The organism is Pseudocitrobacter sp. CD920760 (assembly GCF_057782505.1).
On sequence record NZ_CM173490.1, the window covers coordinates 230687 to 288357 of the forward strand.

At 54.4% G+C, this 57671-nt stretch carries 48 protein-coding genes, 1 tRNA gene, 3 rRNA genes, 1 pseudogene and 2 riboswitches (1 of these 55 cut by a window edge); of the genes and pseudogenes, 30 read left to right on the forward strand and 23 right to left on the reverse strand.

Going from position 1 to position 57671, the window contains the following annotated elements; translation table 11 throughout:
- Positions 1-1605 carry the 5' portion of a phosphomethylpyrimidine synthase ThiC gene (gene thiC / locus AC1MKH_RS01065; RefSeq protein ID WP_276224687.1) on the reverse strand. It extends 291 nt beyond the left edge of the window, so 1605 of the gene's 1896 nt are visible here — the first part of the coding sequence; it begins with the start codon at positions 1603-1605; the stop codon falls past the left edge of the window.
- Positions 1606-1691: 86 nt separating this feature from the next.
- A riboswitch (TPP riboswitch) is annotated at positions 1692-1801 on the reverse strand.
- Positions 1802-1851: 50 nt separating this feature from the next.
- Positions 1852-2340 (reverse strand): sigma D regulator, encoded by a 489-nt coding sequence (gene rsd / locus AC1MKH_RS01070; RefSeq protein WP_276224688.1) that lies wholly within the window; start codon positions 2338-2340, stop codon positions 1852-1854.
- 96 nt (positions 2341-2436) lie between these two features.
- Between rsd and nudC the strand changes: the two genes are divergently transcribed.
- The 6 genes from nudC (at position 2437) to AC1MKH_RS01100 (ending at position 6796) form a co-directional block, all read left to right on the forward strand.
- A complete protein-coding gene (gene nudC, locus AC1MKH_RS01075; RefSeq protein WP_276224689.1) occupies positions 2437-3210 on the forward strand; it encodes an NAD(+) diphosphatase in 774 nt (257 codons plus the stop codon).
- Positions 3211-3253: 43 nt separating this feature from the next.
- The gene (gene hemE / locus AC1MKH_RS01080; RefSeq protein WP_276224690.1) at positions 3254-4318 is read left to right on the forward strand and encodes a uroporphyrinogen decarboxylase; all 1065 of its coding nucleotides are present in this window, start codon (positions 3254-3256) and stop codon (positions 4316-4318) included.
- A 9-nt stretch (positions 4319-4327) separates the two neighbouring features.
- Complete coding sequence (nfi, locus tag AC1MKH_RS01085) at positions 4328-4993, forward strand: deoxyribonuclease V (RefSeq protein ID WP_276224691.1); 666 nt, start codon at positions 4328-4330, stop codon at positions 4991-4993.
- A 48-nt stretch (positions 4994-5041) separates the two neighbouring features.
- Positions 5042-5632: a YjaG family protein gene (locus AC1MKH_RS01090; protein WP_015966373.1), complete on the forward strand. Its 591-nt coding sequence runs from the start codon at positions 5042-5044 to the stop codon at positions 5630-5632.
- Between the two features lie 186 nt (positions 5633-5818).
- Positions 5819-6091, forward strand: coding sequence for a nucleoid-associated protein HU-alpha (gene hupA / locus AC1MKH_RS01095; RefSeq protein ID WP_001044509.1), 273 nt, complete (start codon positions 5819-5821; stop codon positions 6089-6091).
- A gap of 12 nt (positions 6092-6103) precedes the next feature.
- Entirely contained in the window at positions 6104-6796 is a 693-nt protein-coding gene (locus AC1MKH_RS01100; protein ID WP_276224696.1) for a DUF1481 domain-containing protein, read from the forward strand.
- On the opposite strand, the gene zraP is transcribed toward AC1MKH_RS01100, so the two are convergent.
- Positions 6797-7237: a zinc resistance sensor/chaperone ZraP gene (gene zraP, locus AC1MKH_RS01105; protein ID WP_276224692.1), complete on the reverse strand. Its 441-nt coding sequence runs from the start codon at positions 7235-7237 to the stop codon at positions 6797-6799.
- Between the two features lie 257 nt (positions 7238-7494).
- Here zraP and zraS point away from each other — a divergent pair, with 257 nt between their 5' ends.
- Positions 7495-8859 (forward strand): two-component system sensor histidine kinase ZraS, encoded by a 1365-nt coding sequence (zraS, locus tag AC1MKH_RS01110; protein WP_442961956.1) that lies wholly within the window; start codon positions 7495-7497, stop codon positions 8857-8859.
- Positions 8856-10181, forward strand: a complete 1326-nt coding sequence (zraR, locus tag AC1MKH_RS01115) for a sigma-54-dependent response regulator transcription factor ZraR (RefSeq protein ID WP_276224693.1) — start codon at positions 8856-8858, stop codon at positions 10179-10181. Before zraS ends, zraR begins: the two co-directional genes overlap by 4 nt.
- Here the strand turns inward: zraR and purD are convergent.
- Both purD and purH read right to left on the reverse strand, forming a co-directional pair.
- A complete protein-coding gene (purD, locus tag AC1MKH_RS01120) occupies positions 10178-11467 on the reverse strand; it encodes a phosphoribosylamine--glycine ligase (protein WP_276224694.1) in 1290 nt (429 codons plus the stop codon). The genes zraR and purD overlap by 4 nt on opposite strands.
- 11 nt (positions 11468-11478) lie before the next feature.
- Positions 11479-13068, reverse strand: coding sequence for a bifunctional phosphoribosylaminoimidazolecarboxamide formyltransferase/IMP cyclohydrolase (gene purH / locus AC1MKH_RS01125; RefSeq protein ID WP_276224695.1), 1590 nt, complete (start codon positions 13066-13068; stop codon positions 11479-11481).
- 610 nt (positions 13069-13678) lie between these two features.
- Between purH and AC1MKH_RS01130 the strand changes: the two genes are divergently transcribed.
- The 5 genes from AC1MKH_RS01130 (at position 13679) to AC1MKH_RS01150 (ending at position 20143) form a co-directional block, all read left to right on the forward strand.
- Positions 13679-15220, forward strand: a 16S ribosomal RNA gene (locus AC1MKH_RS01130).
- Between the two features lie 85 nt (positions 15221-15305).
- Positions 15306-15381, forward strand: a tRNA-Glu gene (locus AC1MKH_RS01135).
- 191 nt (positions 15382-15572) lie between these two features.
- A 23S ribosomal RNA gene (locus tag AC1MKH_RS01140) occupies positions 15573-18479 on the forward strand.
- A 96-nt stretch (positions 18480-18575) separates the two neighbouring features.
- A 5S ribosomal RNA gene (gene rrf, locus AC1MKH_RS01145) occupies positions 18576-18691 on the forward strand.
- The 16S, 23S and 5S rRNA genes sit together here with 1 tRNA gene alongside, the layout of an rRNA operon.
- Positions 18692-19156: 465 nt before the next feature.
- Positions 19157-20143: an IS110 family RNA-guided transposase gene (locus tag AC1MKH_RS01150; protein ID WP_488450733.1), complete on the forward strand. Its 987-nt coding sequence runs from the start codon at positions 19157-19159 to the stop codon at positions 20141-20143.
- 95 nt (positions 20144-20238) lie between these two features.
- On the opposite strand, the gene AC1MKH_RS01155 is transcribed toward AC1MKH_RS01150, so the two are convergent.
- Entirely contained in the window at positions 20239-20682 is a 444-nt protein-coding gene (locus tag AC1MKH_RS01155) for an acetyltransferase (RefSeq protein WP_276222235.1), read from the reverse strand.
- Between the two features lie 156 nt (positions 20683-20838).
- Here AC1MKH_RS01155 and metA point away from each other — a divergent pair, with 156 nt between their 5' ends.
- The 6 genes from metA to AC1MKH_RS01185 all read left to right on the forward strand — a co-directional run bounded on the left by metA (position 20839) and on the right by AC1MKH_RS01185 (position 27569).
- Positions 20839-21768, forward strand: coding sequence for a homoserine O-acetyltransferase MetA (metA, locus tag AC1MKH_RS01160; protein ID WP_276222232.1), 930 nt, complete (start codon positions 20839-20841; stop codon positions 21766-21768).
- 269 nt (positions 21769-22037) lie between these two features.
- Positions 22038-23639, forward strand: coding sequence for a malate synthase A (aceB, locus tag AC1MKH_RS01165; RefSeq protein ID WP_276222230.1), 1602 nt, complete (start codon positions 22038-22040; stop codon positions 23637-23639).
- Positions 23640-23670: 31 nt separating this feature from the next.
- Positions 23671-24975 carry an isocitrate lyase gene (aceA, locus tag AC1MKH_RS01170; RefSeq protein ID WP_276222228.1) on the forward strand — a complete coding sequence of 435 codons (1305 nt, stop codon included), beginning with the start codon at positions 23671-23673 and terminating at the stop codon, positions 24973-24975.
- Between the two features lie 102 nt (positions 24976-25077).
- Positions 25078-26856 (forward strand): bifunctional isocitrate dehydrogenase kinase/phosphatase, encoded by a 1779-nt coding sequence (aceK, locus tag AC1MKH_RS01175; RefSeq protein WP_276222226.1) that lies wholly within the window; start codon positions 25078-25080, stop codon positions 26854-26856.
- Between the two features lie 137 nt (positions 26857-26993).
- A complete protein-coding gene (locus AC1MKH_RS01180) occupies positions 26994-27260 on the forward strand; it encodes a type II toxin-antitoxin system Phd/YefM family antitoxin (RefSeq protein WP_276222224.1) in 267 nt (88 codons plus the stop codon).
- 36 nt (positions 27261-27296) lie between these two features.
- Entirely contained in the window at positions 27297-27569 is a 273-nt protein-coding gene (locus tag AC1MKH_RS01185) for a type II toxin-antitoxin system RelE/ParE family toxin (protein WP_488451567.1), read from the forward strand.
- A gap of 15 nt (positions 27570-27584) precedes the next feature.
- Here AC1MKH_RS01185 and iclR read toward each other — a convergent pair whose 3' ends face one another.
- Positions 27585-28409: a glyoxylate bypass operon transcriptional repressor IclR gene (gene iclR, locus AC1MKH_RS01190; RefSeq protein ID WP_276222220.1), complete on the reverse strand. Its 825-nt coding sequence runs from the start codon at positions 28407-28409 to the stop codon at positions 27585-27587.
- A 202-nt stretch (positions 28410-28611) separates the two neighbouring features.
- On the opposite strand from iclR, the gene metH reads away from it, so the two are divergent.
- Complete coding sequence (metH, locus tag AC1MKH_RS01195; protein ID WP_276222218.1) at positions 28612-32295, forward strand: methionine synthase; 3684 nt, start codon at positions 28612-28614, stop codon at positions 32293-32295.
- Positions 32296-32535: 240 nt separating this feature from the next.
- Complete coding sequence (locus tag AC1MKH_RS01200) at positions 32536-34167, forward strand: Na/Pi cotransporter family protein (protein ID WP_276222216.1); 1632 nt, start codon at positions 32536-32538, stop codon at positions 34165-34167.
- Positions 34168-34258: 91 nt separating this feature from the next.
- Here AC1MKH_RS01200 and pepE read toward each other — a convergent pair whose 3' ends face one another.
- On the reverse strand, positions 34259-34948 hold the full coding sequence (gene pepE, locus AC1MKH_RS01205) for a dipeptidase PepE (RefSeq protein WP_276222214.1): 690 nt from the start codon (positions 34946-34948) through the stop codon (positions 34259-34261).
- 85 nt (positions 34949-35033) lie between these two features.
- On the opposite strand from pepE, the pseudogene AC1MKH_RS01210 reads away from it, so the two are divergent.
- Positions 35034-35216 (forward strand): annotated as a pseudogene (locus AC1MKH_RS01210) (type II toxin-antitoxin system CcdA family antitoxin); the annotation flags it as partial.
- Positions 35217-35424: 208 nt separating this feature from the next.
- On the opposite strand, the gene AC1MKH_RS01215 reads toward AC1MKH_RS01210, so the two are convergent.
- The 8 genes from AC1MKH_RS01215 to AC1MKH_RS01250 all read right to left on the reverse strand — a co-directional run bounded on the left by AC1MKH_RS01215 (position 35425) and on the right by AC1MKH_RS01250 (position 41946).
- Positions 35425-36237, reverse strand: coding sequence for a shikimate 5-dehydrogenase (locus tag AC1MKH_RS01215; RefSeq protein ID WP_276222212.1), 813 nt, complete (start codon positions 36235-36237; stop codon positions 35425-35427).
- Positions 36230-37459: an L-sorbose 1-phosphate reductase gene (gene sorE, locus AC1MKH_RS01220; protein ID WP_276222210.1), complete on the reverse strand. Its 1230-nt coding sequence runs from the start codon at positions 37457-37459 to the stop codon at positions 36230-36232. The genes AC1MKH_RS01215 and sorE overlap by 8 nt, the downstream gene beginning before the upstream one ends.
- A 51-nt stretch (positions 37460-37510) precedes the next feature.
- On the reverse strand, positions 37511-38335 hold the full coding sequence (locus tag AC1MKH_RS01225) for a PTS system mannose/fructose/sorbose family transporter subunit IID (RefSeq protein ID WP_015966358.1): 825 nt from the start codon (positions 38333-38335) through the stop codon (positions 37511-37513).
- An 11-nt stretch (positions 38336-38346) separates the two neighbouring features.
- Positions 38347-39144 (reverse strand): PTS mannose/fructose/sorbose transporter subunit IIC, encoded by a 798-nt coding sequence (locus AC1MKH_RS01230; RefSeq protein ID WP_276222208.1) that lies wholly within the window; start codon positions 39142-39144, stop codon positions 38347-38349.
- A gap of 65 nt (positions 39145-39209) precedes the next feature.
- A complete protein-coding gene (locus AC1MKH_RS01235; protein ID WP_276222206.1) occupies positions 39210-39704 on the reverse strand; it encodes a PTS sugar transporter subunit IIB in 495 nt (164 codons plus the stop codon).
- Positions 39704-40111, reverse strand: a complete 408-nt coding sequence (locus tag AC1MKH_RS01240; RefSeq protein WP_276222205.1) for a mannose/fructose/sorbose PTS transporter subunit IIA — start codon at positions 40109-40111, stop codon at positions 39704-39706. Before AC1MKH_RS01240 ends, AC1MKH_RS01235 begins: the two co-directional genes overlap by 1 nt.
- 9 nt (positions 40112-40120) lie before the next feature.
- Complete coding sequence (locus AC1MKH_RS01245; protein WP_015966354.1) at positions 40121-40927, reverse strand: SDR family oxidoreductase; 807 nt, start codon at positions 40925-40927, stop codon at positions 40121-40123.
- Positions 40928-40998: 71 nt separating this feature from the next.
- The gene (locus AC1MKH_RS01250) at positions 40999-41946 is read right to left on the reverse strand and encodes a sugar-binding transcriptional regulator (RefSeq protein WP_276222202.1); all 948 of its coding nucleotides are present in this window, start codon (positions 41944-41946) and stop codon (positions 40999-41001) included.
- Between the two features lie 348 nt (positions 41947-42294).
- Between AC1MKH_RS01250 and rluF the strand changes: the two genes are divergently transcribed.
- Positions 42295-43167 carry a 23S rRNA pseudouridine(2604) synthase RluF gene (gene rluF / locus AC1MKH_RS01255; protein ID WP_276222200.1) on the forward strand — a complete coding sequence of 291 codons (873 nt, stop codon included), beginning with the start codon at positions 42295-42297 and terminating at the stop codon, positions 43165-43167.
- On the opposite strand, the gene AC1MKH_RS01260 is transcribed toward rluF, so the two are convergent.
- The 5 genes from AC1MKH_RS01260 to rtcR form a co-directional block, all read right to left on the reverse strand.
- Positions 43168-43440, reverse strand: coding sequence for a YjbD family protein (locus AC1MKH_RS01260; RefSeq protein WP_276222198.1), 273 nt, complete (start codon positions 43438-43440; stop codon positions 43168-43170).
- 79 nt (positions 43441-43519) lie between these two features.
- Positions 43520-43693 carry a hypothetical protein gene (locus AC1MKH_RS01265; protein WP_276222196.1) on the reverse strand — a complete coding sequence of 58 codons (174 nt, stop codon included), beginning with the start codon at positions 43691-43693 and terminating at the stop codon, positions 43520-43522.
- 85 nt (positions 43694-43778) lie between these two features.
- Entirely contained in the window at positions 43779-44351 is a 573-nt protein-coding gene (locus tag AC1MKH_RS01270) for a hypothetical protein (protein ID WP_276222194.1), read from the reverse strand.
- Between the two features lie 152 nt (positions 44352-44503).
- Positions 44504-45445, reverse strand: coding sequence for a ketopantoate/pantoate/pantothenate transporter PanS (gene panS / locus AC1MKH_RS01275; protein WP_276222192.1), 942 nt, complete (start codon positions 45443-45445; stop codon positions 44504-44506).
- Between the two features lie 117 nt (positions 45446-45562).
- Positions 45563-47143, reverse strand: a complete 1581-nt coding sequence (rtcR, locus tag AC1MKH_RS01280; protein WP_276222190.1) for an RNA repair transcriptional activator RtcR — start codon at positions 47141-47143, stop codon at positions 45563-45565.
- A 450-nt stretch (positions 47144-47593) separates the two neighbouring features.
- Here rtcR and AC1MKH_RS01285 point away from each other — a divergent pair, with 450 nt between their 5' ends.
- Together AC1MKH_RS01285 and AC1MKH_RS01290 are read left to right on the forward strand one after the other, a co-directional pair.
- Positions 47594-48721, forward strand: a complete 1128-nt coding sequence (locus tag AC1MKH_RS01285) for a slipin family protein (protein ID WP_276222188.1) — start codon at positions 47594-47596, stop codon at positions 48719-48721.
- 5 nt (positions 48722-48726) lie between these two features.
- Positions 48727-49512, forward strand: coding sequence for a nucleotidyltransferase domain-containing protein (locus tag AC1MKH_RS01290; RefSeq protein WP_276222186.1), 786 nt, complete (start codon positions 48727-48729; stop codon positions 49510-49512).
- A 50-nt stretch (positions 49513-49562) separates the two neighbouring features.
- Here AC1MKH_RS01290 and lysC read toward each other — a convergent pair whose 3' ends face one another.
- Entirely contained in the window at positions 49563-50912 is a 1350-nt protein-coding gene (gene lysC, locus AC1MKH_RS01295) for a lysine-sensitive aspartokinase 3 (RefSeq protein WP_253898245.1), read from the reverse strand.
- Positions 50913-50997: 85 nt separating this feature from the next.
- Positions 50998-51192, reverse strand: a riboswitch (Lysine riboswitch).
- A gap of 234 nt (positions 51193-51426) precedes the next feature.
- Between lysC and pgi the strand changes: the two genes are divergently transcribed.
- From pgi to AC1MKH_RS01320, 5 genes are all read left to right on the forward strand, one after another.
- A complete protein-coding gene (gene pgi, locus AC1MKH_RS01300; protein WP_276222182.1) occupies positions 51427-53076 on the forward strand; it encodes a glucose-6-phosphate isomerase in 1650 nt (549 codons plus the stop codon).
- Between the two features lie 451 nt (positions 53077-53527).
- The gene (gene yjbE, locus AC1MKH_RS01305) at positions 53528-53770 is read left to right on the forward strand and encodes an exopolysaccharide production protein YjbE (protein WP_015966345.1); all 243 of its coding nucleotides are present in this window, start codon (positions 53528-53530) and stop codon (positions 53768-53770) included.
- 63 nt (positions 53771-53833) lie between these two features.
- Positions 53834-54472 (forward strand): YjbF family lipoprotein, encoded by a 639-nt coding sequence (locus tag AC1MKH_RS01310; RefSeq protein ID WP_276222178.1) that lies wholly within the window; start codon positions 53834-53836, stop codon positions 54470-54472.
- Positions 54469-55206: a capsule biosynthesis GfcC family protein gene (locus AC1MKH_RS01315; RefSeq protein ID WP_276222176.1), complete on the forward strand. Its 738-nt coding sequence runs from the start codon at positions 54469-54471 to the stop codon at positions 55204-55206. The genes AC1MKH_RS01310 and AC1MKH_RS01315 overlap by 4 nt, the downstream gene beginning before the upstream one ends.
- Positions 55206-57302 carry a YjbH domain-containing protein gene (locus AC1MKH_RS01320; protein WP_276222174.1) on the forward strand — a complete coding sequence of 699 codons (2097 nt, stop codon included), beginning with the start codon at positions 55206-55208 and terminating at the stop codon, positions 57300-57302. The genes AC1MKH_RS01315 and AC1MKH_RS01320 overlap by 1 nt, the downstream gene beginning before the upstream one ends.
- Before the next feature lie 47 nt (positions 57303-57349).
- On the opposite strand, the gene AC1MKH_RS01325 is transcribed toward AC1MKH_RS01320, so the two are convergent.
- Positions 57350-57607: a hypothetical protein gene (locus tag AC1MKH_RS01325; RefSeq protein WP_442961933.1), complete on the reverse strand. Its 258-nt coding sequence runs from the start codon at positions 57605-57607 to the stop codon at positions 57350-57352.
- Positions 57608-57671: the final 64 nt, after the last annotated feature.

Here is a 57671-nt window from a genome sequence, read left to right on the forward strand (position 1 = left end):
AATCTGCGCGCCGGGGTGACCTTTTGCCAGGTCTGCCGCGTGGGCGGCGATCTTGTAAGTGATAAGTCCTTGCTTCACATCGTCTTTATTCGGTAAGCCGAGGTGCTCTTTTGGCGTGACGTAGCAGAGCATCGCGCAGCCGAACCAGCCAATCATCGCCGCACCAATCCCGGAGGTGAAATGGTCGTAGCCTGGTGCAATATCGGTGGTGAGCGGCCCTAACGTATAAAACGGCGCTTCATGGCAGTGCTCCAGCTCTTCGGTCATATTACGGCGGATCATCTGCATTGGCACATGGCCGGGCCCTTCAATCATCACCTGCACGTCATATTCCCAGGCGATTTTGGTCAATTCGCCCAACGTGTGAAGTTCTGCAAACTGGGCTTCATCGTTGGCATCCTGAATTGAGCCAGGACGCAGGCCGTCGCCCAGCGACAGCGATACATCATAGGCGGCGCAAATTTCACAAATTTCGCGGAAGTGCTGATAAAGGAAGTTTTCCTGATGATGCGAGAGGCACCACTTCACCATGATTGAGCCACCGCGCGACACAATACCGGTCAGGCGTTTGGCGGTCATCGGCACGTAACGCAGCAGCACGCCCGCATGAATGGTGAAGTAGTCTACGCCCTGTTCGGCCTGTTCCAGCAACGTATCGCGGAACGCTTCCCAGCTCAGATCCTCGGCGATCCCATTGACCTTCTCCAGCGCCTGGTAGATCGGCACGGTGCCGATTGGTACCGGGCTGTTGCGCAGGATCCATTCGCGGGTTTCGTGGATGTAACGCCCGGTGGAGAGGTCCATCACCGTATCGGCGCCCCAGCGCGTTGCCCACACCAGTTTTTCCACCTCTTCTTCAATCGAGGAGCTCACTGCGGAGTTACCGATATTGGCGTTCACCTTCACCAGGAAGTTACGCCCGATGATCATCGGTTCCGATTCCGGATGGTTAATATTGGCCGGGATAATCGCCCGACCTGCCGCCACTTCGGCACGGACAAACTCAGGCGTGATGTTTTGTGGTAGCAGCGTGTCGAAGCTTTGCCCCGGATGCTGCTGGCGCAGTACTTCGCTGCGAATGCGCTCGCGCCCCATATTTTCGCGCAGGGCGATAAATTCCATCTCCGGGGTGATTACCCCCCGACGAGCATAATGGAGTTGGGTGACGCGCTTGCCGGGACACGCGCGTTTTGGCGTCAACAGGCCGGTGAAGCGCAATTCGTCGAGAAATTCGTCCGCGAGGCGGGCCTGAGTATAGGCGGAGCTGCGCGCCGTTAAGGTTTCGCTATCGGCGCGCGCGTCAATCCACGGCTGGCGCAGTTTTGCCAGGCCCTGGCGGATATCGATTTTTTCGGCTGGGTCGCCGTAGGGGCCGGAGGTGTCATACACCGGGATCGCTTCATTCTCTTCGTACTGCGCATTATCCTCGCTGCCGCCAATGAGCGTGGGGCTAAGCTGAATTTCGCGCATCGGCACGCGTACGCCAGGCTGTGTACCGGCGAGATAAATACGGCGCGAGTTAGGGAAAGCGGTGCCTTCCAGAGTATCAATAAAGCGTTGAGCCTGTTCGCGTTGTTCGCGGCGAGTCAGTTTTGTTGTAGACATAGCGCATACCAAATAAAAAAGGATATGGCTTGTCAGACGACGGATGGAGTAATGGATGCACAGCGCCCGTGAAGGCAGAGGCATAAAGCTGAATTACTCTTGTTCCCTTCGCAGGTATTAGCCTGATCAGGTTCCGCGGATCCCGAATTAACGGTCTCAGCCTGTGTTTTCACACGTGGCACTCCGACAAGATGTAGCCCCATAAATGGGACGATGAATGTAAACTACGCGTTAATGCGTAAAATCTCAAGCGGGACGTTTGATCCCGGCGCTATCGTGCATCGCATCCAGCACGAGCATGATGAGCTTATCTTCGAGCACAAAACGTGCCTCCAGCGCCTCGCCGATATCCGACAATGCTTGTTGAAATTCAAAGCAATTATCGTGATCGATGGCCGTCTCCAGGCTGGAGTCGTAATAGTCCATAATCAACTGGGTGTTGGCTTCCAGCTTGGGCCAGATTTTAGTGGCCGTTAAAAGCGCGGCGTCGCCTTCCAATTTATGGAGAATGCGTTCATAAATACTGAAGTGGCAGGAGGAGAGGTAGTCCACCAGTCGCTGACAAAAATCATCCAGTGCTTTTTCATTCAGCCGTATAAACGATTCTTTGCCAGGCTTAATCCCAATCAGGTTGGAATAAGCGACAAGCAATTGCTTGCGTATGTTGAGCCAGCGGTCGACCAGTTTGTTACTGCCTCCAACATGCTCCGTCAGGCTTTCGAGCTGGTTTAACATGTGATTGACTCCGCACAAGTGGGTTTAAAGACTGCGCACTAAGATGTAACGATAATGTAAATAACATGCCAGTGAAGCAAAGGTAGTGCAATAGATATGGATCGTATAATTGAAAAATTAGACATCGGCTGGTGGGTCGTCAGCCATGAGCAAAAATTATGGCTGCCGGGCGGAGAATTACCCTGGGGCGAAGCGGGAAAATTCGACCTTGCGGGGCAACGCGCGCTGCTGATTGGTGAATGGCAAGGCTCGCCGGTGTGGCTGATTCAGCAACAGCGTCGTCATGATATGGGCTCGCTGCGGCAAATTCTCGACCAGGATGCCGGGCTGTTTCAACTCGCCGGGCGCGGCGTGCAGCTGGCGGAGTTCTACCGCTCGCATAAATTCTGCGGCTACTGTGGGCATACCATGCACCCCAGCAAAACCGAATGGGCGATGCTGTGCGACCACTGCCGTCAACGCTACTATCCGCAAATCGCGCCCTGCATCATCGTCGCCATTCGTCGCGATGACACCATCCTGCTGGCGCAGCATACGCGTCATCGCAACGGCGTACACACCGTGCTGGCCGGGTTCGTTGAAGTGGGCGAAACGCTGGAGCAGGCCGTCGCGCGCGAAGTGATGGAAGAGAGCAGTATAAAAATCAAAAACCTGCGTTATGTCACCTCCCAACCGTGGCCGTTCCCGCAATCACTGATGACCGCGTTTATGGCCGAGTATGACAGCGGCGATATCGTGATCGACCCCAAAGAGCTGCTGGAAGCCAACTGGTATCGCTATGACGATTTACCGTTACTGCCGCCGCCGGGAACCGTCGCCCGTCGACTCATTGAAGATACTGTCGCACTCTGCCGGGCAGAGTATGAGTGACACTCATGTTACACTGGCGTGAAAGAGCTCAAGGAATGGAAAAATGACCGAACTGAAAAACGATCGTTACCTGCGTGCGCTGCTGCGTCAGCCTGTAGATGTCACCCCTGTCTGGATGATGCGCCAGGCGGGCCGCTATTTACCGGAATATAAAGCGACCCGTGCCCAGGCCGGGGATTTTATGTCCCTGTGCAAAAACGCCGAGCTGGCATGCGAAGTCACACTTCAGCCGCTGCGCCGTTACCCGCTGGATGCGGCCATTCTGTTCTCCGATATTCTGACTATCCCGGATGCAATGGGCCTCGGGCTCTATTTTGAAGCGGGCGAAGGCCCACGCTTTACCTCGCCGATAACCAGTAAAGCGGATGTTGATAAGCTGCCGATTCCGGACCCGGAAGGCGAACTGGGTTATGTGATGAACGCGGTGCGTACGATCCGCCGCGAACTGAAAGGCGAAGTGCCGCTGATTGGTTTCTCCGGCAGCCCGTGGACGCTGGCGACCTACATGGTCGAAGGCGGCAGCAGCAAAGCGTTTACCGTGATTAAAAAGATGATGTATGCCGAGCCGCAAACGCTGCATCTGCTGCTCGATAAACTGGCGAAAAGCGTCACGCTCTATCTGAATGCGCAGATTAAAGCCGGTGCGCAGTCGGTGATGATTTTCGACACCTGGGGCGGTGTGCTCACCGGGCGTGATTATCAGCAGTTCTCGCTGTATTACATGCACAAAATTGTCGATGGTTTGCTGCGTGAAAACGACGGGCGCCGCGTGCCGGTGACGCTGTTCACCAAAGGCGGAGGGCAGTGGCTGGAAGAGATGGCGGAAACCGGCTGTGATGCGTTGGGTCTCGACTGGACCACCGATATCGCCGATGCGCGTCGCCGTGTGGGCCACAAAGTGGCACTGCAGGGCAATATGGACCCATCCATGCTTTACGCACAGCCTGCGCGCATCGAGGAAGAAGTGGCGACTATTCTGGCGGGCTTTGGCAAGGGCGAAGGCCACGTCTTCAACCTCGGTCACGGCATCCATCAGGATGTGCCGCCGGAACACGCCGGGGCGTTTGTCGAGGCGGTACATCGCCTCTCTGCGCCTTATCATCAGTAAGGAGTGGTTATGGATCTCGCGTCGCTACGCGCTCAACAAATCGAACTCGCTTCTTCCGTGATCCGCGAGGATCGCCTGGATAAGGATCCGCCGGATCTGATCGCCGGGGCTGACGTGGGTTTTGAGCAGGGCGGTGAAGTGACGCGCGCGGCGATGGTGCTGTTGAAGTATCCATCGCTTGAGCTGGTGGAGTATCAGGTGGCGCGTATTGTGACCACCATGCCCTACATTCCCGGCTTCCTGTCATTTCGTGAATATCCGGCGCTGCTGGCGGTGTGGGAAAAGCTGTCGCAAAAACCGGATTTAGTGTTTGTCGATGGTCACGGTATTTCGCATCCGCGTCGTCTGGGTGTTGCCAGCCATTTTGGCCTGCTGGTGGATGTGCCGACGATTGGCGTGGCGAAAAAGCGCCTCTGCGGCACGTTTGAGCCGCTCGACAGCGAACCCGGCGAGTTATCACCGCTGATGGATAAAGGCGAGCAACTGGCGTGGGTATGGCGCAGTAAAGCGCGCTGCAACCCGTTGTTTATCGCGACGGGGCACCGCGTTAGCACTGACAGCGCGCTTTCATGGGTGCAACGCTGTATGAAAGGCTACCGTCTGCCGGAGCCAACACGCTGGGCGGATGCCGTCGCATCCGAACGTCCGGCATTTGCGCGGCTTACAGCAAAATAACCACAATTCAGGTAAACTGCGGCTAATTTCCGCATTTGAGAACTCATCATGTTACAAAACCCGATTCACCTGCGTCTGGAGAAGCTGGAAAGCTGGCAGCACGTCACCTTTATGGCCTGCCTGTGCGAACGCATGTACCCGAACTACGCCATGTTCTGCAAAGAGTCAGAGTTTGGCGACCCGCACGTTTATCGTCGTATTCTGGATCTCATCTGGGAAACGCTGACGGTAAAAGATGCCAAAGTGAACTTCGATAGCCAGCTTGAAAAGCTGGAAGAAGCGATCCCGGCGGCGGACGATTTCGACATGTACGGCGTTTATCCGGCGATCGATGCCTGCGTCGCGCTGAGCGAACTGGTGCATTCTCGTTTGAGCGGTGAAACCCTGGAACACGCCATCGAAGTCAGTAAGAGTTCAATCACTACCGTCGCGATGCTGGAGATGACTCAGGCTGGTCGCGAAATGACCGATGAAGAGCTCAAAGAGAACCCGGCAGTGGAACAGGAATGGGACATTCAGTGGGAAATTTTCCGAGTTTTAGCGGACAGCGAAGAACGGGACGTTGAACTGATAAAAGGCCTGCGCGCAGACCTCAAAGAGGCTGGCGAGAGCAATATTGGTATAAATTTTAAGCAATGAGACAACAAAACGTGATTTACCGCCTGAATTGTCGTGCCTGAAGGCTTCCCTTCCGCCCCCCGTCTGGTCTACATTTGGGGGGCGAAAAAAAGTGGCTATCGGTGCGTGTATGCAGGAGAGTGCTTTTCTGGCATTTTCGTCGCACTCGATGCTTAGCAAGCGATAAACACATTGTAAGGATAACTTATGAACAAGACTCAACTGATTGATGTAATTGCAGACAAAGCAGAACTGTCCAAAACCCAGGCTAAAGCTGCTCTGGAATCCACTCTGGCTGCTATTACTGAGTCTCTGAAAGAAGGCGATGCTGTACAACTGGTTGGTTTCGGTACCTTCAAAGTGAACCACCGCGCTGAGCGTACTGGCCGCAACCCGCAGACCGGTAAAGAAATCAAAATCGCCGCAGCTAACGTGCCGGCATTTGTTTCTGGCAAAGCACTGAAAGACGCAGTTAAGTAAGACCGCGTGGCAGTGAACAGTTTTAGCGAAGGGGTGGTCTCACCCCTTTTGTCTATCTGGCGCTCCGTGGCGGCGTTGGGTGGCGTACTGTTGCTTTCTGCCTGTAGCCATAACAGCGCGTTGCCGCCATTCACCGCCAGCGGCTATGCCGACGACCAGGGCGCTGTACGCATCTGGCGCAAAGACTCCGGCGGAGAAACCCATCTTCTGGCTGTTTCCAGCCCGTGGCACAATGGGGCCACCACAACCAGCGAATACCGCTGGCAGGGCGATCAGCTCTCGCTGATTGAACTGAATATCTACAGTAAACCTTCCGAACATATTCGTGCCCGTTTTGACAGTCGCGGTGAACTGAGCTTCATGCAGCGGGAAGTTGACGGACAAAAACAGCAGCTTTCCAGCGATCAGATAGCGCTATACCGCTACCGTGCTGAGCAAATCCATCAGACCAGCGACGCCTTGCGTCAGGGGCGCGTGGTACTGCGCCAGGGGCGCTGGCATGCAGATCATAGCGTAACGACCTGCGAAGGCGAGGTGGTGAAGCCTGACCTCGACAGCCGCGCGCTGGCGCATGTTGAGAATCGCCAGCGTCGTTCATCGGTAGAGGTGAGCATTGCCTGGCTGGAATCATCTGAAGGGACACAACTGCTGCTGGTGGCTAACCAGGACTACTGTACCTGGCAGCCAACAGAAAAAACCTTCTGATCACCAGTGGTTCATGCCGCGCGAGTTCCCTCGGTCATGATTCCCCTGGCATCCGCCATAACCCATGCCTGCATCGTGAGTGAAACCCGCCTGGGCCATCGCAATATCTCGCTTAACGTTCAGCGCATCTAGCGATTGGCGTAATGTTTCCATCTCTTTGGCCGTCGCATTAATTTTGCTGGCGTCCGGCGCCGTGGCGGTTAGCAACGCGTTGTATTCATAGCGTTTCGACATCAGTTGCTGGCGCAGCGTACCCGACTGCGCGGCATAGTCATTATCAATTTTTTGCGCGGCGGCCTGTTGCTCTGTCGTGAGTGCCCGGCCATTTTGCTGCCAGTCGTGACCATTGTTACCGTGATGGCGGGCGAACGCCGGGCTTGCGCTCATCATTGTTAAAGACAGTGCAACCAGCGCCAGTGCTAATTTGTTATTCCGTTTCATGGTCTTATCCTCAAGGTAGGGGTATCACGTTGACTGTTGCATCTTCCATGCCAGAAAGGGAAATGCCGTCTCATGCGGTAATCGCAACTACGTCACGGTAAAAGCGGGTAAAAATGACCCGGTCGTTGCGTTATGGCGCGTCATTTTTACTCATTGAGCGCGTGCATTTGTGTCACAGAGCAGAACAACACGCGCGCAAACATGGCATGATTTCTGCTGATACAGGGAACCCACCGCCGATTGAACGGAAGCAAGTCATGTCACAATCAAAAGACTCTCTGGCCATTAGGCTGAGTATGTTGCTACCCGCCATTATCTTCGTACTGGTGGGGCTTTTTGCCGTAACGGTGATTCGCGATTTCGGACGAGCGAGTCAGGCCGACCAGCAAGCGTTGCTGGAAAAAGGCAATGTGCTCATTCGGGCGCTGGAGTCAGGCAGCCGTGTCGGTATGGGCATGCGGATGCATCATGCGCAGCAGCAGGCGCTTCTGAAAGAGATGGCGGGCCAGCCGGGTGTGGAATGGTTTGCGGTAACGGATGCGCAAGGCGTTATTGTTCTGCACAGCGATGCTAGCCGCGTGGGGACGCTACTTTACTCTCCCGAAGAGTTGCAAAAACTTAGCCCCGGCCATGACGTTCAATGGCGGAATACGGAGATGTCTGACGGAATGCCCACAATGGAAATCTATCGTCAGTTCCAGCCCGTGCGCCACGGCATGCACAACATGGCTCGAGATGAGCGTAACGGCTTTTCCGATCAAACGATTTTTATCGCCGTGGATGCCAGCGATTTCATGGCGACGCGGGCGGCTGAATGGCGCAATACCCTGATTATCCTCTTCGCCCTGGCGACGGTCTTGCTGGCAAGCGTATTGTCATTCTTCTGGTATCGCCGCTATCTGCGCTCGCGCCAGCTTCTACAGGATGAAATGAAGCGCAAAGAGAAGCTGGTGGCGCTGGGGCATCTGGCGGCAGGCGTCGCCCACGAAATCCGTAACCCGCTTTCCTCAATTAAAGGGCTGGCGAAATACTTTGCCGAACGCGCGCCTGCGGGGGGCGAAGCGCACCAACTGGCGCAGGTAATGGCGAAAGAAGCCGACCGTTTAAACCGCGTGGTAAGCGAGTTGCTGGAACTGGTCAAGCCAACGCATCTGGCTTTGCAGGCGGTGGATCTCAACACTCTGATTAACCACTCATTACAGCTGGTAAGCCAGGATGCAAACAGCCGGGAGATCCCGTTACGTTTTACCGCCAACGACACATTACCGGAAATTCAGGCCGATCCGGACAGGCTGACTCAGGTCCTGTTGAATCTCTATCTCAATGCCATTCAGGCGATTGGTCAGCATGGCGTGATTAACGTGGCGGCCAGCGAAAGCGGCGCGGGCGTGAAAATCAGCGTTACCGACAGCGGTAAGGGAATTGCGGCGGATCAGCTTGAAGCCATCTTCACCCCGTATTTCACCACGAAGGCCGACGGCACCGGGCTGGGGCTGGCGGTCGTGCATAACATCATTGAACAGCATGGTGGAACTATTCAGGTCGCAAGCCAGGAGGGAAAAGGCGCAACGTTCACCCTCTGGCTTCCGGTCACTATTACGCGTAAGGACCCACAAGGATGACGCACGATAATATCGATATTCTGGTGGTGGATGATGACATTAGCCACTGCACTATCTTGCAGGCATTGCTGCGCGGCTGGGGCTATAACGTATCGCTTGCAAACAGCGGGCGACAGGCGCTGGAGCAGGTGCGGGAACAGGTGTTTGATCTTGTGCTTTGCGATGTGCGAATGGCAGAGATGGATGGCATCGCCACGCTCAAAGAGATCAAAGCGTTAAACCCGGCGATTCCGGTACTGATTATGACCGCGTACTCCAGCGTCGAGACGGCGGTAGAGGCACTGAAAACCGGGGCGCTGGATTATCTCATCAAGCCGCTGGATTTCGATAACCTGCAGGCGACGCTGGAAAAGGCGCTCGCGCATACGCACAGTGTCGATGCTGAAATACCTGCGGTGTCCGCCAGCCAGTTCGGGATGGTTGGTAAAAGCGCAGCGATGCAACACCTGCTCGGTGAAATTGCCCTTGTCGCGCCATCGGAAGCCACGGTGCTGATCCACGGCGATTCCGGTACCGGTAAAGAGCTGGTCGCCAGGGCGATTCACGCCAGTAGCGCACGTAGCGAAAAACCGCTGGTAACGCTCAACTGTGCTGCACTCAACGAATCCTTGCTGGAATCTGAATTGTTCGGTCACGAAAAAGGGGCGTTTACCGGGGCCGACAAACGGCGGGAAGGGCGCTTTGTTGAGGCGGACGGCGGCACGCTGTTTCTCGATGAAATTGGCGATATCTCGCCGATGATGCAGGTTCGTCTGCTGCGTGCGATTCAGGAGCGCGAAGTTCAGCGTGTCGGCAGCAACCACACCATCTCGGTTGATGTCCGGCTGATTGCGGCGACCCATCGCGATCTTGCCGCAGAGGTAAATGCCGGGCGTTTTCGCCAGGATCTCTACTATCGCCTGAACGTGGTGGCGATTGAAGTACCGTCGCTGCGGCAACGGCGGGAGGATATTCCTCTGCTGGCTGGCCATTTTCTTCAGCGCTTTGCCGAACGTAATCGCAAGGCGGTAAAAGGCTTTACGCCCCAGGCGATGGATTTGCTGATTCATTACGACTGGCCGGGAAATATTCGTGAACTGGAAAACGCGGTGGAACGGGCGGTGGTGCTACTGACCGGGGAATATATTTCCGAACGCGAGCTGCCGCTGGCGATTGCCAGTAGGCCGATCCCGCTGGCGCAAAGTCAGGATATTCAGCCGCTGGTGGAAGTGGAAAAAGAGGTGATTCTGGCGGCACTGGAGAAAACGGGCGGCAACAAAACCGAAGCCGCCCGTCAGTTAGGGATCACGCGTAAAACGCTATTGGCAAAACTGTCGCGTTAGTTCTGCTCGCGTTCGATAGCGCGCCAGCCGATATCTTTCCGGCAGAAGCAGTCGTCCCAGTGGATATCGGTCATTAAGGCATAAGCGCGTTTCTGCGCTTCTGCCACGGTATGACCCAGCGCGGTGACGCACAGTACGCGCCCGCCGCTGGTCACTACCTGCTCGTCATCTGCCAGTTTTGTGCCCGCGTGGAACACTTTGCCGTCAGCCACTTCTTCCAGCGGCAGGCCGTGGATCACATCGCCGGTGCGGTAATCGCCCGGATATCCACCCGCAGCCATCACCACGCCGAGAGAAGCACGTTCATCCCACTCGGATGTTTTCTCGTCCAGTTTTCCTTCACAGGCCGCCAGGCAGAGCTCAACCAGATCGGACTTCATGCGCAGCATAATCGGCTGGGTTTCTGGATCGCCAAAGCGGCAGTTAAATTCGATAACCTTCGGATTGCCCTGTTTGTCGATCATCAGGCCCGCGTAGAGAAAACCGGTGTAGGTGTTGCCTTCCGCCGCCATGCCTTTCACGGTTGGCCAGATGATGCGTTCCATGGTGCGCTGATGAACTTCATCGGTTACTACCGGCGCAGGGGAGTAAGCGCCCATCCCGCCAGTGTTTGGCCCGGTATCTTTATCGCCTACGCGTTTGTGATCCTGGCTGGTGGCCATCGGCAGCACATGCTCGCCGTCCACCATCACGATAAAGCTCGCTTCTTCGCCATCGAGGAACTCTTCGATAACAATGCGATGACCCGCGTCGCCAAAAGCGTTGCCCGCCAGCATATCGTGAACAGCCGCTTCCGCTTCTTCCAGCGTCATCGCCACGATAACGCCTTTCCCGGCAGCCAGACCGTCCGCTTTAATGACGATTGGCGCACCTTTCTCACGCAGATACGCCAGCGCAGGTTCTACCTCGGTGAAGTTCTGGTATTCCGCCGTAGGGATTTTATGGCGGGCCAGGAAATCTTTGGTAAACGCTTTTGAGCCTTCCAGTTGCGCGGCACCTGCGGTTGGGCCGAAGATTTTCAGCCCGGCGGCGCGGAAGGTATCAACCACGCCTTTCACCAGCGGCGCTTCCGGGCCGACGATGGTTAGATCTACCTTTTCGTTTTGCGCGAAATCCAGCAGCGCCGGGATATCGGTCACGCCGATAGCGACGTTTTGCAGCGTGGGTTCCAGCGCAGTGCCTGCGTTACCCGGAGCAACAAAAACAGTCTCAACCAGCGGCGACTGGGCCGCTTTCCAGGCCAGCGCGTGCTCGCGCCCGCCGTTACCAATCACTAATACTTTCATCTGTCGCTCCATTAATGGCGGAAGTGGCGCATGTCGGTGAAGAGCATCGCAATACCGTGCTCGTCGGCGGCGGCAATCACTTCGTCATCACGGATAGAACCGCCAGGCTGGATTACGCAGGTCACGCCCGCAGCGGCGGCGGCATCAATACCGTCGCGGAACGGGAAGAACGCGTCAGAAGCCATCGAGGAACCTTTCACTTCCAGACCTTCATCGGCAGCTTTAATACCGGCGATTTTCGCGGAGTACACGCGGCTCATCTGGCCCGCGCCAATTCCGATGGTCATATTGTTTTTGGCATAGACAATGGCGTTGGATTTCACAAACTTCGCTACTTTCCAGCAGAACAGCGCATCACGCAGTTCCTGTTCGGTCGGCTGGCGTTTGGTGACGACGCGCAGTTCTTCCGCGCCGACCATCCCCAGGTCACGATCCTGAACCAGCAAACCGCCGTTCACGCGTTTGAAATCAAGACCCGGAACACGCTCGCCCCACTGACCGCAGGTCAGGACGCGAACGTTCTGTTTGGCGGCGGTGATTTTCAGGGCTTCTTCGCTGGCGGACGGCGCAATAATCACTTCGACAAACTGACGAGAAATGATGGCCTGCGCGGTTTCAGCATCCAGCTCGCGGTTAAAGGCGATAATGCCGCCGAATGCGGAGGTTGGGTCGGTTTTGTACGCGCGATCGTAAGCATCAAGAAGGGAATTACCGATAGCCACGCCGCAAGGGTTGGCGTGCTTCACAATCACACATGCCGGCTCGGCGAACTCTTTCACGCACTCCAGCGCCGCATCGGTATCGGCGATGTTGTTATAAGAGAGGGCTTTACCCTGAACCTGGGTTGCGGTGGCAACGGAGGCTTCTTTCACATTCTCTTCTATATAGAAGGCAGCCTGCTGGTGGCTGTTCTCGCCGTAGCGCATATCCTGCTTCTTAATGAAGTTCAGGTTCAGCGTGCGCGAGAAGCGACCGGCGGCTTCTTTGCTTTCGCCGTGGTAAGCCGGAACCATGCTGCCGAAATAGTTGGCAATCATGCTGTCGTAGGCGGCGGTGTGTTCGAAGGCTTTGATGGCGAGGTCGAAACGGGTTGCAAGCAGAAGCGATCCTTCGTTGGCATCCATCTCATTAATAATGGCGTCGTAGTCGCTGCTCTTCACGACGATTGCGACATCTTTATGGTTCTTGGCGGCGGAGCGCACCATGGTTGGGCCGCCGATATCGATGTTCTCAACCGCATCTTCCAGCGAGCAACCTTCACGGGCCACGGTCTGGGCGAACGGATACAGGTTAACAACCACCATATCGATAGGTTGGATCTGATGTTCTTCCATAATGGCATCGTCCTGGCCGCGACGGCCCAGAATGCCACCATGTACTTTCGGATGCAGGGTCTTCACGCGTCCATCCATCATCTCCGGGAAACCGGTGTAATCGGAAACTTCGGTTACCGGCAGACCTTTTTCTGCTAACAGACGGGCAGTGCCCCCTGTAGACAGCAGCTCCACACCGCGTGCGGAAAGTGCCTGGGCGAATTCGACGATACCGGCTTTGTCAGAAACACTGAGCAGAGCGCGGCGGACTGGACGACGTTGTTGCATGGTAAATCCCCTGGATTTGACTATTACAGAGAGCGTTAGCTGAATTTTTCGCGAAAAACTCAGCTAACGCCCCTTACGGGGTATCCTTGTTTTGCGGTGGCATTGTAACGAAAACGTTTGCGCAACGCTCGCGAATTTTTCTTTTTCATTTGAGCTATCCGGATTATTCGGTCACGATACCCTTTATAGAGAGAAAAGATCTGCCTGGTTGTGGATAACTCTGTGGTTAAGTTGGTATAAAGCGGGGTTTTGCTGTGGATTTCAGCAATCGGTAAAATTACCGCATATTTAGGGTTGCAGCCTCACGAGAACTCCCTATAATGCGCTCCCACTGACACGGCAGATGTGAATCACTTCACACAAACAGCCGCTTCGGTTGAAGAGAAAAATCCTGAAAATCAGGGTTGACTCTGAGAGAGGAAAGCGTAATATACGCCACCTCGCGACAGTTCGCTAAAGCGCGTCGCAACTGCTCTTTAACAATTTATCAGACAATCTGTGTGGGCACTCAATGATACGGATTCTTAACGTCGCAAGACGATAAATGAATACCAAGTCTCTGAGTGAACACGTAATTCATTACGAAGTTTAATTCACGAGCATCAAACTTAAATTGAAGAGTTTGATCATGGCTCAGATTGAACGCTGGCGGCAGGCCTAACACATGCAAGTCGAACGGTAACAGGAATCAGCTTGCTGATTCGCTGACGAGTGGCGGACGGGTGAGTAATGTCTGGGAAACTGCCTGATGGAGGGGGATAACTACTGGAAACGGTAGCTAATACCGCATAACGTCGCAAGACCAAAGAGGGGGACCTTCGGGCCTCTTGCCATCGGATGTGCCCAGATGGGATTAGCTAGTAGGTGGGGTAACGGCTCACCTAGGCGACGATCCCTAGCTGGTCTGAGAGGATGACCAGCCACACTGGAACTGAGACACGGTCCAGACTCCTACGGGAGGCAGCAGTGGGGAATATTGCACAATGGGCGCAAGCCTGATGCAGCCATGCCGCGTGTATGAAGAAGGCCTTCGGGTTGTAAAGTACTTTCAGCGAGGAGGAAGGTGTTGAGGTTAATAACCTCAGCAATTGACGTTACTCGCAGAAGAAGCACCGGCTAACTCCGTGCCAGCAGCCGCGGTAATACGGAGGGTGCAAGCGTTAATCGGAATTACTGGGCGTAAAGCGCACGCAGGCGGTTTGTTAAGTCAGATGTGAAATCCCCGGGCTCAACCTGGGAACTGCATTTGAAACTGGCAAGCTTGAGTCTCGTAGAGGGGGGTAGAATTCCAGGTGTAGCGGTGAAATGCGTAGAGATCTGGAGGAATACCGGTGGCGAAGGCGGCCCCCTGGACGAAGACTGACGCTCAGGTGCGAAAGCGTGGGGAGCAAACAGGATTAGATACCCTGGTAGTCCACGCTGTAAACGATGTCGACTTGGAGGTTGTGCCCTTGAGGCGTGGCTTCCGGAGCTAACGCGTTAAGTCGACCGCCTGGGGAGTACGGCCGCAAGGTTAAAACTCAAATGAATTGACGGGGGCCCGCACAAGCGGTGGAGCATGTGGTTTAATTCGATGCAACGCGAAGAACCTTACCTACTCTTGACATCCACGGAACTTTTCAGAGATGAATTGGTGCCTTCGGGAACCGTGAGACAGGTGCTGCATGGCTGTCGTCAGCTCGTGTTGTGAAATGTTGGGTTAAGTCCCGCAACGAGCGCAACCCTTATCCTTTGTTGCCAGCGGTTCGGCCGGGAACTCAAAGGAGACTGCCAGTGATAAACTGGAGGAAGGTGGGGATGACGTCAAGTCATCATGGCCCTTACGAGTAGGGCTACACACGTGCTACAATGGCATATACAAAGAGAAGCGACCTCGCGAGAGCAAGCGGACCTCATAAAGTATGTCGTAGTCCGGATTGGAGTCTGCAACTCGACTCCATGAAGTCGGAATCGCTAGTAATCGTAGATCAGAATGCTACGGTGAATACGTTCCCGGGCCTTGTACACACCGCCCGTCACACCATGGGAGTGGGTTGCAAAAGAAGTAGGTAGCTTAACCTTCGGGAGGGCGCTTACCACTTTGTGATTCATGACTGGGGTGAAGTCGTAACAAGGTAACCGTAGGGGAACCTGCGGTTGGATCACCTCCTTACCTTAAAGAACCGTTCCTTGAAGTGTCCACACAGATTGTCTGATGAAAAGTAAATAGCAAGGCGTCTTGCGATTGAGACTTCAGTGTCCCCTTCGTCTAGAGGCCCAGGACACCGCCCTTTCACGGCGGTAACAGGGGTTCGAATCCCCTAGGGGACGCCACTTGCTGGTATGTGTGAGTGAAAGTCGCCGACCTTAATATCTCAAAACAGACTGTTAAGTCTTGTTTGAGATATTTGCTCTTTAAAAATCTGGATCAAGCTGAAAATTGAAACGACACACTTTTAAGTGTGTTCGAGTCTCTCAAATTTTCGCAACACGATGGTGTTTTACGAAACATCTTCGGGTTGTGAGGTTAAGCGACTAAGCGTACACGGTGGATGCCCTGGCAGTCAGAGGCGATGAAGGACGTGCTAATCTGCGATAAGCGTCGGTAAGGTGATATGAACCGTTATAACCGGCGATTTCCGAATGGGGAAACCCAGTGTGATTCGTCACACTATCATTACGTGAATACATAGCGTAATGAAGCGAACCGGGGGAACTGAAACATCTAAGTACCCCGAGGAAAAGAAATCAACCGAGATTCCCCCAGTAGCGGCGAGCGAACGGGGAGCAGCCCAGAGTCTGAATCAGCATGTGTGTTAGTGGAAGCGTCTGGAAAGTCGCACGATACAGGGTGAAAGTCCCGTACACCAAAATGCATATGTTGTGAACTCGAAGAGTAGGGCGGGACACGTGGTATCCTGTCTGAATATGGGGGGACCATCCTCCAAGGCTAAATACTCCTGACTGACCGATAGTGAACCAGTACCGTGAGGGAAAGGCGAAAAGAACCCCGGCGAGGGGAGTGAAAAAGAACCTGAAACCGTGTACGTACAAGCAGTGGGAGCCTCTTTATGGGGTGACTGCGTACCTTTTGTATAATGGGTCAGCGACTTATATTCTGTAGCAAGGTTAACCGAATAGGGGAGCCGAAGGGAAACCGAGTCTTAACTGGGCGTTAAGTTGCAGGGTATAGACCCGAAACCCGGTGATCTAGCCATGGGCAGGTTGAAGGTTGGGTAACACTAACTGGAGGACCGAACCGACTAATGTTGAAAAATTAGCGGATGACTTGTGGCTGGGGGTGAAAGGCCAATCAAACCGGGAGATAGCTGGTTCTCCCCGAAAGCTATTTAGGTAGCGCCTCGTGAACTCATCTTCGGGGGTAGAGCACTGTTTCGGCTAGGGGGTCATCCCGACTTACCAACCCGATGCAAACTACGAATACCGAAGAATGTTATCACGGGAGACACACGGCGGGTGCTAACGTCCGTCGTGAAGAGGGAAACAACCCAGACCGCCAGCTAAGGTCCCAAAGTCACAGTTAAGTGGGAAACGATGTGGGAAGGCTCAGACAGCCAGGATGTTGGCTTAGAAGCAGCCATCATTTAAAGAAAGCGTAATAGCTCACTGGTCGAGTCGGCCTGCGCGGAAGATGTAACGGGGCTAAACTGTGCACCGAAGCTGCGGCAGCGACACTATGTGTTGTTGGGTAGGGGAGCGTTCTGTAAGCCGTTGAAGGTGTGTCGTGAGGCATGCTGGAGGTATCAGAAGTGCGAATGCTGACATAAGTAACGATAAAGCGGGTGAAAAGCCCGCTCGCCGGAAGACCAAGGGTTCCTGTCCAACGTTAATCGGGGCAGGGTGAGTCGACCCCTAAGGCGAGGCCGAAAGGCGTAGTCGATGGGAAACAGGTTAATATTCCTGTACTTGGTGTTACTGCGAAGGGGGGACGGAGAAGGCTATGTTGGCCGGGCGACGGTTGTCCCGGTTTAAGCGTGTAGGTGGGAAGTTTAGGTAAATCCGGACTTCTGTTAACACTGAGACGTGATGACGAGGCACTACGGTGCTGAAGTAACAAATGCCCTGCTTCCAGGAAAAGCCTCTAAGCATCAGGTAACATTGAATCGTACCCCAAACCGACACAGGTGGTCAGGTAGAGAATACCAAGGCGCTTGAGAGAACTCGGGTGAAGGAACTAGGCAAAATGGTGCCGTAACTTCGGGAGAAGGCACGCTGATATGTAGGTGAAGCGGTTTACCCGTGGAGCTGAAATCAGTCGAAGATACCAGCTGGCTGCAACTGTTTATTAAAAACACAGCACTGTGCAAACACGAAAGTGGACGTATACGGTGTGACGCCTGCCCGGTGCCGGAAGGTTAATTGATGGGGTTAGCGGCAACGCGAAGCTCTTGATCGAAGCCCCGGTAAACGGCGGCCGTAACTATAACGGTCCTAAGGTAGCGAAATTCCTTGTCGGGTAAGTTCCGACCTGCACGAATGGCGTAATGATGGCCAGGCTGTCTCCACCCGAGACTCAGTGAAATTGAACTCGCTGTGAAGATGCAGTGTACCCGCGGCAAGACGGAAAGACCCCGTGAACCTTTACTATAGCTTGACACTGAACATTGAGCCTTGATGTGTAGGATAGGTGGGAGGCTTTGAAGTGTGGACGCCAGTCTGCATGGAGCCAACCTTGAAATACCACCCTTTAATGTTTGATGTTCTAACGTAGACCCGTGATCCGGGTTGCGGACAGTGTCTGGTGGGTAGTTTGACTGGGGCGGTCTCCTCCCAAAGAGTAACGGAGGAGCACGAAGGTTAGCTAATCCTGGTCGGACATCAGGAGGTTAGTGCAATGGCATAAGCTAGCTTGACTGCGAGCGTGACGGCGCGAGCAGGTGCGAAAGCAGGTCATAGTGATCCGGTGGTTCTGAATGGAAGGGCCATCGCTCAACGGATAAAAGGTACTCCGGGGATAACAGGCTGATACCGCCCAAGAGTTCATATCGACGGCGGTGTTTGGCACCTCGATGTCGGCTCATCACATCCTGGGGCTGAAGTAGGTCCCAAGGGTATGGCTGTTCGCCATTTAAAGTGGTACGCGAGCTGGGTTTAGAACGTCGTGAGACAGTTCGGTCCCTATCTGCCGTGGGCGCTGGAGAATTGAGGGGGGCTGCTCCTAGTACGAGAGGACCGGAGTGGACGCATCACTGGTGTTCGGGTTGTCATGCCAATGGCATTGCCCGGTAGCTACATGCGGAAGAGATAAGTGCTGAAAGCATCTAAGCACGAAACTTGCCCCGAGATGAGTTCTCCCTGACTCCTTGAGAGTCCTGAAGGAACGTTGAAGACTACGACGTTGATAGGCTGGGTGTGTAAGTGCAGCGATGCATTGAGCTAACCAGTACTAATGAACCGTGAGGCTTAACCTTACAACGCCGAAGATGTTTTGGCGAAGAGACATCGATAAGTAAGCTTGATAACAGATTAAATTAACCGGCGTAAGCGGGTTAATACAACAGAATTTGCCTGGCGGCACTAGCGCGGTGGTCCCACCTGACCCCATGCCGAACTCAGAAGTGAAACGCCGTAGCGCCGATGGTAGTGTGGGGTCTCCCCATGCGAGAGTAGGGAACTGCCAGGCATCAAATAAAACGAAAGGCTCAGTCGAAAGACTGGGCCTTTTGTTTTATCTGTTGCTTGTCGGTGAACGCTCTCCTGAGTAGGACAAATCCGCCGGGAGCGGATTTGAACGTTGCGAAGCAACGGCCCGAAGGGTGGCGGGCAGGACGCCCGCCATAAACTGCCAGGCATCAAATAAGCAGAAGGCCATCCGGAAGGATGGCCTTTTTGCGTTGGCGCGAAAAAACCTGCCGGATGGCGGCTGCGCCTTATCCGGCCTTGTATCTTGAACTGGTAGCTGATTAGCTATCAGCTACATGAAACGGGAGAAGCTTGTATCCGGCCTGAAGACATCGATCTTTCGACGTAGCTTAAGCCTCCCGTTTCACCTTTCACGTCACTCAAAATCCGAACGGTAACCAGAAGCTCTGACTTCGTATGTACAAGGCTGGAATGACGTGTTGGCTCAGGTGAAAGGAGATTCTCGATGTGTACTCTCGGTATTGATGTCAGTAAAAATAAAATCGATGTTTGTCTGCTTACTGCCGGTCCCGGCGGCAAAAAAAAACACAAAGTTCTGACCAATGAACCCGACGTCTCCAGCAAAGTTATCGACTGGCTGAGCGCACAAAAATGCGTTCCGGAAAGTGTGACGGTCGTGCTGGAAGCGACGGGTATCTACCATGAAAATCTGGCATATGGCCTGCATGAAGCCGGTGTCAGAGTCTGCATGGCTAATCCCTATCGTGTTCGTGAATTTGCCAGCGGGATGGGTATTCTCAACAAGAATGATGCTGTGGATGCCTTCGTTCTGGCCTGTTATGGCGAGCTGAAACACCCGAATGCCTGGGTTCCACCTTCGCCCGAAGTCCGCAAGCTGAGGGCGCTGCTGCGCCAGCGGGATGCCCTGAAAGAGGATGTTCAGCGCACGGTGAACCGGCTGGAAAAAGCGAATTCCACAACCACTCCGCAGGAGGTCATCCGTTCACTTGAGCGGACGAAAAGCTGGCTGAGCGATGAACTGGCCCGGATAGAAAAACTCATAACCGATCATACAGATAACGATCCGGGGTTGAAGGCTGATCTTGATTTACTGAAATCGATCAAGGGCGTTAAAGATCAGGTCGGGCGGGAGATGCTGGCACTGCTGAAAGACGGGACGTTCAAAAGCGCCTCACAGGTCGCGGCTTATCTGGGTATCACGCCGGTAGAGAAAACGTCGGGGAGTTCGGTACGTGGCAGACCCCATATGTCAAAGACAGGGCCGTCGGAAGTACGGGCTAAGCTGTATGTTGCAGCGCTGAGCGCGTGCCGCTGGAACAAACAGGCAAAAGCTGTTTATGAACGACTGGTCGCAAAGGGTAAAGCCAAAAAAGCCGCACTGGGAGCGGTTATGCGCAAACTGGTGCATTTATGCTTCGGAGTGTTAAAAACGCGGCTTCTCTGGGACGAAAATTATGCAGCTACCGCTTGACGTTCAAGACGGTAGCTACAAAAGAACAAACCCCACCGAATGGCACGAACCCGTAGGCCCTGTAAGCGCAGCGCCACCGGGCAACACAGCGCGCACTATCCCTTCAAATACGCCAGGTTCAACAACGGATACGGCTTCCCAAGATCGTCCACCTCACTGCGTCCTGTCACCCTAAACCCCATCTTCTTATAAAACCCAACCGCCTGCTCGTTCTGCTCATTCACATTGGTCGTTAACGCCGGTGCCTGAGAAAGCGCATGTTCAACCAACAAACGGCCAACCCCCATACCACGCACATCAGGGTCCACAAACAATGCATCCATATGCTGCCCGCTCAACAACATAAAACCAACCGGCTCATCCTGCGTATTGGCTGCAACCCACAACGGTGCCTCCGGTAAAAATGAGCGTACCAGCCTCTCCAGCTCAGCCCGATACTCAGCAGACAAAAAATGGTGCGTGGCATCAACAGAACGGCACCAGACGGCCACCAGTTTTTCCCCTTCATCGTGCCGGGAACGGCGAATACTAATAACCATAGATACTCCTTTTATTTATTCTTATATTCTACGGTAATGTTGTCGGTGAAACTTTCTCACCTTTCACATGCAGACTCGACATTTCACTTATTCCTGGTTATTGTCAGCTATCTGGATGTCTAAACGTTTATACGTATGTTGTGAGGTAACAAGGTTATGCCGATTCGGGTGCAGGACGAGCTACCAGCCGTCAATTTCTTGCGTGATGAAAATGTCTTTGTAATGACCGCATCACGCGCAACAGGTCAGGAAATCCGTCCGCTTAAGGTCCTGATTCTTAACCTGATGCCGAAGAAAATCGAAACGGAAAACCAGTTTCTGCGTCTTCTCTCTAACTCGCCGTTGCAGGTGGATATCCAGCTGTTACGCATCGACGCGCGGGAATCTCGCAATACGCCAACTGAGCACCTGAATAACTTCTACTGTAATTTCGACGAGATCCGCGATCAGAACTTCGACGGACTGATTGTCACCGGTGCGCCGTTGGGGTTGGTCGAGTTTAATGATGTCGCCTACTGGCCGCAGATAAAGCAGGTGCTGGAGTGGGCAAAAGATCACGTTACCTCCACGCTGTTTGTCTGTTGGGCCGTTCAGGCCGCGCTGAACATTCTGTATGGCATCCCAAAACAGACCCGCAGCGACAAACTCTCTGGCGTCTATGAGCACCACATTCTTCAGCCACACGCCTTGCTTACGCGCGGGTTTGATGACAGTTTCCTCGCCCCACACTCACGCTATGCCGATTTCCCGGCAGCGTTGATTCGCGACTATACCGACCTCGATATTCTGGCGGAAACAGACGGCGGAGATGCTTACCTCTTTGCCAGCAAAGACAAGCGCATTGCATTTGTGACGGGTCACCCTGAGTACGACGCTAACACGCTGGCAGGCGAATTTTTCCGGGACGTGGATGCCGGCCTTAGTCCGGAAGTGCCGCACAATTACTTCCCGAAAAACGACCCGCAGAATAAACCGCGCGCCACCTGGCGTAGCCATGGCAATCTGCTGTTTGCCAATTGGCTCAACTATTACGTCTACCAGATCACGCCATACGATCTGCGGAATATGAATCCAACGCTGGACTGATCGTCTACGTCTCTCGATCCTAAAGCGTTTCAGCACTCTTCCTCAGGCACCTTCGGGTGCCTTTTTTATTTCCGAAACGCACCTCAATCAATTAAAAAATTTTAATTCCATTCTAATCATCAAGTTACATGTAATTTAAATTAAAAATGGAAATCGTTTTTGATTTTTATTAATTCCTGGATAGTCTTAAAAGTGTTGAATGAAAACTATGCATAGATCGTCCGTTCACCCCAGCGGATCGATCGGAATACATAATGAGGATCAGCACAATGACACAACAGGCAACAACGGCGGATGAACTGGCGTTTACCGAACCTTTTACCGGGCAGGAGCAGCAGATTTTAACGGCAGAAGCCGTTGAATTTATCAGTGAACTGGTGACGCGCTTTACGCCGAAGCGCAATAAACTGCTGGCTGCGCGCATTCAGCAACAGCAGGATATCGATGACGGAAAGTTGCCTGATTTTATTTCGGAAACTGCTTCCATTCGTAATAGTGACTGGAAAATCCGCGGTATCCCGGAAGACTTACAGGATCGCCGCGTAGAGATCACCGGTCCCGTTGAACGCAAAATGGTGATTAACGCGCTGAATGCCAACGTAAAAGTCTTTATGGCTGATTTCGAGGATTCACTGGCGCCGGACTGGAACAAAGTGATTGATGGGCAAATCAACCTGCGCGATGCCGTGAACGGCACCATCAGCTACACCAATGAAGCCGGGAAAATCTACCAGTTGAAACCCAATCCCGCGCTGCTGATTTGTCGCGTGCGTGGCCTGCATTTACCGGAGAAACACGTTACCTGGCGCGGTGAAGCCATTCCGGGCAGCTTGTTTGATTTCGCGCTCTACTTCTTCCACAACTACAAAGCATTGCTGGAGAAAGGCAGCGGCCCTTACTTCTACCTGCCGAAAACCCAGGCCTGGCAGGAAGCGGCCTGGTGGAGTGAAGTCTTCAGCTATGCGGAAGATCGCTTTGACCTGCCGCGCGGCACCATCAAAGCCACCCTGCTGATTGAAACGTTGCCCGCCGTCTTCCAGATGGATGAAATCCTGCACGCGCTGCGCGATCACATTGTCGGCCTGAACTGTGGCCGCTGGGATTACATCTTCAGCTACATTAAAACCCTGAAAAACCACCCGGACCGCGTGTTGCCTGACCGCCAGGTGGTGACGATGGACAAACCGTTCCTCAGCGCTTATTCACGCCTGCTGATTAAAACCTGCCACAAACGCGGCGCGTTCGCGATGGGCGGCATGGCGGCGTTTATCCCGAGCAAAGACGCCGAGCGAAATACGCAGGTGCTCAACAAAGTCAAAGCGGATAAATCGCTGGAAGCCAATAACGGTCACGATGGCACATGGGTGGCGCATCCGGGGCTGGCGGACACCGCAATGGCGGTTTTCAACGATGTGCTCGGCGAGCATAAAAATCAGTTATTCGTGACCCGCAGCGCCGATGCGCCGATCACCGCCGAACAACTGCTGGCCCCCTGTGACGGTGAACGTACCGAAGAGGGCATGCGCGCCAATATTCGCGTCGCGGTGCAGTACATCGAAGCGTGGATCTCCGGCAACGGCTGCGTCCCTATCTACGGCCTGATGGAAGATGCGGCGACGGCGGAAATCTCGCGTACCTCCATCTGGCAGTGGATCCATCATGAGAAAACCCTGAGCAACGGCAAAGCCGTCACCAAAGCGCTGTTCCGCCAGATGCTGGCCGAAGAGTTGTTGGTGATTCAGGAAGAGCTGGGCGAGCACCGCTTCAGCAGCGGGCGCTTCGACGACGCCGCGCGCCTGATGGAGCAGATCACCACCTCCGACGACCTTATCGACTTCCTGACTCTGCCAGGCTACCGCCTGTTAGCGTAAATCACCACATAACAATATGGAGCATCTGCACATGAAAACCCGTACACAACAAATTGAAGAATTACAGAAAGAGTGGACTCAACCGCGCTGGGAAGGCATTCGTCGCCCCTACAGCGCCGAGGAAGTGGTGAAATTACGCGGCTCGGTTAACCCGGAGTGCACGCTGGCGCAACTGGGTGCGGCGAAAATGTGGCGACTGCTGCACGGTGAGTCGAAGAAAGGCTACGTCAACAGCCTCGGTGCGCTGACCGGCGGCCAGGCGTTGCAGCAGGCGAAAGCGGGTATTGAGGCGATTTACCTCTCCGGCTGGCAGGTAGCGGCTGACGCCAACCTGGCATCAAGTATGTATCCGGATCAATCCCTTTATCCGGCGAACTCGGTGCCTGCGGTGGTGGATCGGATCAACAACACCTTCCGTCGTGCGGATCAGATCCAGTGGGCGTCCGGTATCGAACCGAACGATCCGCGTTATACCGATTATTTCCTGCCGATCGTCGCCGATGCTGAAGCCGGTTTCGGCGGCGTGCTGAATGCGTATGAACTGATGAAATCGATGATTGAGGCCGGTGCAGCGGCCGTTCACTTCGAAGATCAGCTCGCGTCGGTGAAGAAGTGCGGTCATATGGGCGGTAAAGTGCTGGTTCCGACGCAGGAAGCTATTCAGAAACTGGTTGCAGCGCGCCTGGCGGCCGATGTTATGGGCGTGCCGACGCTTGTCATTGCGCGAACAGATGCGGATGCGGCGGATCTGATCACCTCTGATTGCGACGCTTACGATAGCGAATTCATCACCGGCGAGCGTACCAACGAAGGCTTCTTCCGTACCCGTGCGGGTATCGAGCAGGCAATTAGCCGTGGCCTGGCGTATGCGCCGTATGCAGACCTGGTATGGTGTGAAACCTCTACGCCGGACCTCGATCTCGCGCGCCGTTTTGCCGAGGCGGTCCACGCTAAATATCCGGGCAAGCTGCTGGCCTACAACTGCTCGCCGTCGTTCAACTGGCAGAAAAATCTGGACAATAAAACCATCGCCAGCTTCCAGCAACAACTGTCGGATATGGGCTACAAATACCAGTTCATCACCCTGGCGGGCATTCACAGCATGTGGTTCAACATGTTCGACCTGGCGCGCTCTTACGCGCAGGGTGAAGGCATGAAGCATTATGTTGAAAAAGTGCAGCAGCCTGAATTTGAAGCGGGCAAAGACGGTTACACCTTCGTTTCTCATCAGCAGGAAGTGGGGACGGGCTACTTCGATAAAGTGACGACCATTATTCAGGGCGGCGCTTCCTCAGTAACCGCGTTGACCGGTTCAACGGAAGAGTCACAGTTCTGATCCAGATGCCCGGTAGCGCGTCGCTTACCGGGCCTACACCGTTTTGTAGGCCGGATAAGCGTCAGCGCCATCCGGCATACCGCGCACCGGACGAGGTCGATTATGCCGCGTGGCCTGGAATTACTGATTGCCCACACCATTTTGCAAGGTTTTGACGCCCAGTACGGGCGCTTCCTGGAAGTGACGTCCGGCGCGCAGCAGCGCTTTGAACAGGCCGACTGGCATGCCGTACAGAAGGCGATGAAAAGCCGTATTCACCTTTATGATCATCATGTTGGCCTGGTGGTGGAGCAGTTGCGCTGCATCACCGATGGCAAAGGCGCGGATGCCGAATTTTTGTTACGCGTGAAAGAGCACTACACCGCGCTTCTCCCTGATTACCCTCGCTTCGAAATCGCGGAGAGCTTTTTTAACTCGGTTTACTGCCGGTTATTTGATCACCGCTCGCTCACACCGGAGCGGCTTTTTATTTTTAGCTCACAGCCGGAGCGCCGTTTCCGCACCATTCCACGCCCGCTGGCGAAGGATTTCTTTCCTGAACATGGCTGGGGGCTGCTGTTCAATCGCCTGCTGACAGACCTGCCGCTACGCCTGCCGTGGCAGAATAAACAGCGTGATATCAACTACATCATTGCGCATCTGAGTGAAACCTTCGGCCAGGCGATACTTCAACAATCGCACCTGCAGGTGGCGAACGAACTGTTTTATCGGAATAAAGCGGCATGGCTGGTGGGCAAGCTGGTGACGCCTGCCGCCACGTTGCCCTTTTTAGTACCCATTCACCGCACGGATGAAGGGGAACTGTTTGTCGATACCTGTCTGACCACCGCGACGGAAGCGAGCATTGTCTTTGGCTTCGCCCGCTCCTATTTCATGGTTTATGCGCCACTGCCGGCGGCGATGGTGGAATGGTTGCGCGAGATTCTGCCCGGCAAATCCACGGCGGAACTGTATATGGCGATTGGCTGCCAGAAGCATGCAAAAACCGAGAGTTACCGCGAATATCTGCATTACATCGCCAGCACCGATGAGCAGTTTATTGAGGCGCCAGGCATTCGTGGCATGGTGATGCTGGTATTTACGCTGCCAGGTTATGATCGCGTCTTCAAGGTCATCAAAGACAAATTTGCTCCGCAAAAAGAGATGAATGCCGCGCACGTTCGCGCCTGCTATCAACTGGTCAAAGAGCACGATCGCGTCGGGCGGATGGCGGACACTCAGGAGTTCGAAAACTTTGTGCTGGAGAAACGGCAAATCTCGCCTGCGCTGATGGCGCTATTGCAGCAGGAAGCGCCGGAGAAAATCACCGAACAGGGCGACCACATCGTTATCAGCCATCTTTATATCGAACGGCGCATGGTGCCGCTCAATATCTGGCTGGAGCAATCAGAGGGCCAGCAGTTGCGCGACGCGATTGAAGAGTACGGCAACGCCATTCGCCAGCTCGCCGCCGCCAATATTTTCCCCGGCGACATGCTGTTTAAAAACTTCGGCGTCACGCGTCATGGCCGCGTGGTGTTCTATGATTACGATGAAATTTGCTACATGACTGAAGTGAATTTCCGCGATATACCGCCCCCGCGCTACCCGGAAGACGAACTGGCCAGCGAACCCTGGTACAGCGTCTCGCCGGGCGATGTCTTCCCGGAGGAGTTTCGCCACTGGCTCTGCGCCGACCCGCGTATCGGCCCGCTGTTTGAAGAGATGCATGCCGACTTGTTCAGCGCCGACTACTGGCGCGGCCTACAGACGCGCATCAAAAATGGTCATGTGGAGGATGTTTACGCCTACCGTCGTCGCCAGCGTTTCAGCGTGCGTTATGGTATGCCAGAATCCCGCTTTTGCGAGCCTCTTTCCAGGAATACATCAAGTCATTTGTGAAACGCGATTTTGCGTTCTATGGTGGCCCCAGTTTGGATCAGAACGTATGTCATGTTGATTTCACTGGAGCAACCGATGCCTTCTTTCTATGATATTGCTAATAGCTATTCGAGCCATTTTAGACGGAAGGAGGCGGTATGCAGAGCATGCCCGCACAGCAAGCCAAGAACCAGTTTGGTGAATTATTGATGAAAGCCCAGCGCGAGCCCGTTGAAATCAGCAAGCATGGAAAACGTGTGGCCGTCGTTATCTCGCCAGAAGAGTATGACCACTATGTCCAGCTTAAATTGCAGAGCCTGAAATCCGTACTGGCAGAGTCTATCGCCCAGGCGGATAGAGGTGAACTTCATACCGCCGATGACGTATTTGGCCCACTGACTGATGATGAGCTCAACGCAAAGTAAGGATACAGTTCAGGGATGAGCGTACGGTTTACCACAATGGCGAAGGCGCATATCCGGGCGATTCGGGTTTACTCTGCGCAACGATGGGGAAGAGAGGTCGCTGAGACATATGCGGCTGTTTTACGTGCCACAATAACGAACGTTCTCGACAGGCATCCCTCGCCAGGCCGCGATCGCAGCGGCGATTTATTTTCTGGCGTGCGTAGCTTTCCGGTCGAAAGCCACGTGATTTACTATTGTGAGGTGCCGGCAGGGATTGTGGTTTTAGCCGTGCTGCATGAAAGGCAGGACCCAAATAATTATCTTTAGGCCCGCCAAAGTGCTTTAGCGCACCCCACCATACGCCAGCGTCACTTCCTTCGCCGCTTTGATCACCATCGCGCCAAACTCCGTTACCCGGTCGTCGGTAATGCGTGAAATCGGCCCGGAAATGGAGATCGCCGCAAACGGTTCGCGGTGCTCGTCGTAAATGCAGGACGCCACGCAGCGCAGCCCCAGCGCGTGTTCTTCATCATCAAAGGAATACCCGCGCTTGCGCGTTTGGGCGAGGTCTTCTTTTAAATGCACCGGCGATACCAGCGTCGCATGGGTATAGGCGTGCAGCCCTTTGCGGTGCAGTAAGCCGGTAACTTGCTCTTCACTCAGTTGCGATAAGAACGCCTTGCCCGCGCCGGAGGCGTGCATCGGCAGTTTGCCGCCAATGGGCGCAGACATGCGCATCAACTGCGTGCACTGAACCTGATCAATAATAATGGCCTGATGATCGCTTTGATCCAGCACCGCCAGGTTGACCGTCTCGCCGGAGTCTTCCATCAGTTTGCGCAGGATAGGATGGACAATCGCCAGCAAATTACGGCTCTGCAAAAAGCTGCTGCCGACGATAAACGCATGCGCACCCACCGCCCAGTGCCCCAGTTCGCCCACCTGGCGGACGAAACCCTGCTGCTGCATGGTGGTGAGCAAACGGTGAGTGGTGGAATTGGGCAACCCGGCCTGCTGGGCGAGTTCAGTCAGCGCAACGCTACCGTTTGATTCGGCAATCCATTCCAGTAATTTCAGCCCGCGCGTTAAAGACTGAACCTGGCCACTCGGCACAGCGGCGGCTGCGGCGGGTTTTCTTCCGCGCTTTGCGGGAACGGTGGCAACCATAGCGAACTCCTGTTTCTGTATCGTGGAAATCATTTTCGTTTTATTTGATTATAATGCAATCACCAGACTTACTGATCCGATGAGTCATGGTGAACTTGTCTCATGTAGCGCGTTGTTCTCTTTTCCACCATCAGGGTTTATGCCAGTATGGTCTATTGCCGTTTTTTTCTCTGGGTTTGGTTGAGCGTGGTCGGGAGTGCGTGTGAGCAGCAAAGTTGAACAATTACGTCAGCAGTTAAATGATCGAATTCTGGTTCTGGACGGGGGCATGGGCACCATGATCCAGAGCTATCGCCTGAGCGAAGCGGATTTTCGCGGCGCGCGTTTTGCCGACTGGCCGTGCGACCTCAAAGGTAACAACGACCTGCTGGTGTTGAGCAAGCCGGAGGTGATCTCCGCCATTCATGATGCCTACTTCGACGCGGGCGCGGATATCATTGAAACCAACACCTTTAACTCCACGACCATCGCCATGGCGGATTACCAGATGGAATCCCTGTCGGCGGAAATCAACTTCGCTGCCGCCAAACTGGCGCGCGCCTGCGCCGATGAGTGGACCGCACGCACGCCGGAAAAACCGCGCTATGTGGCAGGCGTTCTTGGCCCCACCAACCGCACGGCGTCCATCTCACCGGACGTCAACGACCCGGCATTCCGCAATATCACCTTTGATGGGCTGGTGGCCGCATACCGGGAATCGACGAAAGCGCTGGTGGAAGGCGGCGCGGACCTGATCCTGATTGAAACCGTCTTCGACACCCTCAACGCCAAAGCGGCGATTTTTGCAGTCAAAGAAGAGTTTGAAGCGCTGGGCGTCGACCTGCCGATCATGATTTCCGGCACCATCACCGATGCCTCCGGGCGTACCCTCTCCGGGCAAACTACGGAAGCGTTTTATAACTCCCTGCGCCACGCCGAAGCGCTGACCTTTGGACTGAACTGTGCGCTGGGGCCGGATGAACTGCGCCAGTACGTACAGGAGCTGTCGCGGATTGCGGAATGCTACGTCACCGCGCACCCCAACGCCGGGCTGCCAAACGCCTTTGGCGAATACGATCTCGATGCCGACACGATGGCAAAACAGATCCGCGAATGGGCGGAAGCGGGTTTCCTCAATATCGTCGGCGGTTGCTGTGGCACCACGCCGGAACACATTGCTGCGATGAGCCGCGCCGTTGCCGGGCTGCCACCGCGCAAGCTGCCTGAACTGCCCGTCGCCTGCCGCCTGTCTGGCCTGGAGCCGCTGAACATTGGCGACGACAGCCTGTTTGTGAACGTGGGTGAACGCACCAACGTCACCGGTTCCGCTAAGTTCAAGCGCCTGATTAAAGAAGAGAAATACAGCGAAGCGCTGGATGTGGCTCGCCAGCAGGTGGAAAGCGGCGCACAGATTATCGATATCAACATGGATGAAGGGATGCTCGATGCCGAAGCGGCGATGGTGCGTTTCCTCAACCTGATTGCGGGCGAGCCGGATATCGCTCGCGTGCCGATTATGATCGACTCCTCGAAATGGGACGTCATCGAAAAAGGTCTGAAGTGCATTCAGGGCAAAGGCATCGTCAACTCCATCTCGATGAAAGAGGGCGTGGAGACCTTTATGCACCATGCCAAACTGCTGCGTCGCTACGGCGCGGCGGTGGTGGTGATGGCCTTTGACGAGCAGGGTCAGGCCGACACCCGCGCGCGTAAAATCGAAATTTGCCGCCGGGCGTACAAAATTCTCACCGAGGAAGTCGGTTTCCCGCCGGAAGATATCATCTTCGACCCGAACATCTTCGCGGTGGCGACCGGGATTGACGAGCACAACAACTATGCGCAGGACTTTATCGGCGCCTGTGAAGACATCAAACGCGAACTGCCGCATGCGCTGATTTCCGGCGGTGTCTCTAACGTCTCGTTCTCGTTCCGTGGTAACGATCCGGTGCGTGAAGCCATTCACGCGGTATTCCTCTACTACGCCATCCGCAACGGTATGGATATGGGGATTGTGAACGCCGGGCAACTGGCGATTTACGACGACCTGCCTGCTGAACTGCGCGACGCGGTGGAGGATGTGATCCTCAATCGTCGCGACGATGGCACCGAGCGTTTGCTGGATCTTGCCGAGAAATATCGCGGCAGCAAAACCGACGACACCGCCAACGCCCAGCAGGCCGAATGGCGTTCGTGGGACGTGAAAAAACGCCTCGAATACTCGCTGGTGAAAGGCATCACTGAATTTATCGAGCTGGATACGGAAGAGGCGCGTCAGCAGGCTGAACGCCCCATTCAGGTGATTGAAGGCCCGCTGATGGATGGCATGAACGTGGTCGGCGACCTGTTTGGCGAGGGCAAAATGTTCCTGCCGCAGGTGGTGAAATCGGCGCGCGTTATGAAACAAGCGGTGGCGTATCTCGAACCGTACATTGAAGCCAGCAAAGAGAAAGGCTCCAGCAACGGTAAGATGGTGATCGCGACCGTAAAAGGCGATGTCCACGATATCGGCAAAAACATCGTCGGCGTGGTGTTGCAGTGCAACAACTACGAAATCATCGACCTGGGCGTGATGGTGCCTGCCGACAAAATCCTGAAAACCGCCAGGGAAGTGAATGCGGACCTGATTGGCCTCTCCGGCTTGATCACCCCGTCGCTGGATGAAATGGTTAACGTGGCGAAAGAGATGGAGCGTCAGGGCTTCACCATCCCGCTGCTGATCGGCGGTGCGACCACTTCAAAAGCGCATACAGCGGTAAAAATCGAGCAGAACTATAGCGGCCCGACGGTGTATGTGCAGAACGCCTCGCGCACCGTTGGCGTGGTTGCGGCGCTGCTTTCCGATACCCAGCGTGACGACTTCGTCGCCCGCACGCGTAAAGAGTATGAGACCGTGCGTATTCAGCACGGGCGTAAGAAACCGCGCACGCCGCCAGTGACCTTGCAGGCCGCGCGCGAAAACGATCTGGCATTCGACTGGGCGAGCTACACGCCGCCGGTGGCTCATCGTCTTGGCGTGCAGGAAGTGGAAGCCAGTATCGAAACGCTGCGCAACTACATCGACTGGACGCCGTTCTTTATGACCTGGTCGCTGGCCGGGAAATACCCGCGCATTCTTGAAGACGAAGTCGTTGGTGAAGAAGCGCAGCGTCTGTTTAAAGATGCCAATGAGTTACTCGACAAACTGAGCGCCGGGAAAACGCTGAATCCGCGCGGCGTGGTCGGCCTGTTCCCGGCAAACCGTGTGGGTGACGACATTGAAATCTACCGTGACGAAACGCGTACTCACGTGCTTACCGTCAGCCGTCATTTACGCCAGCAGACCGAGAAAGTGGGCTTCGCAAACTACTGTCTTTCCGACTTTGTCGCGCCAAAACTGAGCGGTAAAGAAGACTACATCGGCGCGTTCGCCGTCACCGGTGGGCTGGAAGAAGATGCGCTGGCGGATGCTTTTGAAGCGCAGCACGATGATTACAATAAAATCATGGTGAAAGCGATTGCCGACCGCCTGGCGGAAGCCTTTGCTGAATATCTGCATGAGCGCGTGCGTAAAGTTTACTGGGGCTATGCGCCGAACGAGAACCTCAGCAACGAAGAACTGATCCGCGAAAACTATCAGGGCATTCGCCCGGCGCCCGGTTACCCGGCTTGCCCGGAACACACGGAAAAGGGCACTATCTGGGAACTGCTGGACGTCGAAAAACACACCGGCATGAAGCTGACAGAATCGTTCGCCATGTGGCCCGGCGCGTCGGTCTCCGGCTGGTATTTCAGCCACCCGGACAGCAAGTACTACGCGGTCGCGCAAATTCAGCGTGACCAGGTGGAAGATTACGCCCGCCGCAAAGGAATGAGCGTAGAGGAAGTTGAACGCTGGCTGGCTCCGAATCTGGGGTATGACGCGGACTAACGTCACTTTTCCTTACAACAAACAGGGCGCTCATTGAGCGCCCTGTCTCTTTCTTGTGAGTAAACCCTTATACTGGAAGAAGGCTTCGTCGGTTTTGCCCGGTGGCGCTGCGCTTACCGGGCCTACATGGTTCGCCGTCGGATTCACGACTTGCCTGTAGGCCGGATAAGCGCAGCGCCATCCGGCAGAACCGCGCAGATAGCCTCAGGAAAACAATAACGATAAGGAGAACCCCACTCTGTGTTAACGCTGTTACACCTGCTTTCCGCTGTCGCCCTCCTGGTTTGGGGCACCCACATTGTCCGCACGGGCGTGATGCGCGTCTTCGGCGCGCGCCTGCGTACCGTCCTCAGCCGTAGTGTTGAGAAGAAACCGCTCGCCTTCTGCGCGGGCATTGGCGTCACTGCGCTGGTGCAGAGCAGTAACGCCACGACCATGCTGGTGACGTCGTTCGTCGCCCAGGACCTGGTCGCCCTGACGCCCGCCCTGGTGATTGTGTTGGGGGCCGACGTGGGGACCGCGCTGATGGCGCGTATCCTCACCTTCGATTTATCCTGGCTGTCGCCGCTGCTGATTTTTATCGGCGTGATCTTCTTCCTCGGCCGCAAACAGTCGCGTGCCGGGCAACTGGGGCGCGTCGGGATTGGCCTTGGCCTGATTTTGCTGGCGCTGGAACTCATCGTCCAGGCGGTCACGCCGATCACCCAGGCCAACGGCGTACAGGTGATCTTTGCCTCGCTCACCGGCGATATCATGCTGGATGCACTGATTGGCGCGATGTTCGCCATCGTCAGTTATTCGAGCCTGGCTGCCGTGCTGCTGACCGCCACGCTAACCACGGCGGGGATTATTTCCTTCCCGGTGGCGCTGTGTCTGGTGATTGGCGCTAACCTCGGCTCCGGCCTGCTGGCTATGCTCAACAACAGCGCCGCCAATGCTGCCGCTCGCCGCGTGGCGCTGGGTAGTTTGCTGTTCAAGCTGGTGGGCGGTCTGGTCATTCTGCCGTTTGTCCATGTGCTGGCGGATACTCTGCACAAACTGCCGCTGCCGGAATCGGAACTGGTTATCTATTTCCACGTCTTCTACAACCTGATTCGCTGCGTGGTGATGATCCCGTTCGCCGAGCCGATGGCGCGTTTCTGCAAACGAATGATCCGCGATGAACCTGAACTGGACGCACGCCTGAAGCCCAAGCATCTCGATACCACCGCCCTCGACACGCCAACGCTGGCGTTAGCCAATGCCGCGCGTGAAGCGCTGCGTATCGGCGATGCGATGGAGTTGATGCTTGAAGGGTTGAAAAAGGTCATGCACGGCGAGCCGCGCGAGGAGAAAGAGCTGCGCAAGCTGGCGGACGACATTAACGTGCTCTACACCGCCATCAAGCTCTATCTGGCACGCATGCCGAAGGATGAACTGGCGGAGGAGGAATCCCGGCGCTGGGCGGAAATCATCGAGATGTCGCTCAACCTGGAGCAGGCGTCGGATATCGTGGAACGTATGGGCAGTGAGATCGCCGATAAATCGCTGGCGGCCCGCCGCGCGTTCTCGCTTGAAGGGCTGAAGGAACTGGATGCGCTTTACGATCAACTGCTGAGTAACCTGCAACTGGCGATGTCGGTGTTCTTCTCCGGTGACGTCACCAGCGCGCGCCGCCTGCGCCGCAGCAAGCATCGCTTCCGCATCCTGAATCGCCGTTACTCGCACGCGCACGTTGATCGTCTACACCAGCAGAACGTGCAGAGTATTGAAACCAGCTCGCTACACCTTGGCCTGCTGGGCGATATGCAGCGTCTCAACTCGCTATTTTGTTCAGTGGCTTACAGCGTGCTGGAGCAGCCGGACGAAGATGACGAACGGGATGATTATTAGTGCGTTTTGACACCGGATGCGCAGCCCTTATCTCGCCTACAATTGGCACAATCTGTAGGCCGGATAAGCGCAGCGCATCCGGCAAAATCTTTTACAAACGGTGTCCAGCCTCCAGCGGCACCGCCTCTTCACCTGCTTTAAACAGATAGTTGGTGTTTGGCCCACCAAGCGTCGCGATTTCACCGTTCACCTGAATCCAGTTACCCTCCGGTAAACCAATCACCGTCAGCTCTGGCGCGGCAACCAACAGTTCGCGGATGCGTTGTTCGCGCGTTTCACCCTGGTGCCCTTCCGGCAGCGCATTGGTGAAGTGCGGGTTAATTTGCAGCGGGAACAGCCCCAGTGCATCAAAACCTTGCGGATCGACAATCGGCATATCATTGGTAGTGCGAATGGTTGGGCAAGCCAGGTTCGAGCCTGCGCTCCAGCCGATGTACAGCGCGCCGCGCTTCACCACATCAACAATCGGTACCAGCAGCCCGCGTTCGCGGCTCTCTTTCAGCAACTGGAAGGTATTCCCTCCGCCGACAATCACGAGGTCCGCATTTTCAATAGCCGCAATCGGATCGGCAGCGTTATGAATACCGACGACCGACACGCCCATTGGCTCAAAGACCGCTGCCGTTTTTGCCGTGTAGGCGTCCCACGTTTGTGTCACGCCCGCGAAGGGAATAAATACCGCCGAACGGCGACCGTTTAGCGCGCCACGAATCAGCGGCAGCGCATGTTCCAGCCAGGCTTTACCCGGCAGCGTCGAGTTACTTAACAGCAGCAGTTCCATTCTTTCTCCAGACAATCAGGGAATTAAGGGGTTGATGACTATGCTATCACGCCGGGTGATAAGACTCGCTGACGAGGTTCACGGAGTTCTGGAAGAAGCACGCAAGTTGAAGATTAATCTGTCAGCTGTGTTAACCGAAGCGCTGCTGGAGAAATTTTGCGAAAAAAGAAGGGAGACGTGGCTGCAGGAGAATAAAGAGTCAATTGAATCCGTTAACCAATGGGCTGACGGGAACGGTTCGTTCAGCGATTTTCAACGACCGTTCTGATGGACCCATTCTGCATTTGTATGTATTAGCGTTCGATGATTGATAAAGTGCGCTTTGTTCATGCCGGATGCGGCGTGAACGCCTTATCCGGCCTACAAACGCGTGCAAATTCAATATAGTGAAGGAACTCGTAGGCCTGATAAGCGTAGCGCATCAGGCAATTTCGCGTTTGTCATCAGTATGAGCGCCTGTTAAGGCGCTCATGTCCTCACCCCTCGCGCGCAAACCTTGCCGCTTCAGCAATCAGCTGCGCATCGGGTCGCACGCCGGTATACATCGCGAATTGCTCGACGGCCTGTAAGGCAATCACCTCCGCGCCGCTGATCGTCTGCTTATCAAGCCGTTGCGCCAGGCGAATGAGCGGCGTTTCCGGCGGCAATGCCACAACGTCAAAAACGACGCTTGCCGCAGAGACCATCGCTTCGCTGAAGGCCAGCTCATGGCTCTCTTTACCGCCGGTCATGCCGACGGGCGTCACGTTGACCAGAATATCGCAGGCGATACCTTCCGGCTGCGGTTGCCACTGAAACCCATACTGCTTCGCCAGCGCCAGGCCGCTCTCGCGGTTGCGGGCGGCGATGACGACATTCGTAAACCCCGCGTCGCGAAAGGCGGCAATCACCGCTTTGCCCATTCCACCGCTGCCGCGAATCATCACGCGTGCGGCGGCATTCAGCTGGTGGTGGGTTATCAGGCTTTTCACCGCGATATAGTCGGTATTAAACCCAGTCAGCCTGCCGTCGTCATTCACGATAGTATTCACCGAATCAATGACCTTCGCCGACGGATCGATAGCATCGAGCAAGGGCATGCAGCTTTCTTTAAACGGCATCGACACGGCGCAGCCGCGAATACCCAACGCGCGAACGCCGTTCACCGCCGCAGCAATATCCTCGGTGGTGAACGCTTTATAGATGAAATTCAGCCCCAGCTTTTCATACAGATAATTGTGAAAGCGCGTGCCGAAGTTACCGGGGCGACCGGCCAGCGACATGCAGAGTTGAGTCTCGCGATTAATCATGGGTAATTGCCTCTGCATGAGCGAGCAGGTATTGCTCCGCTTCACCGGACCAGACTCCCTGATGACGTGTCATAATCGCCGCCAGTCCTTTATCCTGGATCTGCGTGAGTGAAGTCAGCGGCAGATATTTTCCGGTATACACCAGCTTTTTCCCGCCGCCGACGGCAGGCAATTCCAGCGTGGTTTCGCCCGCGGCATTCAGCCCAAGAATATGTGTTACCACTTTTGCAGCCTGCACTTTTTTCTCTTCAATCAGTTTGACCGCCGCGCGCATGTCGTCGGTATTGCCGCCTGACGTGCCCACGTAGTGGGTAAACGCGTAATGCACATCGTAGAAATTAATCGGCGCGCTGAAGTGTTTATCCTGTGGCCCGGCGAAAAAGTTCATACAGCCGTCGGCCGCCAGCAGCGAAGAGGCGAGGGTAACCAGCCCTTCATTGGGCACGAAAACGAAAATATCATCGAAACCGTGGCCGCCGCTGAGCGCCATTAACGTCTCGTACGAGGCGTCGGTTGCATTGAGATAATGAATCAGCGTTTGCGGCTCTGACGGATAGTGTTTCCGCGCATAGCTCAGCTTGTCGTTATTGGTATCGGTGACGATTAATAGCGACGGGTTAACCGGCCCATGCAGGGCGTAATCAATCGCCAGCAGCCCCATCGGGCCTGTGCCGCCGAGGATCAGCGTCCGTCCCTGCGGGCGAATCCCCATCTTGTGGTTATAAGTGCCTTCCTGCAGATGATAGTTGGCGTTGAATGCGCCAATCACGCAGGAGAGTGGTTCAACCAGCGAGCCTTCAAAGTAGGTTTCGCCTTCATATGCCAGCAGGCAATCCTGTTCCATAACCTCGTTGGGGATAACCACATGCGTCGCTTCGCCGCCCACCCACGGGAAGGAGTAGCCTGGGCAGTCCGGGCGATCCGGCAGTTGCAGGTTAGCCTGAATCACATAGCGCTGGCCGGGCTGGAACTTATGCTGCCATTTTTTACCGACGGCCAGAATATCGCCGCAAAACTCATGGCCGATGATGATCGGGTTAGTCGCCACATCGTTGGGTACTTTCTTGTGGTTTTCGCCCAGATTGGCCTCTTTCCAGGAGGAAAGACACAGGCTGTCGGTGACCACTGTCGCCAGAATTTCATCTTCCTGCATTTCAGGAAGGTCAAAGGTTTCCAGACGCAGGTCACGTTTACCGTAAAGACGCAGAGCTGTTGTTTTCATAAACCACCTCATGTTGAGCGATGGCCCCGGCAGTTGCGCCGGGGCGAAGAATCAGGACAGGAAGCCCAGCGCATTGCCGATAATCCCTAAGCCAAACAGGGCAAAGATCAGCCATACCGGGTTAATTTTTTTGTTGAGCAGACGCACCATCAGCAGCGTCAAACCCAGCGCCAGCAGGCCAGGGCAGAGCTGATCGAGAATGTTCTGCACGGTCATGGTGACGGTGGAACCGTCTGCGGCAGGTGTTTGCGAGACGACCAGCGGCACGTTGATTGAGGTCCATTTGGTGACCAGCACGCCCATCACGAACAGGCCAAGAATCGAGGCACCTTCGGTCAGTTTTTGCAGCACATTCCCGCCCATATCGCTGACGATATTCACGCCTTTGCGAAAGCCGAGCTGTAGCCCATACCACTTCATCGCCAGACGCACTGCGTTGAAAATAAAGAAGAACAGCAGCGGGCCGAGAATGTTGCCGGATAACGCCAGCGAGGCGCCAAGCGCGGCGGTAATCGGGCGCAAGGTCCCCCAGACCAGCGGATCGCCGACCCCGGCCAGCGGGCCCATCAGGCCAACTTTGATACCGTTGATGGCGCCGTCATCAATTTCGGCGCCGTTGGCGCGCGCTTCTTCCATGGCGGCGGTCACACCGATGACCGGGCCACACACGGCTGGCGTGGTATTGAAGAACACCAGATGGCGCTTCAGCGCGGCGACCTGGTCTTCTTTCAGTGGATAGAGGCGCTTAATGGCAGGGATCATGTCGTAGCAAAAGCCCAGCCCATGAATACGTTCAAAGTTAAAGGACGCCTGTTGCAGGTTGGAGCGCAGAAACATGCTCACCAGATCGCTGCGTGTGATTTTTCTCTGTTCCATGATGGGCTCCGTTAGTCGTCAAGCTGGTCAAGGGCGGTGGAAGAGGTGGCCTGCGTTTGCGGTGCGGCTTTACGCCACTGTGGATTCAGCTGGATATAGACCAGCGCGATAATCACGCCGACGCCGCCAAAGGCCAGCAGGCTGAGGTCGAGATAGCCGCCCGCGATAAAACCGAGGAAAAAGAAGGGCATCAGATACTTCACGCCCATCATGCGCAGCACCATGGCATAGCCGACGACGACAATAAAACCGCCCGCAATTTGCAGACCACGCGTGACGAATTCCGGTATCGCGCTCAGCATATTGCTGACCATGTCGGCGCTGACGAACAGCGAGACAATCAGTGCCGGAATGGCGACGCGCAGCGCCTGCACACCCAGTGCGGAGACATGCAGAATATCGATGGTGCGAAAGCGCGCCTCTTCAGCAGCTTTATCCGCCGCGTGCTGGAACACCACGGTGATGGTGCGGGCGAAGACCGTCAGCACCTGGCCTGCCGCCGCCACAGGAAGGGCGATTGCGATGCCCGTGGCGATACTTTGCTGCCCGACGATAACCAGAATGGCGGAGATAATGCTGGCGAGCGCGGAATCCGGAGACTGTGCCGCGCCGACGTTCATCCAGCCGAGCGCGATAAGCTCCAGCGTGCCGCCGAGCATAATCCCGGTTTTGATGTCGCCAAGTATTAAGCCGATCACCGTACAGGCGATAAGCGGACGGTGAGTCTGAAATTCATCCAGCACGCTGCCCATTCCGGCAATACAGGAAAAGAGAAATATTGCTATGATTTGTAGGGTACTTATTTCCATTATTTGTCACCTTTTAAGTGTCGTCATCCCTGCCTGTTAAAGCATTCGTACACAGGCGCTATTATTTAATATGTAGCTAACTGTTCGTTTATTTTGTCGATAATATTGATTGAGAGATCGGACGCCACGACGCGTAAATCCAGGGTGACGCCAAGATTATTCAACTCATTAAATGCGTTAATATCATCGTCATCTAATGATACGGCTTTGGTTAACTGTTTTTTACCGGGCCGCCAGGCCATTCCCCCAATATTCAGGGTGCCGATTTTTACGCCCTGGCGAACCATCTCTAAGGCATCCTGAGGTCGGGTGAAAAGATAAAAAACGGTTTCGTCCTGATATTGTGGGTTGTGATAAACCGCGACGGCTTTTTCAATATTGACCACGTTAACCTTCATTCCCGGCGGCGCAGCCTGACGCAATAAGGTTCGGCGAACTTCATCGTTATACACCTCGTCATTGCAGATAATAATGCGCTGGGCATTAGCCACTTTCGACCATACGGTGGTGACCTGGCCGTGGATCAGGCGGTCATCAATGCGGGCGAGCGTAATGTTCATCAGAAATCCTCCTCAGCCGTTTCCAGTTGTTTCCAGACGACGCAGGTTTGCGTTGCGATTTGCGTCAGGTGTTCACACAGTTCATCAACGTTCATGCTGCCCTGGTTATCGACCAGTTCGAGCGCCAGGGGCAGAGAAAGGCCGCTGATCACCCGCAGGCACGGGTTACGCATTGCAAGCGTCGCGGCCGCATTCCATGGGCTGCCGCATTGTAAATCCACGGCAATCAGCCACTCGTCCTGATTGTGAATACTCACTAACTTTTCCAGCTTTGCCACGATGTCTCCGGCGTTCTCGCCGGGTACAAATTCAACCGCCTCGACATTGGCGTCGCCGTATACCATCTGAACCGATTCCAGCATGGCGCAGGCTAATTTGCCGTGGGCGCAAAAAATGGCATTGACCATAAAGCCTCCTTACCCGCGCGTTTTGCCGCCCGCGATGTTAGTGGTTACTCCGGTGATGTAGCTGGCGCGTTCGGACAGCAGATAACAAACAAAATCAGCTACTTCTGCTAATCTTCCGGAACGCCCAATAGGAATGGAATTTTTGGTGTAGCCTTCGCGCAGTTGCTCAACGGTGATATTGCGCGTCCACGCCAGCGCTTCTTCATATTCCGGCGTGCGCAGCCCGGTTTTTTCCAGAATTCCCGGCGCGATGCCGACCACACGGATACCGTGTTTACCCAGCTCTTTCGACCAGGAGCGGGTGAAACTATTGAGCGCTGCTTTGGTGGCGGCGTAGCAGCTCTGGCCCTCTGAGCCTTCCAGCCCGCTTTCCGAGGAGACGTTCACAATCACACCATCGTGTTGTTTGACCATCTGTCGCGCCACTGCCTGTGACATCAGAAAAACGCCTTTCTGGTTGATATTGACCATTTTTTCGAATGCCGCTTCGTTTAATTCATACTGACCAGCAGGCGCTTTCTCATCGACCAGCAGACGCGGGAAATTGACCCCAGCGTTGTTGACCAGGCCATCAATACGGCCAAAGCGCTGGATAATTTCAGCGACCGTATGATTCACCTCTTTGGCGCTGGAAATATCGGTCGGCCAGAACTGATAGCCTTTATGACCTTCATATTGACCGTCGCCACCGTGAATATCGGCCATCTGCACGTTTGCGCCTTGTGCTAATAATTCTTCCACAATTGCCAGACCAATGCCGGATGCGCCGCCGGTGACAATAATGGTTTTATCCTGCAAATTTAACCACGTTTGCATAACAGACTCCTGATTTTAGGTAACAGAGGCCCGCCGTAATTTTTCATTACGGTAAAAGTCGGGCAGATTTTTTATTTCAGTAACAGTTCCGCTGTGTCGCTATTCGTAACCAGACAATTAATATATTTTCCGCGTAGTGCGCCAATAATTCCGCTGTATTTTTCTTCGCCCATGGCAATGCCGATGGAATAACGTGCCTGCTTTAATTTATTCATTTCGATTGAGAGCGTTTTCTCACTCATATTGGTATCGACCGTTACGCCGTGAATATCATAAAAGCGTGAGCAAATATCGCCGGCGACCTGGCGGGCATTCAGGTCGTCACTCTCTTCGCCGCCATAAAATGCATGCCAGTTAGCGCCATCGCGAATGGCCGGGGAACCAATCCCCACTAGGGCGACATCCAGATTATCCCAGTAGGCCGAGATGGTTTTAAAGTGCTGAGACTGCATGATCCCATTACGAATTAATGGGTTATCCAATAGGGCAGGAAAATCTGCGAGATGCGATTCCCCTTTCAGCTTCGCCGCCGCGCCGTAGGTTAATGTGTTCACGTGATAGCGGCTTTCAAGTTTTCCGGACGGCCCACCGATAATCGGCACACAGATTAACTGCCGGGATTGCGCCGCCTGCGGTAGATTTTCGACCAGTGCGCGTACCGCGCGGCCCCAGGAAAAACCGACAATATCGCCAGGTTCCAGCAAGCGATCCAACAGCTGCGCGCCGTGTAACCCCATCACCGCCAGTTGCACGTCTTCCTCTTCATCGTGCCCCGACACCACCACAGCTTCTTTCAGGGCAAACTTTTGCTTCAGCTGCTGCTCCAGCCAGAGGTTTTCGTTGTAGTCGTAGTTGATGGCGATGATGACAATGCCCTGCTCGCGGCCCCGCTTAAGCAAGCGGCTGATGGTGGTCCGATAAATCCCCAGTTCGCGTGCGATTTGTGCCTGCGTCATATCCTGTTCGTAATAGAGTTGGGCAATCTTCACAATCAAACGGATATCGTCACTGTTTTCCATTGCCGCCTCCTGGTTCTGCACATTTGTGCAAATACGCTTTTTAACCGCTTGATCTGATATAACCCCATCCCGTTAGCCTTTAAAAGCGATTTTTCACTCTTTGCGCGGGCTGAAATGGCGCTTTCTCTTGCACATTTGTTTCTGTTCGTAGCAGTCATCAGCACAGGTGTGCAGAAATTCGTAATGCCTTGATTATCCTGGTTTTGGCTACGCAAAATTGCAGCCGGTTTGCGGCGACACTTTTGTGATAAAAGGCGCGGCAGATCACATTTAATTTCGACGTTGCCGCATAACCCTGTTTTTCCTCGCTAAGAGGTAAGGTATATTCCGCGTTTTAGAGGAGAACTTATGCTGCCCGACTCATCCATCCGTTTAAATAAATACATCAGCGAAAGCGGAATTTGCTCTCGTCGCGAAGCCGATCGCTATATCGAACAAGGTAACGTTTTCCTTAACGGTAAACGCGCCACCATTGGCGATCAGGTGAAGCCTGGCGACGTTGTAAAAGTAAACGGTCAGTTGATTGAGCCACGCGAGGCAGAAGATCTGGTGCTGATCGCACTGAACAAGCCGGTGGGCATTGTCAGCACGACGGAAGATGGCGAGCGCGATAACATCGTCGATTTCGTCAACCACAGCAAGCGCGTGTTCCCGATTGGCCGCCTGGATAAAGATTCTCAGGGGCTGATTTTCCTCACCAACCACGGCGATCTGGTCAATAAGATCCTGCGTGCCGGTAACGATCACGAAAAAGAGTATCTGGTTACGGTAGATAAACCGGTGACGGATGAGTTCGTGAGCGGCATGGCGGCGGGCGTACCGATTCTTGGGACGGTGACGAAGAAGTGCAAAGTGAAAAAAGAAGCACCGTTTGTGTTTCGCATCACCCTGGTACAGGGCCTGAACCGTCAGATTCGTCGCATGTGCGAGCACTTTGGCTATGAAGTGAAGAAACTGGAACGTACGCGCATCATGAACGTCAGCTTAAGCGGTATTCCGCTGGGCGAGTGGCGTGATTTAACCGACGATGAGCTCATCGACCTGTTTAAACTTATCGAAGGCTCCTCTTCGGAAGCGAAGCCAAAGGCGAAGGCCAAACCGAAAACGGCGGGCATTAAACGCCCGGTGGTGAAGATGGAAAAAACCGCTGAAAAAGGGGGCCGCCCGGCGTCCAACGGTAAGCGTTTTAACTCGCCGGGGCGTAAAAAGAAAGGACGTTAATCAGCGTCTGCCGCGCGTTGGCGTACTTGCTGACCAGGAAAACGACGCTTCCGCATCCGGTTTATAAGCCTGCTTTTTCTTCAACTGGCGGGCTTTCTTCGCTTCAGCTTCACGCTCAACCATCAACTTATCGATGTACTCTTTCTTGATGCTGTTGGTTTCGGCGTTGGTCAACACGCGGCCATGCGCGATACGGGCGCGATCAAGCAACGTTTTCAGTTCACGCTGCTCGCGTTCGGTCATCTCTTTTTGGGTGATGCGGGGGAGTGCCATGATGGTGCCCTCAGTTAGCCAGAGAGTCCAGTGTACGGGAAATTAGCTGAGAGCAGAATGGTTTAATCGAATCGCCAGGTCAGGCGAGGCGAGCGTAGTGTATTTTCTTTTCCGGCCCGATGATATCCATCGACTTTTCGTTTTGGCCGATTGCAGCGAGCTTACGGCCATCAATGGTTGACCAAAATGCTAAGGCACGTGTTGCAGCAGCCCTGACGTCGACGGCATCAATTTTTTTATGGGTTATGGTCATGATGACTCCTGTATGAATTTTGTCCATCGAACATCACTTTAACTGAAAATAGTTCGCATCACAAATAGGGAGAATAACGCGACATTCAGTACGCAATATCTTGTGCGTTGAGCGTTCTTCTTCGAATGGTCTCTTTTATATCAATGACTTCAGCAGACATTTTATTATAGCCGTTGGCGACTTGTGCAAAGTCATACGCACGATAACGCGGCTGAGCGTCCGGAACCGGATCACAAATGAAAACCTCGCTTAATCCGAGCATGTCGCAAAAAGTGGTTGAGTAGATGAGGGCAATCGTCAGGATGTTTCCCGTTAGCATACTCACTTCATGCGCAATAAAGTTTTCCAGCATACAAATTGCGAATTCATTTCTTCTGGAATCGTACTTACAGAGGATAACCGCATGCAGCGAACCCGGTGTTGATCGGTCGGTGAGCTTGAGATGGATATCCAAAATACCGTTGCTGATACCACCGCAATAATGGCGTATCCCCCATGACCAGTTGAGAGAACTATCTGCAACCCCCGCAGCTAACAGAGATTTATCTTCTGCGCTTTGGATGTCTACCGAAATGGAGCGCCATCCCAAAATCAGAATGATTTCCTGAGTGATATTAAGACAGTAATGATGAATTTCATGAATTGATAAGTTGCTCATCCGTGCTGCATCCCTCTGCCAGCGATCCTTGTACGAATCTTATCGCGGAGCGTTATCTACACGAGATTTGCAATAAAAATCCGGAAAGCGCCTCGCAAAGAATTTCTGGACAGAGCATAAAGCCCGGCAAGTTCACCTCACCGGGCCGCAAATCATCCCTCTTTCACCGCATCCCGCGCCTTCTCATCAATCGGCTTCCCGGACCAGTAACCCGCAAGCAGTGAGCCGGAAAGATTGTGCCACACCGAGAACAGGGCGCCGGGCAGCGCCGCGAGTGGGCCGAAGTAGATTTTACCCAGCGCAGCCGCGAGGCCGGAGTTTTGCATCCCCACTTCAATCGCCAGCGTGCGGCAGGTGGACTCATCAAAGCCAAACAGTTTCCCACCCCAGTAGCCGCCGAGCAGGCCAATCGTGTTGTGCAGAATGACGGCGATAATCACCACAAAACCGACCGAGGCGATGTGTGAGGCCGAACCGGCCACCACGGCGCTGATGATCGCCAGAATGCACACCATCGAAAAGGCGGGAAGAAAAGGCTCTACGGCTTTCACCACGCGCGGGAAGAGGTGGTGCACAATCAGCCCCAGGCCGATAGGGATCACCACGATTTGCAGAATGCTCAGCAGCATGCCCATTACATCAACCTGAATATGCGCATCGACGTACAGACGGGTGAGCAACGGCGTGGCAATTACGCCAACCAGCGTTGAAACAGAGGAAATGGTGACCGACAGCGCGACGTCGCCTTTCGCCAGATAAATCATCACGTTGGATGCTGTACCGCTCGCCACGCTGCCAACCAGCACCATCCCGGCAGAAAGCTCCGGGGGCATCTTAAACAGCAGCGCCAGCAGCCAGGCGGCGAGCGGCATCACCAGATAATGCAGAAAAATCCCCGCCGCCACCGGTGCCGGGCGTGAAAGCACGCGCTTAAAATCGTCCACTTTGAGATGTACGCCCATGCCGAACATAATCAGCATCAGCAGAGTCGGCACCCACGGGCCGATGGCTGTGAAGGTGGGCGGCGTGTAATAAGCAATAACGGAGAGCAGCAGCGCCCATAACGGGAACAGCCGGGTCAGAACAGCGAGCATGTTGTATTCCTTGCGATAGCGTTGTGTTTGCATTGTTTGTTATAAAAATGGCCGGGTTCGAGCCCGGCCATAGGTATTGTTTATCGCGAGGAAGGGGATTATTCAAACAAATTATGCTCATGTTCCCCTGTGAATACTCTCCCAGCTCAATCCAAAACGTGCCAGATATTTACGTAATCGATCGGCGTCGTTAGGGTTGGCCTTTTTCTGCCGGGAGACAGCAAACAGCATTCTTCCTGCTTCTGAAAGCGATGCGCTGGTACGGCATACGTCCAGAACGGTCTCCAGTTGGCGCTGATCAAAGAGATCAATTTCCTGATTAACGATTGTCGTTTCACCTGTGGTTTGCCACTCTGCCTTTAAGCGAGCAATTTCTTCATCGACGACAGCGAGCGTTATGCGCCCCTTCTCTGCAAGTGTTGCCATACGCGTGATTGATGCGCTTAATTCCCTGAAGTTTCCACGCCATACTGCTTGTTGCGAGCAGGCAAAGGAGAGGTAACGCTCACGCGCCTCTTTATCGAAACGCACCTGTGATTGTTGTTCACGCGTAAATCGCCCCAGTTCATACTCAACGTTGGGTGCGATATCTTCCCGCCGCTGTATCAGTCCTGGCAGTGCGAAACTCCACATATTAATACGGGCGTAAAGGTCTTCGCGAAAACGCCCCTCGGCGATCCATTGGCGCATATCGCGATGGGTGCCGGCAATCAGTTGAAAATCGCTATGCACCTCTTTATCAGAGCCAAATGGGAAGAAGGTTTTTTCCTCAATGGCTTTTAACAGCATTGCCTGTTCGTCCAGCCCCAGTTCGGCGATCTCATCAAGAAATAGCACGCCGCCATCGGCTTCCCGCAGCAAACCGGCGCGAGGCGTTAATGCGCCGGTAAATGCGCCTTTGACATGCCCAAACAGCGTGGACATGGCGTTATCGCCGCGCAATGTGGCGCAGTTGATGGCCACGAATTTTCCGTCGACCCGATGACGCGACTGACGAAGCTGAAATATCCGTTTTGCCAGAAATGACTTCCCGGCACCGGTCGGCCCGGTAAGCAAGATCGGCGCACTGGAACGCAGGGCCACGCGCTCAATCTGGTCAATCAGTTTGTTAAATGTGGCGTTTCGCGTCTCGATACCGGCTTTCAGAAAAGAGACCGATTGCTGCTGTTCGTGCTGAAAACGACTGGTCAGGGTGGCGTAACGACTTAAATCAAGGTCGATAACCGAGTACTCGCCTGCTGCGATGGCTTCATCAGATGAACCTTTCGGCGCCGGGCTGGTTTGCAGCAGGCTGGCGGGAAGATAGCGAGCCTCCGTGAGCAGGAACCAGCAGATTTGCGCCACATGCGTACCGGTGGTGATATGCACCAGATACTCTTCATTCTCGGTATCAAAAGGGTAATGCGTCGCAAAGTCGAGAAAGGCGGCGTAAACCTCTTCAAAATCCCACGGGTCATTAATCATCACGGTATGTGGACGCACATCGGTGCGAGGCGAGAGCAGGGCAACATCTTCTGCCAGCCGTTGCGCCATGTTTTCATCTCGTGGCTGGTGGAGTAATTCCAGGCGGTCTATGGGGAAATCAGCCTGCTGGCATAATCCTACCGTGGGCCGCCATTTCTTAAATCGGTTTGCTCGCTTGCCGCGTTTATCCAGGACTGTACCCAGGACGCCAATCACCACCCGCCGTTTTTTCATGGTTTATCCATAAAAATAAATATCGATATCAAAAGATAAAATTTTCCTGACGGGCAGGCAATGCCTGTTACGGACAGAAAAAATAAAACCATTATTAATCATATGATTATAAATATTTATCGTGATTTTCTTCTTCTGGCACACTTCTGGCAATTACGTCATAGGTCAACGTGCTGAAAATGCAGGGGATTAAAACCCCGCCGGCGCCCCAGGAACAGCTGAAGCTGTTTTCCCGAGAGCGTTCCGTCTCAGTCGATGACACGCAAGGGTTCGATTCCCGATTCATTTACTCAATGAACACTGGTTGTTATTCATCGAACAAAACCGTGGATTGTGCAGGTGGCAATTCGCAAAACAGGCTGCCGGTAATGATGCCGTGCGGCAGGCAAAAGGGAGTTTCCCTGTCGCTTCGCCTCTGCACTCGCACCTGGTTTTAAAAAGGAACAGAAAATGACGAAGAAAATCACAATACGAAAAGGTCAGTTGGGATTACTGGCAAAAAATGGCGATTACTACAGCGTGCTGGAAGCAGGCGAACATCGTTTATCCTGGTTCACCACGCCGGATGTGTTGGTGGTAAACCTGGACGGTGGTGAGGTGCCTGAAGTACTGGCGAACTGGCTGCGTCGCTATCAGCCAGAATGGGTTGAACGCTACTGCGTGATCGCGGATTTAACCGATTCTGAAGCGGGTGCCTTGTATATCAATGGCGTGTTGCAGGAGATTCTCGCGCCTTCCACACGTCGTTTGTACTGGAAGCCTGTTGAGGAGATGCACGTGATGCGTATGGATACGCGGCAGGTTCAGGTCCCTGCGGAGGTCATGAACGCGGTGTTACAGCCACGACGCAGTGGTGCGGTAAAAGGGCGCGATATTATTCTCACGGTATCTATCGCTGCATGGCATGTGGGGGTTTTAAAAGTTGATGGTGAAACACAGGCATTGCTGTCACCCGGATTGAGTGCCTGGTGGAAGGTGAATCACCTTGTGGAGGCAGAGGCGGTCGATACCCGACTTCAGGTTCTGGAAGTGGGCGGGCAGGAGATTCTGACCAAAGACAAAGTGAATCTGCGTTTGAATCTGGCGGCTAACTGGCGTTATCAGGATGTTTTACAGGCTTTTGGACAACTGGCGAAACCGATAGATCACTTGTACCGCGAGCTGCAATTCGCGCTACGTGAAGCCGTGGGAACACGCACGCTTGATGAATTGCTGGAAGATAAGCAGGTTATCGATCAGGTGGTGAGCGCACAGGTGAAAGCCCGTATGGCGCCATTGGGTATTGAAATCGCGTCTTTAGGCGTGAAGGACATTGTGCTGCCGGGCGAAATGAAAACCATCCTGGCGAAAGTCGTTGAAGCCGAGAAATCGGCGCAGGCGAACGTTATCCGTCGACGCGAGGAGACGGCTGCAACGCGTTCGCTTTTAAACACAGCCAAAGTCATGGAAAACAACCCGGTTGCGCTGCGACTCAAGGAAATGGAGACCTTAGAAAAGGTGGCTGAGCGTATCGATAAAATCTCGGTCTTTGGCGGTCTTGACCAGGTGCTACACGGTTTAGTGAATATAAAAGGGTAGAGTAAATGATGAATAACGGCGTTAACGGCGCGATGCGCGAGCGGGTGTTACGACAGCTCGAAGAGGTGGAGCGCCGTTATGATGTAAGGGTGCTTTTTGCCTGTGAATCCGGTAGCCGGGGCTGGGGGTTCGCCTCGCCTGATAGTGATTACGACGTGCGCTTTTTATATGTTCACCCGCCGGAATGGTATTTGCGGGTTGAGCCCCAGCGAGATGTGATCGAACTGCCGATAGATGATGAACTGGATGTTTGTGGTTGGGAGTGGCGTAAGGCTCTTGGGCTACTGAAAGGGGCAAATCCGACGCTTATCGAATGGCTGGATTCGCCAATCGTTTATCGGCAGGACGATGTGACATTTTCGGCGCTGAAAGAGCAGATCCCTCATTGGTTCTCACCGCTTCGCGCACGCTGGCACTACCTCTCAATGGCGCGGAAAAACTTTCGTGGTTATTTGCAGGGGGATGAAGTCAGATTGAAAAAATACTTCTATGTACTGCGTCCGCTGCTGGCAGTTCGCTGGATTGAAGCGGGAAAAGGTGCTCCACCGATGCGCTTTGCCGAGTTGTTGGCAGGTAGCGATCTGGAGGTGTCATTGCGTCGGGAGATAGACGAATTGTTGATGCGTAAAATGCGCGCAGGTGAAGCGGAATATGGCATGCGGCGTCCGTTGTTGCATGCATTCATCCACTCGGAACTGGCGAGAGGCGAAGTGACGCCTGCGTTGCCAGATGCCCGAACGGGAAATGTCAGCGCGCTTGATAAACTGCTTTATCAAACGGTGATGGCATGAACAAATTGCCCGAAAGCGATAACGCTTGTCGGGCAATATTCGGTGCCAATTTATTCAAACAAATTCTGATGCAGCTTCTGCACAACCTGTTCGGCTTCGCTACCTGGCACCAGGAAGCACAGATTGTGGCTGGATGCGCCATAGCAAATCATGCGGATGTTGAATGGTTCCATCACCCCGAATACCTCTTTGCCGACACCGCAGGCTTTAGAGAGGTCGTTCCCAATCAGCGCGACCAGCGCGAGATTTTCTTCCACTTCGACGCGGCACAGTTCGGAAAGCTCCATCAGCAGCGACTGAGTCAGCAGCGTATCGCCGGTGGAGGTTGAACCGGTGGTATCCAGCGTTAACGCCACGCTCACTTCCGAGGTGGTGATTAAATCGACCGAGATATTATGACGCGCCAGAATGCCGAAAACTTCCGCCAGGAAACCGCGCGAGTGCAGCATATTCAGGCTATGCAGGGTTACCAGCGTTTGTTTACGACGTAGAGCCAGCGCGCGGAACAGTGGTGGATTCTGCGTTTTGTTGCACACCAGCGTGCCGCCCGCTTTCGGATCTTTGCTTGAGCCAACAAACACTGGAATATCGCTGCGCACGGCCGGCAGCAGCGTGGCCGGGTGCAGCACTTTCGCGCCGAAGGTCGCCATTTCCGCAGCTTCTTCAAAGGCGATTTCATCAATGCGTTTAGCGGCAGGGACGACGCGCGGGTCGGTGGTGTAGATGCCCGGAACATCCGTCCAGATATCGACGCGGGTGGCGTGCAGCGCTTCGCCCAGCAGAGCCGCAGTGTAGTCGCTGCCGCCACGGCCCAGCGTGGTGGTGCGGCCTTTGGCTTCGCTGCCGATAAAGCCTTGTGTGATGACCATGCCTTCCGCCAGACGCGGGGCCAGTTGCTGGGTTGCCAGCTCGGCCAGCGCGGCAACGTCCGGTTCGGCGCGGCCAAAGCGATCGCTGGTGCGCATCACTTTACGCACGTCAAACCACTGCGCCTGCACATCCCGCTGGCGCAGCACTTCAACGAACAGCAGGGTGGACATCAGCTCGCCGTGGCTGACCAGTTCATCGGTCAGCGCAGTTGAGGTGGCCAGAGAAGCCGCTTCCGCAAGCGTGGTGATATTTTCCAGCAGGCGTTCCACTTCTTCTCGGATCACGTTCGGGTTCGCCAGGCGTTCCAGAATGGAGAACTGGATTTTGCGGATGGCATCAAGTTTGGCGAAGCGTTCGGTGGCTTCCAGCCCTTCGGCCAGCGCAACCAGCAGATTGGTCACGCCTGCGGAGGCGGAAAGCACCACTAAACGGACGCGGGAATCGGAGAGGACCACGTCCGCGCTGCGGTTCATGGCATCAAAATCGGCTACGCTGGTGCCGCCAAATTTGGCGACGACAAAATCTGTCATTGTGTACTGCCTCGTGTCAGGGGTTCCTTTTTTCAGCCTTGGCACAAGGGAAGAGCGGTATACAGGGGGACGCAGAAACTACGATTTCCCCAGAAGTGCTCCACCTTGCGAAACGCCGGACTGCCAACGTTTCTGGTGACAACCCAGGGGATTCAGCCCCTGTAGCCGATAGCGAACGTGACCAGGCGTTCAGCCACCTCGGCGTTACTCCCCCTCACGTATCTTTCGCGGACTGGCTCCTGAAATACGATTACCTGGGCAACGCGCCTCTTCTGGCCTGCGCCATGTGCAGGTAGTGCCTTTATAAATAAAGGCTTAAGCCACCCCTGTCAACGCTGGGGTTATGCGGATTTTTCATGCAAAAAGGGGTGTCAGAAAAAACACTTATGACAGCTATACTTTTTGCGACTTTATGCCTTGTTTGTTGCCTGTAACACTAAAACGATCACAAATTTTTGTAACTGGCGCTACAATCGAGGGCAGTAACGATTCTCAAATCAGAAGGGTATTGCTAATGAAAAACATCAACCCAACGCAGACCGCTGCGTGGCAGGCACTACAGAAACACTTCGATGAAATGAAAGATGTCACTATTGCCGAGCTGTTTGCCAAAGATAGCGACCGTTTCAGCAAGTTTTCCGCTACGTTTGACGATCTGATGCTGGTGGATTTTTCCAAAAACCGCATTACGGAAGAGACGCTGAGCAAACTGCAGGATCTGGCGAAAGAGACCGATCTGAGCGGCGCGATTAAATCGATGTTCTCCGGTGAGAAGATCAACCGCACCGAAGACCGCGCCGTGCTGCACGTGGCGCTGCGTAATCGCAGCAATACCCCGATTATCGTTGACGGCAAAGATGTGATGCCGGAAGTTAACGCTGTGCTGGATAAAATGAAAGGTTTCTCTGAAGCCATCATTTCCGGTAGCTGGAAAGGATACACCGGTAAAGCGATCACCGACGTGGTCAATATTGGTATCGGCGGTTCCGACCTCGGCCCGTTCATGGTGACCGAAGCGCTGCGTCCGTACAAAAATCATCTGAATATGCACTTTGTGTCTAACGTCGATGGTACCCACATCGCGGAAGTGTTGAAAACCGTTGACCCGGAAACCACCCTGTTCCTGGTGGCGTCTAAAACCTTCACCACGCAAGAAACCATGACCAACGCCCACAGCGCGCGCGACTGGTTCCTGGCGACTGCGGGCGATCAGAAACACGTGGCGAAACACTTCGCGGCGCTTTCTACCAACGCCAAAGCGGTGGGCGAGTTTGGTATTGATACCGCCAACATGTTCGAGTTCTGGGACTGGGTGGGCGGCCGTTACTCTCTGTGGTCAGCTATCGGCCTGTCGATCATTCTCTCCGTGGGCTTCGACAACTTTGTGGAGCTGCTCTCCGGCGCGCACGCGATGGACAAACACTTCTCCACCACGCCTGCTGAGAAAAACCTGCCGGTTCTGCTGGCGCTGATCGGCATCTGGTACAACAATTTCTTCGGCGCGGAAACTGAAGCGATTCTGCCGTACGACCAGTATATGCACCGTTTCGCGGCGTACTTCCAGCAGGGCAACATGGAGTCCAACGGTAAGTATGTTGACCGCAACGGCAACAAAGTGGCGCACCAGACCGGCCCAATCATTTGGGGCGAGCCGGGTACTAACGGTCAGCACGCGTTCTATCAGCTGATTCACCAGGGCACCAAAATGGTTCCGTGTGACTTCATCGCGCCGGCTATCACTCACAACCCGCTTTCCGATCACCACCCGAAACTGCTGTCTAACTTCTTCGCCCAGACCGAAGCGCTGGCGTTCGGCAAATCCCGCGAAGTGGTTGAACAGGAATATCGCGATCAGGGTAAAGATCCGGCAACGCTGGAACACGTGGTGCCATTCAAAGTGTTCGAAGGCAACCGCCCAACCAACTCCATCCTGCTGCGCGAAATCACCCCGTTCAGCCTGGGCGCGTTGATTGCGCTGTATGAGCACAAAATCTTTACTCAGGGCGCTATCCTGAACATCTTCACGTTCGACCAGTGGGGCGTTGAGCTGGGTAAACAGCTGGCAAACCGTATTCTGCCGGAACTGAAAGATGGTAGCGAAATTAGCAGCCACGACAGCTCTACCAACGGCCTGATTAACCGTTATAAATCCTGGCGTGCATAAGTCGTCTTAATCTGAAAATGCCGGCGTAATAGCCGGCATTTTTTTATCGGATAAATCCCCTTGTCCGTGATCTCAGCTGAAAATTACCGATGAGCATATTCCTAAAACATAAAAAGACCTGAATTAAATAAGGTCTCATTTTCGGATATTACGCAGGGTAATAAAAAGAACACAAATCGTAACCTGTTGATTTAATGTTCTTTATAATCAATAAATAATACTTATCTGTTTCTTTTTTCTCATTTTCTTAAAATCCCTTGCTCACTTCCCCCAACGCTAATTCCCGGTATTGAGTTGTGTATACTCGATGACGCCTGAATATTTCAGGTATACCCGCTTATTTTCAGGTTGTATGTGCGTGAGCCACGCATGTATTTCATGCCGACTTTCACTCTGCAACCCGGAATTCCCAGGGTATGTACCTCCATTTATTCAATGAAGGGAAATTGTTATGAAGAAAATCCTCTATGGCATTTTTGCCATATCTGCGTTTGCGGCGGCATCCGCGTCAGCAGCACCGGTGGAAACCGGTGACGCGGCGGGCTCTGCGGCGACGTCTGTCTCCGCGGGGAGTTCTACCGCGACCAGCGCCAGCACCGTGAGTTCTGCGGTGGGTGTCGCGCTGGCAGCGACAGGTGGCGGTGATGGCTCCAATACCGGAACCACGACCACCACAACCACCAGTACCCAGTAATACGGGTGCGTTTACCCATAACCACACTTCGGTGTGGTTATTTTGCCCCTTCGGAGAAACGTCGTGAAGCGACTTGCCATTATCACTCTTTGCCTGCTGCTTCAGGCGTGTTCATCCAGCACAAAAGGGCTGGGAAAATCGTTATGGGATAGCCTGTTCGGCACGCCCGGTGTGCATCTCACGGCGGACGATATCCAGAATATGCCCTACGCCAGCCAGTACATTCAGCTCAATAACGGCCCGCAGATTTTTGTGGCGCTGGCTTACTCGGAAAACGGCCAGCACAAGTGGGTGACGCAGGATCAGGCCACGCTGGTCACGCAGCACGGTCGTATCGTCAAGACGCAACTGGCGGGCGATAACCTGCTGGATGTTAACAATCTCGCCAGCGACCCGTTAGCCAAACCTAATCAGGTGGTGGATGACGCAAGCTGGACGCGCACCATGGGATGGACCGAACACCGCCAGGTGCGCTACGCCACCGCGCACTCCACCTTCCACTGGGGCGAGCGCGAAACGCTGACCTTAGCCGGAAGCGAGACGCCGGTCCGCGTGCTGGAAGAAACGGTGACCACCGACCAAACAAACTGGCGCAACCGCTTCTGGATTGATGACGAAGGCCAGATTCGACAATCAGAACAATACCTTGGGGCGGGCTATTTCCCGGTGAAAACGACCCTGATCAAGGCCGCAAAACAATGAAAAAAATCACGCTCATCGCAGGACTTTTCTGCGCCATCTCGGGTGGCGCTTTCGCAGCAGGTACAGTGGATGTTCATCGTGAAGGCGAGGCAAAAACACTCACGTTGACCAACGCCGATCACCTGGCGGATCTCGTCGCACAACCACGACTCGCCGGAAGCTGGTGGCGCGGCGCGGTGATCGCCGAACAGCAGGCGACTACGGTTGCCGAGCAACAGCATCAGGTATTGCTTGCCGCGTTAAGCCGCGCGGCGATGGAGGCGAGCGGAACCGATGCTGCCGCCATTAACGCCTTACGCCAGCAGCTTCAGGCTATCAAAGTCACGGGGCGACAGTTTGTCTCGCTGGACCCGGATGAGGTTCGCATCGGCGAAGGGAAAAATCCGCCGCTTCAGGGGAAATACAGCCTGTGGGTGGGCAATGAACCCTCGACGATTACGCTTCTCGGTTTGATCAATCGCCCCGGCAAAGTGGCGTTTACGCCCGGTCGCGATGTTGCCAGCTATCTCAAAGAGGTTGATCGACTGAGCGGCGGCGAGCGCAGCTACGCGTGGGTGATTTATCCCGATGGCCGCACGCTGAAGGCCCCCATCGCCTACTGGAACCGACGTCATATTGAGCCGATGCCCGGCAGCATCGTGTTTGTTGGCTTTGCCGATTCACTGTGGACGAAGAAATACGATGAACTCAACGTCGCCATTCTTCGCTCCCTGTCGCAGCGGATACCTGATTAATGAAGAAAAAATACCTCTATAGCCTGCTGGCGCTGGGCGTCAGCGCCGCGTGCCATGCCGAAACGTATCCGGCGCCCATTGGCCCTTCGCAGTCTGATTTTGGCGGCGTCGGCCTGCTGCAAACGCCTACCGCTCGAATGGCGCGGGAAGGGGAAATCAGCCTTAACTATCGCGATAACGATCAGTACCGCTACTACTCTGCCTCCGTGCAACTGTTCCCGTGGCTGGAAACGACGCTGCGTTATACCGACGTGCGAACCAAACAATACAGCAGCGTCGATGCGTTCTCGGGCGATCAAACCTATAAAGATAAAGCCTTCGACCTGAAGCTGCGCCTGTGGGAAGAAAGTTACTGGATGCCGCAGGTCTCCGTCGGCGCGCGCGACATCGGCGGTACCGGGCTGTTTGACTCGGAATATATCGTTGCCAACAAAGCCTGGGGGCCGTTCGATTTCTCCCTCGGAATGGGCTGGGGCTATCTGGGTACCAGCGGCAACGCCACCAACCCGTTCTGCTCTTACAGCGATAAATATTGCCACCGCGACAACAGCTACCGCGAAGCGGGATCGATGGACAGCAGCCAGATGTTTCGTGGCCCGGCGGCGTTTTTTGGCGGGGTAGAATATCAAACGCCCTGGCAGCCATTGCGCCTGAAGCTGGAGTATGAAGGCAATAACTACCAGCAGGATTTTGCCGGAAAACTGGACCAGAAAAGCAAGTTTAACGTCGGCGCTATTTATCGCGTTGCGGATTGGGCCGACGTTAACCTGAGCTATGAGCGCGGGAATACCGTGATGTTTGGCTTCACCCTGCGCACGAATTTCAACGACCTGCGTCCGTCTTACAACGACAACGCGCGGCCAAAATATCGCCCGCAGCCGCAGGACCCGATTCTGCAACATTCAGTGGTAGCGAACCAGCTCACGTTGCTGAAATATAACGCCGGATTTGCCGACCCGAATATTCAAACTAAAGGCGATACGCTCTACGTCACCGGCGAGCAGGTGAAATATCGCGACTCGCGCGAGGGCATCGATCGGGCGAATCGCATCATCATGAACGATCTGCCGGAAGGCATTCGCACCATCCGCATTACCGAAAATCGCCTCAACATGCCGCAGGTGACCACGGAAACTAACGTCGCCAGCCTGCAACGTCATCTGGAAGGCGAACCGCTCGGCCACGAAACGCCGCTGGAGCAGAAACGCGTCACGCCGATCGTGCCGGAAACCACCGAGCAGGGCTGGTATATCGACAAATCGAGCTTCGATTTCCATATCGACCCGGTGCTGAGTCAGTCGGTCGGTGGGCCGGAAAGTTTCTACATGTACCAGTTGGGTGTGATGGGCACGGCGGACTGGTGGGTGACCGACCACCTGCTGACCAGTGGCAGCCTGTTTGCCAACATCGCCAACAACTACGACAAGTTTAACTACACCAACCCGCCGATCGACTCGAAACTGCCGCGTGTGCGTACTCACGTACGTGAATACGTTGAGAATAACGTCTATGTGAACAATCTCCAGGCCAACTATTTCCAGTATCTGGGGAATAATTTCTACGGCCAGGTTTACGGCGGCTATCTGGAAACCATGTTCGGCGGTGCGGGCGTCGAAGCGCTTTATCGCCCGGTGGACAGCAACTGGGCGGTGGGTATCGACGCCAACTACGTGAAACAACGTGACTGGCGCAGCGCGCAGGACATGATGAAATTCACCGACTACAGCGTGAAGACCGGGCATCTCACCGCTTACTGGACGCCGCCGTTTGCTCAGGATGTTCTGGTGAAAGCCAGCGTCGGCCAGTATCTGGCGGGTGATAAGGGCGGCACGCTCGATATTTCTAAACACTTCGACAGCGGCGTGGTGGTCGGGGGCTACGCTACCATCACCAACGTTTCCGGTGATGAATATGGGGAAGGGGAGTTCACCAAAGGCGTGTATGTCTCTGTGCCGCTGGATCTCTTCTCCTCCGGCGCCACCCGCAGCCGTGCCGCGGTGAATTGGGTACCGTTGACCCGTGATGGCGGCCAGAAGCTGGGGCGCAAGTTTGATTTGTATGGGATTACCAGCGATAAGAGTATGAATTTCAGGTAATCACTTTTGTTGAAAGTGCCAGCCCCTGAGGCTGGCACGTCATATCACTAATGCCCGGTAGAGGCATCAGGAATACAGTTTATGCCCGGCTTCCTGTCTGGTATGTAGATGCGATAACACGGTGTTACATGGCTATCAGGATACGCCTGAATCTCGGCAATTTTGGCTGATTGCCCTTTTAGTGGGCTATGAACGTTGCTTGTGGGTAGCGCAGAGGACTCTGAATCTTCATCCAGTCCAACGGCGGAAGCATAAGAGCAGGTCATCAACGTTGATAACATCAGAGTAGTAAAATACCGCTTCATTTTCACCACCTTATCAAACGATTAGAAGAATGTTCCCGCAGGAACATGCATCATTATCTCGCAT

Coding starts and splice junctions, on each gene's coding strand:
- aceB (WP_276222230.1), top strand. CDS start 22,038: ATGACACAACAGGCAACAACGGCGGATGAACTGGCGTTTACCGAACCT.
- pepE (WP_276222214.1), bottom strand. CDS start 34,948: ATGGAACTGCTGCTGTTAAGTAACTCGACGCTGCCGGGTAAAGCCTGG.
- AC1MKH_RS01185 (WP_488451567.1), top strand. CDS start 27,297: ATGGCGAAGGCGCATATCCGGGCGATTCGGGTTTACTCTGCGCAACGA.
- AC1MKH_RS01325 (WP_442961933.1), bottom strand. CDS start 57,607: ATGAAGCGGTATTTTACTACTCTGATGTTATCAACGTTGATGACCTGC.
- purD (WP_276224694.1), bottom strand. CDS start 11,467: ATGAAAGTATTAGTGATTGGTAACGGCGGGCGCGAGCACGCGCTGGCC.
- yjbE (WP_015966345.1), top strand. CDS start 53,528: ATGAAGAAAATCCTCTATGGCATTTTTGCCATATCTGCGTTTGCGGCG.
- AC1MKH_RS01320 (WP_276222174.1), top strand. CDS start 55,206: ATGAAGAAAAAATACCTCTATAGCCTGCTGGCGCTGGGCGTCAGCGCC.
- iclR (WP_276222220.1), bottom strand. CDS start 28,409: ATGGTTGCCACCGTTCCCGCAAAGCGCGGAAGAAAACCCGCCGCAGCC.
- AC1MKH_RS01215 (WP_276222212.1), bottom strand. CDS start 36,237: ATGATTAATCGCGAGACTCAACTCTGCATGTCGCTGGCCGGTCGCCCC.
- AC1MKH_RS01250 (WP_276222202.1), bottom strand. CDS start 41,946: ATGGAAAACAGTGACGATATCCGTTTGATTGTGAAGATTGCCCAACTC.
- AC1MKH_RS01285 (WP_276222188.1), top strand. CDS start 47,594: ATGACGAAGAAAATCACAATACGAAAAGGTCAGTTGGGATTACTGGCA.
- nfi (WP_276224691.1), top strand. CDS start 4,328: ATGGATCTCGCGTCGCTACGCGCTCAACAAATCGAACTCGCTTCTTCC.
- AC1MKH_RS01155 (WP_276222235.1), bottom strand. CDS start 20,682: ATGGTTATTAGTATTCGCCGTTCCCGGCACGATGAAGGGGAAAAACTG.
- zraS (WP_442961956.1), top strand. CDS start 7,495: ATGTCACAATCAAAAGACTCTCTGGCCATTAGGCTGAGTATGTTGCTA.
- aceA (WP_276222228.1), top strand. CDS start 23,671: ATGAAAACCCGTACACAACAAATTGAAGAATTACAGAAAGAGTGGACT.
- zraP (WP_276224692.1), bottom strand. CDS start 7,237: ATGAAACGGAATAACAAATTAGCACTGGCGCTGGTTGCACTGTCTTTA.
- AC1MKH_RS01225 (WP_015966358.1), bottom strand. CDS start 38,335: ATGGAACAGAGAAAAATCACACGCAGCGATCTGGTGAGCATGTTTCTG.
- rluF (WP_276222200.1), top strand. CDS start 42,295: ATGCTGCCCGACTCATCCATCCGTTTAAATAAATACATCAGCGAAAGC.
- sorE (WP_276222210.1), bottom strand. CDS start 37,459: ATGAAAACAACAGCTCTGCGTCTTTACGGTAAACGTGACCTGCGTCTG.
- AC1MKH_RS01270 (WP_276222194.1), bottom strand. CDS start 44,351: ATGAGCAACTTATCAATTCATGAAATTCATCATTACTGTCTTAATATC.
- rtcR (WP_276222190.1), bottom strand. CDS start 47,143: ATGAAAAAACGGCGGGTGGTGATTGGCGTCCTGGGTACAGTCCTGGAT.
- purH (WP_276224695.1), bottom strand. CDS start 13,068: ATGCAACAACGTCGTCCAGTCCGCCGCGCTCTGCTCAGTGTTTCTGAC.
- metA (WP_276222232.1), top strand. CDS start 20,839: ATGCCGATTCGGGTGCAGGACGAGCTACCAGCCGTCAATTTCTTGCGT.
- hemE (WP_276224690.1), top strand. CDS start 3,254: ATGACCGAACTGAAAAACGATCGTTACCTGCGTGCGCTGCTGCGTCAG.
- hupA (WP_001044509.1), top strand. CDS start 5,819: ATGAACAAGACTCAACTGATTGATGTAATTGCAGACAAAGCAGAACTG.
- aceK (WP_276222226.1), top strand. CDS start 25,078: ATGCCGCGTGGCCTGGAATTACTGATTGCCCACACCATTTTGCAAGGT.
- AC1MKH_RS01230 (WP_276222208.1), bottom strand. CDS start 39,144: ATGGAAATAAGTACCCTACAAATCATAGCAATATTTCTCTTTTCCTGT.
- AC1MKH_RS01090 (WP_015966373.1), top strand. CDS start 5,042: ATGTTACAAAACCCGATTCACCTGCGTCTGGAGAAGCTGGAAAGCTGG.
- rsd (WP_276224688.1), bottom strand. CDS start 2,340: ATGTTAAACCAGCTCGAAAGCCTGACGGAGCATGTTGGAGGCAGTAAC.
- lysC (WP_253898245.1), bottom strand. CDS start 50,912: ATGACAGATTTTGTCGTCGCCAAATTTGGCGGCACCAGCGTAGCCGAT.
- AC1MKH_RS01260 (WP_276222198.1), bottom strand. CDS start 43,440: ATGGCACTCCCCCGCATCACCCAAAAAGAGATGACCGAACGCGAGCAG.
- panS (WP_276222192.1), bottom strand. CDS start 45,445: ATGCTCGCTGTTCTGACCCGGCTGTTCCCGTTATGGGCGCTGCTGCTC.
- AC1MKH_RS01240 (WP_276222205.1), bottom strand. CDS start 40,111: ATGGTCAATGCCATTTTTTGCGCCCACGGCAAATTAGCCTGCGCCATG.
- AC1MKH_RS01315 (WP_276222176.1), top strand. CDS start 54,469: ATGAAAAAAATCACGCTCATCGCAGGACTTTTCTGCGCCATCTCGGGT.
- zraR (WP_276224693.1), top strand. CDS start 8,856: ATGACGCACGATAATATCGATATTCTGGTGGTGGATGATGACATTAGC.
- nudC (WP_276224689.1), top strand. CDS start 2,437: ATGGATCGTATAATTGAAAAATTAGACATCGGCTGGTGGGTCGTCAGC.
- AC1MKH_RS01290 (WP_276222186.1), top strand. CDS start 48,727: ATGATGAATAACGGCGTTAACGGCGCGATGCGCGAGCGGGTGTTACGA.
- AC1MKH_RS01180 (WP_276222224.1), top strand. CDS start 26,994: ATGCAGAGCATGCCCGCACAGCAAGCCAAGAACCAGTTTGGTGAATTA.
- AC1MKH_RS01235 (WP_276222206.1), bottom strand. CDS start 39,704: ATGAACATTACGCTCGCCCGCATTGATGACCGCCTGATCCACGGCCAG.
- AC1MKH_RS01150 (WP_488450733.1), top strand. CDS start 19,157: ATGTGTACTCTCGGTATTGATGTCAGTAAAAATAAAATCGATGTTTGT.
- AC1MKH_RS01245 (WP_015966354.1), bottom strand. CDS start 40,927: ATGCAAACGTGGTTAAATTTGCAGGATAAAACCATTATTGTCACCGGC.
- AC1MKH_RS01265 (WP_276222196.1), bottom strand. CDS start 43,693: ATGACCATAACCCATAAAAAAATTGATGCCGTCGACGTCAGGGCTGCT.
- pgi (WP_276222182.1), top strand. CDS start 51,427: ATGAAAAACATCAACCCAACGCAGACCGCTGCGTGGCAGGCACTACAG.